This is a genomic window from Streptomyces sp. CB02366, from assembly GCF_001905905.1.
Taxonomy (GTDB): Bacteria; Actinomycetota; Actinomycetes; order Streptomycetales; family Streptomycetaceae; genus Streptomyces.
The window spans coordinates 55,219-109,629 of sequence record NZ_LIVT01000008.1 but is presented as its reverse complement, the minus strand read 5'-3'; the positions used below and the strand labels follow the sequence as shown (position 1 = coordinate 109,629).

Below are 54,411 nucleotides of genomic sequence, written 5' to 3'. Positions count from 1 at the left end.
CGTCCTGCCACAGCGACCAGGTCTCGATGTAGTGGTTGTCGAAGCGGGCCCGCTCCTCGATCGAGGTGTCGCCCCGCAACCCGTTGACCTGGGCCAGCCCGGTGATGCCGACGGGCATCCGGTGCCGGGCCTGGTAGCCGGGGTGAGCCCGGCTGAACTGCGCTACGAAGTAAGGGCGTTCGGGGCGGGGGCCGACCAGGCTCATGTCGCCGCGCAGTACGTTCCACAGCTGCGGCAGCTCGTCGAGGGAGGTCCGCCGCAGCGCCCTGCCGACCCGGCTCATCCGCTCGTCGGACGCGACGTTCCAGCGGGTGGCCGACTCCTGGGCGTCGGCGGGCCGGAGCGTGCGGAACTTCAGCAGCACGAAGGTGCGTCCGTGCCGGCCGACGCGCTCCTGCCGGAAGATCACCCCGGGGCCGTCGGAGAGCCGCACGGCCAGGGCGCAGGCCGCCATCACCGGGGCCGCGAGCAGCAGGCCGAAGGCGGCGAGGACGGCGTCCACCGCCCGCTTCGCCGCGTGGCCGAAGGGGCGGTTCGTCCCGTCGCGCAGCGGCCGGGCGGTGAAGCCCCACAGGTGGTCGGGGCGCCCGCCCGCCGGGGCGGACACCGCGGCGCCCGGCCCGCTGACCAGCCACACCCGGCAACCGTGCCCGGTGAGCAGGGAGAGGAGGGCGGGGCCGTCCGGCGTCGCCTCGGGCGGGGCCGTGAACACCGCGTGCCGCACACTGTTCTGCACGACGGCCCGCCCCACCTCCTGGGGCGAGAGCAGGACCGGCAGCGGGGCGGCGGCGGAACCCCCGGCCCGCTCCTCGTCCCCGGCCCCCGGAGCCGCGACCAGCCCGACCGGCCGCAGCCCGTACGCGGGGTGGTCGAACAGCGCGGCCGTCACCTGACGGGCCTGCGGGCCGTGGCCGACGACCAGCGTGGACAGCGGGCGGCGGACGGCGGCCCGCCGCCGCGCCCGGTACACCGCCGCGCGCCCCGCACAGCCCAGCGCGGTCTGCGCACCGGCCCCGTACGCGAGGACCGTCCAGCCGATCGCCTGCTGCGGGGCCCAGGCGTCCAGCACCTGCACGGCCAGGTACCACTGGAGGAGGGCGAGGCCCAGGAGCGCGGGCAGTTCGGACAGGGCCGAGGGGGACAGCCGCGTCCGGTACAGGCCCCGGTGGGCGAGGAGGAGGATCTGCGCCACCGCCGGGAGGGCCGCCAGGGGCCGGGGCAGGCCGGCCGGGACGAGGAGGACGAACGCCGCGGCCGCCGCCAGGGCGTCCACGCACAGCAGCGGGGCGAGCCGGCCGCACCGGACGGTCCGGCGGCCACCGGGCCGCACCTGCGCACCGCCACCGCTTCTTCGCGGCGGATGGACCGTGTGAGCCTGCACGGCCGTGGCCCGGCCGGCTCCGGGAACCGGTGCACTCTCCATCGTCATCGCTCGGTGCGCTTCCTCGTCGTAGGGGCGGACATGCCGACAAGTTCCTGGTAGAGCCCGGCAATCGCCCCGGCGGTCCGTCGGACGTCGAAGGCCGACCGGGTGTGGCGCAGGACCTGGTGGGACACCTCCTCGCGCAGTTCGCGGTCGGTGAGCAGCGCGGTCAGCGCCCCGGCCAGCGCCGCCGGGTCGTCCGGCGGTACGAGGCAGTACTCCTCCTGGCCGGGGGGCAGGCTCTCGCGCGCTCCGCTCACGTCGGTCATCACCACGGGGCGGCCGCAGGCCATCGCCTCCAGCGGGGCCAGGGCCATGCCTTCCCAGCGGGAGGGCAGGACCAGGACGTCGGCGGCGTGGAGCCACGGCCGGACGTCCTCGCACGCTCCGGTGAACAGCACGCCGGGCGGGGCCGACCCCTCCAGCGCCTCCCGGTCGGGTCCGTCGCCCACCAGCACCAGCCGGGCCCCGGCCACCCTCATCCGGCGCCAGGCCCGCAGCAGGACGTCCTGGCCCTTCTGGCGGGTCAGCCGGCCGACGCAGACGACCAGCGGGGCGTCGGGGCCGCCGTCCTGCCGGAAGGGCAGCGAGGCGCGGGCCCGCGCCCGGTGCGCGCGGTCGCCGGGACGGAAGCGGTCGAGATCGATGCCGTTGTGGACGACCGACCAGCGGGCGGCGATGCCCGCCTCCTGGCCGGTGCGGCGCTCGGACTCGCTGACGCACAGGATGCGATCGGCCCAGCGCGCCCCGAACCGTTCCCAACCGAGCGCGAGCCCGGCGGCGCCGCCGCCGACGGCCTCGAACGACCAGGCGTGCGGCTGGAACACGGTGGGGATCCGGCCGCGTACCGCGATGCGGCCGGCCAGTCCGGCCTTGGCGCTGTGGGCGTGCACCACGTGCGGGCGGCTCGCGCGGACGATCTGGCGCGCGGCGGCGACCTCACCGGCCAGCCCCGGGCCCGGGGCGCGGGTGGCGTGCCAGCCGTGCACCTCGGCGCCGGCCTTCGCCGCTCCCCGGGCCAGCGGGCTCCCGGGCGGGCAGGCCACCACGGGGCGCAGTCCGTACCCGGCCTGGGCCCTGACGAGATCGGTGACCACCCGGGCCACTCCGCCGTCCACGGGCTGAACCAGGTGAAGGACCGTCAGTTGTCTTTCCTCGGTACGACGCATGTGCAGCACGCACGGCTCTCTTCGCTCAATCCGGTGAGTAAAGCCGAGGTGCACTTTGGCAGATATGTGGCGAAATCGTGCGTTTGACTCGCTCATACGACCACATGGGGATTGGGCGTGCAGAGGGGCCGTCCGGGTGGCCGCGCGAAGGGGCGGCACGGCACCGGACTCCTTCGAGGACCGGGGGCGCAAGGGGTCCGAGGGGTCTGCCGGCCGCGCCGGGGCGGCGGGGCCGCACGGACGGCGCCGGCGGGGCCCGCGGCCTTTTCCGGCGGGGCGCACACCGCCGATCGCCGCAATGGGTGGCCACCCCATCCATCGTCCGGTCGTACCGTGTGCTTCGGAGGGGCGGTGCGGTGGCCGAAACGCCGGGGGCGCCCTGGACACTGTCCAGGGCGCCCCCGGCGGCGAGCCGCGCGGCCCGGGGGTCAGCCGGTGCGGTCCACGAGGTACGGGATCAGCGTGAGCAGGTCCTCCCGCGCGTCCTCGGCGAGCGGCACCCGGTCCAGGCAGGCGCGGGCGGCGGCCAGGTGCTCGTGCGCTTCGGCGACCGCGGCCTCCCGCCCGCCGGCCTCCTCGATCAGGCCCGCCGCACGCCGTGCCGCCAGGTCGTCGAGCGGTACGGCGGAGGAGAGCAGGGCGTCCAGGCGCCGGGCCGCCGGATGGCCGGCGGACAGGGCCGCGAGCACCGGATACGTCTTCTTGAGCCGCCGCAGATCGCTGTGCACCGGTTTGCCGGTCACCTGCGGATCGCCCCAGATCCCGAGCAGGTCGTCCACCGCCTGGAACGCCACCCCCACATGACGCCCCGCCAGGTCCAACGCCTCGACGGCGCCCTCCGGGGCCCCCGCCAGCGCCGCGCCCAGGGCCGCGGCGCAGCCGAGCAGGGATCCCGTCTTGTGGGTGGCCATCGACCGGTACTCGTGCGGCAGGACCGCCCCCGGCCCGCTCCACGGCCGCGACTCGAAGAGCAGGTCCTGCGCCTGGCCGCGCACCAGGTCGCCCAGGGCGCGCGCCAGGTGGCGCACCGCCGCCGGGCCGCCCGGGCCCGGGGCCTCCGCCAGCGTGGAGACGGCCAGGGCGAACAGGGCGTCCCCCGCGAGGACCGCCGGTCCGGTGCCGTACGCCTTCCAGAGCGCCGGCCGGCGGCGGCGGGTCTCGTCGCCGTCCATGATGTCGTCGTGGATCAGCGAGAAGGTGTGGATCAGCTCGACGGCCACCGCGCCGGGCACCGCCTCCGCGGCGTCGCCGCCCGCGGCCCGCGCGCCGAGCACCGCGAGCGCCTGGCGGACCCCCTTGCCCTGCGAGCCGGGCCCCGGCTCGCCGTCCGTCCCGCGCCAGCCGAGCGAGAACGCCGCCGTCTCCGCGTGCCAGGGGTGCAGCCGGCCCACCGCCTCCACCATGGCCGGGCGCACCAGCTCGCGGCACCGGTCCAAAATCTGCGGGGCGCTCGCCCGGCGGGTCGTGGAGAGCGTCATCGGCGGCCGTCCCCGGCCCCGGCCGACACGGGCTCCACGCCCAGTTCGGCGTACGCCTTCTCGACCATCTCCCGGGCGTTCAGCAGTCCGATCCGGTCGAGCCTGCCGCGCAGTTCGTCCAGTTCGGCGGCGGTGGCGCCGCGGTCCCGGCCGAGCCGGGCCCGTGCCTTGACCAGTCCGAGCGAGGCCAGCGCCTCGCCGCGGGGCTCGTCCATCGCGCGGAACTCGCCGAGCGCCTGCTCGTAGACCTCGCGCGCCTCCTCGTACCGCCCGGCGCGGAAGAGCACGTTGGCCCGCATCTTGTGGTTGTACGCCAGCGCGCTGGAGAGGTTCATCTCCCGGCAGGCGACCTCGGCCTCGGAGAGCAGACCGAGCGCGCGGGCCGTCGCTCCGTCCCGGAGGGAGACGATGTCGGCTATGCCGCGCAGCGCCCAGGCCCGGCCCCGGCGGTCGTCCGCCTCGCCCGCCAGCGCCGCCGCCTCCTCGAACATCTCCAACGCCGAGTCCAGTGAACCGGTGTTGCGGTGGATCTGCGCGATGCCCTCCAGCGCCCAGACGGTGTGCCGGGCCTCGCCCCGGGCGCGGGCCTCGGCGAGCAGTTGCTCGTGCAGCGTGGCGACGGTCGCGTAGTCGCCCTGGATCCGCCCGGTCTCGGCCAGGCCGGCCAGCGAGTAGCCGCGGGCCACCACGTCGCCGCCCCGCTTCCCCGCCTCGGCGGCGAGGCCGAGCAGCCGGAACGCCAGGCGCAGCGAACCGCGTTGACGCGCCAGCGTGCCGCCGCTCCACAGTGCCCAGGCCATCGCCCCGGTGTTCCCGGCTGCCCGCGCGGCCCGGTAGCTGGCCTTCCAGGCCCGGTCGGCCTCCGCCACCTGCCCGAGCCTGCGGTGCGCCTCGGCCACGGCGAGCCCCGCGCGCGCCACCTCCTCCTGCGATCCGGAGCGTTCGGCCAGCCTCAAGTGGCGTACGCCTTCGGCCAGTACATCGGTGAGGGAGGCGTTCACCGACATCTTGGTGAGCGCTCCCTGGTACTCGGGCGCCAGTGCCTTGGTCTGCATGGGTGCCTTCCGCGCGGTGCCGGGCCCGGAGCGAAGCCGCTATACCCTCTGTGTATACATCGAGGGCATAGTCGGCCGGTCGTGCAGGCCCGGAGCATGTGGGGGTCGGGCCGCCGCTCGTCGTGTGCGGCGAACCGTTCTGTCGACGATCAAGACGGCAGCCGGGCGCGGGGGGTTGCTCGGGCGGCCCGGGTCGTTCCGGGCCGCCGCGCGTACGGGCCGTTACGTCCGCTCCGTGCGCCGCAGCCGATGGCGTACCGCGCGCCGGGCCACCGGGCCCAGCTCGTCCAGCGCTCCGGCCAGCGCGGCGAGCTGCTCCAGCGCCCCGAAGGCCCTCTCCGCCCCCTGCGGATCGACCCCCTCGTAGAGTTCCAGGCCCACGAACGCCCCCGTCACGGCCCGCGCCAGGCCCACCGGGTCGGCGAACTCGCCGAGCGGCGAGTCCGCCAGCACCCGGGTCAGGACCCGCTCGATCTCAGCGGTCCACAGGTCGAGCCCCGCCGCCGTCGCGGGCGCCAACCGGGGCTGGGTCTGCGCTCCGGCGAGGAGTTGGGCGAGGAAGGCGACATGGCCGCCCTCGCGCTCCTCCTCGTGCAGCTCCCGCCCGAACCGCAGCAGCTCGGCGAGGGTGGTGACGCCGGAGAACCGGTCGCGGTGGCGGGCGACGCGCTGCTCCGCGCCGTACCGGCAGGCCGCCGCCAGCAACGCGTCGACCGAGCCGAAGTGATAGAAGACCAGCGCCTGGTTGACCCCGGCCGCCGCCGCCACCGAGCGGGCCGAGGTCTTCGCGATCCCCTGCGCGGCGAGGGTGTGCAGCGCCCCCTCCAGGAGTTTCGTGCGGGTGTCCGAACCGGCCGCGCCGCCCCTCCCGCCGACGTTCCCCGCACTCTCCGCACGCTCCGCGCTCCCCGTCACGCCCGCGCCTCTTCACGGACCGGGCGCAGGCCCGCACGCACGCCGTGGCGCAAGGCGTCGACGTAGCGGGCGCGGAACGTCCCCTCGTACCCGAACAGCGGCCCGAAGCGGCGGTTGGCCACCGAGACCCGGATGCGGAAGCGGCCCGTGGCGTCGTCGAAGGACTCGCGGACCTCGGCGTCGCCGCCGATCAGGTGGGGGACCCGCACGTCTACGGGCCCCTCGCGGAAGCGGTGCTCCCCGGACCGGATCAGCAGGGAGCCGTCCGGCTCCGCCGTCAGCCGCAGGTCGGTGGCCAGGTGCTGGTGGGTGCCCAGGTAGTCCAGTACGCAGGACCGTTCGGGGCTGTGCACCATCGTGGCGTCGAAGCGGCGCGGCCCGCCCGGCAGGGCGAACGTCCGGACGAAGGTGACCGTCTCCCGGCCGAAGGCGTCGGTGTACGGCACGTTCTCGATGGTGAAGGGAACGTTCCGGCCGGTCTTCGGCACCAGGATGTTGCGGGCGGCCCCCAGGGCGAGGAACGGCTTCACGAAGGCCCGGCCGTGCCAGATCCGGTCCATGGAACCGCGCCCCACGCACGCCTCCCCGCTCTCGAGACCGACCGAGAAGCGCCGTCGCAGCTGAGGGTGGAGACGCTCGAAGTCGGCTCCCATCGCACGGGCGAAGATCGAGGTCACGGGCGCTCCAGACGGGTGAGGAGGGACGGGGCGGCGGCCGGCCGCCCGACCGGACGGCGCAGGCAGCGCCGGGCGGCGGGCGTGAGCGGGGACGGGGGCGCGAGTAGCGCGGCCAGGACGGCCGGCGCCGGCGCCGCAGGACCGAAGGGGAAGGCCGCCACTACCAGGAGGACCCGCGCCGCCGCCTCCAGGAGGGCGTACGCCAGCGACCGGGCCGGGGCGACGCCGCGCTCGCACCACAGCCGCAGCCGGTCGAAGGACCAGGCGGTCGCCCAGCCCATCAGCGGACGGAACGCCCACCGGTCCGCGACCGCGCCGAAACGGCCCCACCGGGTCCGGTAGTCGTACCCGGTGAGGAAACGGACGCCGTCGGCGGTGGGGACGTAGCGCCAGTACCCGCTGCCCTCGGCCAGCAGAGACAGCCGCTCCGCGGACGCGAAGCGCAGGGCCGAGACCCGCTCGCCGTCGGCCCGCAGCCGCTCGCCCGCGCTCGTGCCGGTCCCCGACACGGTCAGGAAGGGCAGCACCCGGGTCGCGTACCGGAACCGCCGCGCGCCCTCCGGCGGGCCGGGCAGCGGGCTGATCACGGTGAACCGCAGGTCCCACCGCTGATGCTGGGCGGGATCCTGGGTCCGCTCCCACAGGACGTCGGGATCGGTGCGGATCAGCGCCTCTACGTACAGTCCCATGCCCGCCCCCGTTCGACGCACGGGGTTGAGCAAGTGCTCAACCCCTGCGCCGGGACGCTACCAGAGGGTTGAGCGACCGCTCAAACCCCCCTCGAACGGCGGCCCGCGACGGGCGGGGGAAGGACCGCCGCGTTCGAATGGACGGATGACGGCGCCCCCGGACGACTGCCTCGCCCGCAACGAGTGGATCTGCGGGGACTACCTCTCCAGCCGCCGCGAGATCCTGGTCGACGCGGTCCTGCAACACCTCCAGCTGACGGCCGCTTCGGTGGCCCTCGCCCTCCTGGCCGCCGTCCCCCTGGCGCTCGCCGCCCGCCGGTGGCACCGGCCGGCCGGGCCGGTGCTCGGACTGACGACGGTCCTCTACACGATCCCGTCGCTGGCGATGTTCTCGCTGCTGCTGCCGCTGTACGGACTCTCCGCCGCGCTGGTGGTCGCCGGCCTCGTCCTGTACTCCCTGACCCTGCTCGTCCGCAACATCCTGGCCGGGCTCCGGGCCGTCCCCGAGGAGACCCGGCAGGCCGCACGCGGTATGGGGTACGGCCCGCTGCGCCTGCTGCTCGCCGTCGAACTGCCGCTCGCCCTGCCCGCCGCGATGGCCGGACTGCGCATCGCCACCGTCTCCGCGGTGTCCCTGGCCACCGTCGGGGCGATCGTCGGCCACGGCGGACTCGGCAACCTCATCTACTCCGGCATGAACACCTACTTCAAGGCCCAGGTGCTCACCGCCTCCGTCCTGTGCGTCCTCATCGCCGTCGCCGCCGACCTGCTGCTCCTGGGGGCGGGACGGCTGCTGACCCCCTGGACCCGGAGGCAGGCGTGAACGCCCGGGTCCGGCGGGCGGACGCACGGCCGCCCCGGAGGAGGAGACCGGTGTGAACACCCTCTCCGGTGCCTGGTCCTGGCTCACCACCGCCGCCCACTGGTCCGGTCCCGACGGCATCGCGCACCGGCTCGGCGAGCACCTCTTCCTCACCGCCGTCTGCCTGGCCGTCAGCTGTCTGATCGCCCTCCCCGTCGCCCTGGTCCTGGGCCACCTCGGCAAGGGCGGCGCGCTCGCCGTCAACCTCTCCAACGTCGGACGGGCCGTACCCACCTTCGCCGTGCTGGTCCTGCTCCTGCTCACGCCCATCGGCGCCCACGGCCAGTGGCCGACGATCATCGCGCTCGTCCTGTTCGCCGTACCGCCCCTCCTCACCAACGCCTACGTCGGGATGCGCGAGGTCGACCGGGACGTCGTCCGGGCCGCCCGGGGCATGGGAATGACCGGGCGCCAGATGCTGCTGGGCGTCGAACTGCCGCTCGCCCTCCCGATGATCCTCACCGGCGTGCGGACCGCCGCCGTCCAACTGGTCGCCACCGCCACGCTCGCCGCGCTGGCCGGCGGCGGGGGGCTGGGCCGGATCATCACCGCCGGCTTCAACCTCGCCTCCACCCCGCAGGTGGTGGCCGGAGCGATCCTGGTGGCCGCCTTCGCGCTCCTCGTGGAAAGCCTCTTCGAGGCCGGCCGGCGGATCGCGCCGCAACGCGGCCGGGGGCCCGCGTGAGCCGCGTGCGCCGGGCGCTCACCGCGCTGGCCCTCCTCGCCGCCACCGCCTGCGCCGGCGGCCCGTCCCTGGAGAACCGGGGCGAGGTCACCGCTCCACCCGGCGACAGCAGGGAACTGACCGTGGGATCGGCCGGGTTCACCGAGAGCGACCTGCTGGCCCAGTTGTACGCCCTGCTCCTGGAGCACGCCGGGTACTCCACCGACCTCATCTCCGTCACCAACCGGGAGATCTACGAACCGGCCCTGGAGAACGGCCGGATCGACGTCGTACCGGAGTACGCGGCGACCTTCGCCGACTGGCTGAACGCCAAGGCCCGCGGCGCCGACGCGGACCCGGTCGGATCGCCCGACCTCGCCACCACCATGAAGGCGCTCCGCCGACTCGCCGCCCCGCGCGGGCTGACCGTCCTCGACCCCGGCCGGGCCGTCGACCAGAACGCCTTCGCCGTCACCGCCGCCTACGCGAGGAAGCACGGGCTCAGGACCCTGAGCGACGTGGGCGCGGCGAAACTGCCCGTTCGCCTCGCGGCGGGTGACGAGTGTGTCCAGCGCCCCTACTGCGCCCCCGGCCTGCGTACGACGTACGGCATCGACGTCGTCGCCGTCGACCCGAAGGGCGTCGGCACCACCCAGGCCAAACAGGCGGTCCGCAGAGGCCAGGACCAGATGGTCCTGACCACGACGACCGACGCCACCCTGGACCGGTTCGGCCTGGTGCTCCTGGAGGACGACAAGAAGCTCCAGAACGCGGACCACGTGGTCCCCGTCGTCAACCGCGCCCGCGCCGGCGGCGCCGGGGTGCGCGCCGCCCTCGGGCGGCTCAACACCGTGCTGACCACCGCCGACCTGGCGTCGATGAACGAGCAGGTCGACAGCTGGCGCAGGCTGCCCGAGGACGTCGCGCGCGGCTATCTGGAGTCGAAGAAGCTCCTCCCGAAGGGCTGAGCTCCTGCGGGTTCAGGCGCCGGGCGGCGCGGGCGGCCAGGGCACCCCCGTCAGCAAGGGCACGACGTGCTCCTCCTCGTAGTCGAGGAGGGCGGTCAACTCCTCAGTCATCCGGGCAAGTTCGGCCCGAAAGCGGTCCGGCTCCGCGAGGGCCGCGCCGGTGAGATGGGCGGCGAGCGCCGCCTGCACCGCCTGGATGCTTCGGTGTTCCTTCCGCAACCGGTCGAACACGGGCCCCAGATGCGGGTGGTGGCCCTCCATCACGGGGAACACATGACCGTCCTCGGCCGTGTGGTGGAACTCCAACGCCTGGCAGAACTCCAGGCAGCGCTGCCGGATCTGCAGACCGAGCGGCGGGGCGGGCGGCTGCCCGGCGTCCTGGTGGGCGGCCCGTGCGGCGATGTGGGCCTCGGGCTCCGGGGACGGCGGCAGGCGGGGCGGCACGGAAAACCCGTTGCCCGACCCGGGCCGGCCTGCGACGCTTCCGGCCATGCCCGCCGCACTGCCGTCCTCGACGACGTCGTCCCCCTCCGGTCCGCACTCCGTGGAGGCGCTCTTCTCGCGCGGCCGCCTGGTCGCGATCCCCCGCCGGCCGGCCCGGCGCGAGCAGTTGCTCGCGCACCTCGCCGAGACGCTGTTCGAACCGGAGCGCTCGTACACCGAACGCGAGGTCAACGAGGCGCTGCTCACCGTCCACGAGGACTGTTCCGCGCTGCGCCGCTATCTGGTCGTCGCCGGGCTGATGGTGCGGAGCCGGGACGGCTCCGACTACCGGCGCGGGCGCTGACCGGGCGCTTCCGCCGCCCGGGCCGCCCGCCTCCGCCGAGGGCGCCGCGGCCCGGCCGGGGGCGCACGTCCGGGACGGCCCGGCGGCGGCGTCCCTCTCGGGCCGGACGGCTCGACGCCGAAGGCGCCGAAGGCTCCGGGGCGCCGGGGCGCCCATGGGTCAGGCCTCCGACACGGAGTCGAACTCCACCTCCTCGCGCCCCACGCCCTGGGCGTCCGCGTCCACCGACCGGCGCAGCGCCTCGTGCAGCTTCGCCGGGGTGAGGACGCCGAGGAACAGGCTCCCGTCCAGCACCGCCACCCACCCCGCGTCGTACTGGAGCATCTCGCTGAACGCCTGCTTCAACGGCGCGCCCACCGGCACCCACGCGTCCATCCGGCGCGCGAGCGCGCCCACCCTCTCGGCCTCCCCGGCCGGCCGCAGCGCGTCCGCCGACACCCACCCGTGCAGCTCGCCCGCACCGTTCAGCACCACCGCCCACCGGGCCCCGGCCGCCGCCAGCCGGGCCGCCGCCTCCCGGGCGGGCTCCTCCACGAGGGCCACCGGCGGCTCCTCCAGGTCCTCCGCCTCGATCGCGGTGACCGACAGCCGTTTCAGCCCCCGGTCCGAGCCGACGAACGCGGCCACGTACGGGGTCGCCGGGGCGCCGAGCACGGCGGCCGGGGTGTCGAACTGCTCGATGCGCCCCTCCCCGTACACCGCCATCCGGTCGCCCATCCGCACCGCTTCCTCGATGTCGTGCGTCACCATGAGCACCGTCTTGCGCACCCGCCGCTGGAGCGCCAGGAACTCGTTCTGCAACCGCTCCCGCACCACCGGGTCCACCGCGCCGAACGGCTCGTCCATCAGCAGCACCGGCGGGTCCGCCGCGAGCGCCCGCGCCACCCCCACCCGCTGGCGCTGGCCGCCGGAGAGCTGCGCCGGGTAGCGCGATCCGTACGTCGCCGGGTCCAGGCCCACCAGGTCCAGCAGTTCCGCCGCCCGCTTCCGGGCCCGCGACCGCTTCCAGCCGATCAGCGCCGGGACGGTCGCGGTGTTGTCCAGGACGGTCCGGTGCGGGAAGAGGCCGACCTGCTGGATCACGTAGCCGATCCGGCGGCGCAGCTTCACCGGATCGATCCCGGCGATGTCCTCGCCGCCCACCAGGATCCGGCCGGAGGTCGGCTCGATCAGCCGGTTCACCATCATCATGGTGGTCGTCTTGCCGCAGCCGGAGGGGCCCACCAACGTCACCAGCTCCCCCTCCGCCACCTCGAAGGACAGCCCGTCGACCGCCGTCGTCCCGTCCGCGTAGACCTTGCCGACCTGCTCGAACCGGATCATGCCTGAACGCTAGAAGGGGCCCCGCCGCACCGCACACCGGCCGGGCCCGTACGAGGCACGCCCCCTTCGCCGGACCGGGGCGGCCATGTGCTGGACTGGCCCTTCCGCCCGATCGGTCCGCCCCCGATCGGCCCGCACCCCGCGTTCAGGAGTTCCCCGTGAGCAGTTACCGGCAGCCCGGTGTCGTCCTCACCGACCGGCGCTTCACCGTCCCCCTCGACCACGGCGACCCCGGCGGCGAGCAGATCGAGGTCTACGGCCGGGAAGCGGTCGCCGCCTCGCGGGCCGGCGAGGAACTGCCCTGGCTGGTCTACCTGGAGGGCGGCCCCGGCTTCGGCGCACGCCGCTTCGTCGGCGCCGAGGCATGGCTGGGCCGGGCCCTGCGGGACTTCCGGGTGCTCCTGCTCGACCAGCGCGGCACCGGCCTCTCCACCCCGGCCAACCGGCAGACCCTCCCGCTGCGCGGCGGCCCGCGCGAACAGGCCGACTACCTCGCCCACTTCCGTTCCGACTCCATCGTCCGCGACTGCGAGCTGATCCGGCCGCAGCTCACCGGCGGAGCGCCCTGGACCGTCCTCGGCCAGTCCTTCGGGGGCTTCTGCGCCGTCCGCTACCTCTCCGCCGCCCCGGAAGGGCTGAAGGAGGTCCTGATCACCGGCGGCCTGCCCGCGCTCGACGGGCACGCCGACGACGTCTACCGCGCCGCGTACCCGCGCATCGAGCGGAAGGTCGCCGCCCACTACGCCCGCTACCCGCAGGACGTCGGGCGTGCCCGCGCCATCGCCGCGCACCTCGCCGAGCACCGGCCCGAGAGCGGCGGCCACCGGCTCACCCCGGAGGGCTTCCAGTCGCTCGGCATCCTGCTGGGCTCCGGCAGCGGCAGCCACCAGCTCCACTACCTGCTGGAGAACGCCTTCGTCCGCACTCCGCACGGCACGGAACTCTCCGACGCCTTCCAGGAGGCGGTGCGCACCGCCTCCTCCTTCGCCGGGCACCCGCTCTACGCCCTGCTGCACGAAGCCATCTACGGGCAGGGCGAGCGCGCCACGGCCTGGGCCGCGGAGCGCGTACGCGGAGAGTTCCCGCAGTTCGACGCGGCGGCGGCGCTGGCGGGCGAGGGCCCCGTCCTCTTCACCGGGGAGACCATCCACCCCTGGCACTTCGACGTCGACCCCGCGCTGCGCCCGCTCCGCGAGACCGCCGAGCTGCTGGCGCGGCGTACCGACTGGCCCGTGCTGTACGACCCCGAGCGGCTGGCCGCCAACGAGGTACCGGTCGCCGCGGCGGTCTACCACGACGACATGTACGTCGACACCGCCGACTCGCTGCGCACGGCGGCGGCGATCCGGGGGCTGCGGACGTGGGTGACCAACGAGTACGAGCACGACGGGGTGCGCGCGGGCGGCCCCCGGGTCCTGGACCGGCTGCTGGCCCTGGTACGCGACGAGGTGTGAGGGGCGGACCGCTTCGCGGGGCCCCTCCCGCGTGAAGCGCGCGCCCGTCCCCGGCCGCCGCCCGGTCGGGACCGGTGACGGCCGGGGACCGCACCCGGACTCAGCGCTGGAGTTCCGCCAGGGTGGCGTCGAGGTCGCCGACGGCGCGCGAGGGCCGGTTGTGCGGCAGCTTCGCCAGAACCGCCGCCAACCCGCAGGTGTCGCCGACCGCCGAGTACACCAGCCCCGCGCCGACCCCCGCGGAGATCCAGCGCGCCGCCGGGAAGCGGAGGCCCGCCACCAGCCCGGCCACCACCAGGGAGCCCGCCGCGAGCCGCACCTGGCGTTCCATGGGCCACGTGGCGCGGGCGCCCGCGGGACGGTCCAGGCCGCGGCCGTCGCCCTCCCAGGCCGAGGTGCCGCCGGTCAGCGTCACGGCCTCGATGTCCGCGCCCGCCAGGATCTCGCAGGCCCGGGTGGAGCGGACCCCGGAGGCGCACACCACGAGCAGCGAACCGCGCGCGGAGGCGGACTTGAGCGCCGGCAGCGCCTCCGGCAGCTTGTCGAGCGGGATGTTCAGGGCCCCGGGCACGTGCCCGGAGGCGTACTCGCCGGGCGCCCGCACGTCGATGACGGTGAACTCCTCCAGACGGGCTGCGGCCTGGGCGGGGGAGAGGGAGGAGGGGGTGGGCACGAGGGTTTCCTTTCGTTCGCCGGGGCGGTGGGGGAGGGGGCCCTCCCGTCCGGGAGGCGGCTCCTCCCGCCCGAGCCGGGCCGGACAGGGGCGGGCTCGTGTGCGCGGTGACCGCCCCCGGCCTCCAGCGTCGCACGCCCCGTACCGCCGCCGGGCCCCGGCGGGGCCGCCCCTGGCCCCGGACCGGTCCCGGACGTGTTCCCCGCACCGGCGGCCGGCATGCCCGGCCGCCGGTGCGGGAATCGCCCCCGGGCGTGTCCGGGGCTTTCGCCGGGGTGCCGGGCCGGCCCCGGAGATCCGTACGGCAGCGCCTGCCGCACCGGCCGTCCCTGGGTAGCCTGCCGGTATGACCTCGCAGCGTCTGGAACCCATGCCCGGCGACTGGCAGCGCGCCCTGGCCGTGGTCGCCCACCCCGACGACCTGGAGTACGGGGCGGCCGCCGCCGTGGCCGAGTGGACCGACGGCGGGCGGGAGGTCGTCTACCTGCTCGCCAGTCGCGGCGAGGCCGGTATCGACACTTTGCCGCCCGAGGAGTGCGCACCGGTCCGCGAGCGGGAGCAGCGGGCGAGCGCCGCCGTCGTCGGCGTACGGACCGTGGAGTTCCTGGACCACCGCGACGGGGTGATCGAGTACGGCACCGGGCTGCGCCGCGACATCGCCGCCGCCGTCCGCCGCCACCGCCCCGAACTGGTGGTCACCCTCAACCACCGCGACACCTGGGGCGGAACCGCCTGGAACACCCCCGACCACCGTGCGGTCGGGCGCGCCGCGCTGGACGCGGTGGCCGACGCCGGCAACCGGTGGATCTTCCCGGAACTCGCCGACCAGGGACTCCGGCCGTGGGACGGGGTGCGCTGGACCGCCGTGGCCGGCAGCGACCGGCCCACGCACGCGGTCGACGCGACCGCCGGTCTCGAACGCTCGGTCCGGTCGCTGCTGGAGCACCGCACGTACATCGAGGCGCTGACCCGGGAAGACCCGGAACGGTACTGCCGGACCTTCCTGACCGGCATGGTGGAGGCCGCCGCCGAGCGGTTCGGAGGCCGGCCGGCGGTCCCCTTCGAACTCTTCGCCCGCTGAGGCGGCCGCGCGGCCCGTGACCGGCGGGGTTGGCGGGTTGACAAACCGGATTGCCGATTCTGCAATGGCCGCATGAAGGAACACGACCGGGACGACCCGGAACTGGACGCCGTCCTCTCCGGCGTCGGACCCCGCCTGCGCCGGCTGCGCAAGGAGCGCGGGGTCACCCTCGCCGCCCTCTCGGCCGCCACCGGCATATCCGTCTCCACGCTCTCCCGGCTGGAGTCCGGCGGCCGTCGCCCCAGCCTGGAGCTGATGCTGCCGATCGCCCGCGCCCACGAGGTGCCGCTCGACGACCTGGTGGGGGCCGCCCCGGTCGGCGACCCCCGGGTGCGGGCCAAGCCGATCGTGCAGCACGGCCGGACCATGCTGCCGCTGACCGCCCGGCCCGGCGGCCTCCAGGCGTACAAGCTGATCCAGGAACCGGGCGGCGGGCCCCCGGAACAGCGCACGCACGAGGGGTACGAGTGGCTGTTCGTGCTCTCCGGGAAGCTGCGGCTGCTGCTGGCCGAACACGACCTGGTGCTGGAGCCGGGGGAGGCCGCCGAGTTCGACACCCGGCTGCCGCACTGGTTCGGCCCGGCCGAGGACGAGACGGTGGAATTCCTCAGCCTGTTCGGGCCGCAGGGCGAGCGCATGCACGTACGGGCGAAGCCCAAGCGGGCCTGAGGGCGCAAGCGTCCGCCGGGCGGATCGAGGTGTTCCCAGATCGGCAAGCGACCGCTTAGTATGCGGGCGGCAGTGGTAATGCCGACCGCTTCGGCGGTTGTCGCCGACAGTGTTGTGGAGGCCCCTCATGCAGGCATGGCGAGTACACCGGAACGGCGAGCCGGGCGAGGTGATGCGGCTGGAGGAGACCGACCGGCCCACGCCCGGCGACGGGCAGGTGCTCGTCGAGGTCCGCGCCGCCGACGTCAACTTCCCCGACGCGCTGCTCTGCCGGGGCCAGTACCAGGTGCGGCCCCCGCTGCCGTTCACCCCGGGCGTCGAGGTGTGCGGCGTCACCGAGGACGGGCGGCGCGTCCTCGCCACCCCGGCCCTGCCCCACGGCGGCTTCGCCGACTTCGTCGTCGCCGACGAGGCGGCCCTGCTCCCCGCCCCCGACGCCCTGGACGACGCCGAGGCGGCCGCGCTGCACATCGGCTACCAGACCGGCTGGTTCGGCCTGCACCGCCGCGCCCGCCTCCAGCCCGGCGAGACCCTCCTCGTCCACGCGGCGGCCGGAGGCGTCGGCAGTGCCGCCGTCCAGCTCGGCAGGGCGGCCGGGGCGAAGGTCATCGGGGTCGTCGGCGGCCCGGAGAAGGCGGCCGTCGCCCGCGGACTCGGCTGCGACGTGGTCGTCGACCGGCGGAGCGAGGACGTCGTCGCCGCCGTGAAGGAAGCCACCGGCGGCCGCGGCGCCGACGTCGTCTACGACCCGGTCGGCGGCGACGCCTACGCCAAGTCCGCCAAGTGCGTCGCCTTCGAGGGGCGCATCCTCGTCGTCGGCTTCGCCAGCGGCGCCATTCCCACCCCGGCCCTCAACCACGCCCTGGTCAAGAACTACTCCGTCGTCGGGCTGCACTGGGGGCTGTACAACGCCAAGGACCCGGCCGCCGTCCGCGCCTGCCACGAGGAGCTGACCGGGCTGGCCGACCAGGGCGTCGTCAAACCGCTGGTGAGCGAACGCGTTCCGATGGCGGGCGCGGCCGACGCCGTCCAGCGCGTCGCGGACGGCGCCAGCACCGGCCGCATCGTGGTCCTGCCGGGAGGCGCCCGATGAAGTCCGCGACCGACGCCGCCGAACTGCGCCGCCGCACCCGTGACCTGCTCGCCGCGCACCCGCCCGCCACCACCGCCCGCACCGATTTCCTGGAGGCCCGCTTCGACGCCGGCCTGGCCTGGGTCCACTACCCCGCCGGCCTCGGCGGACTCGACGCGCCCCGCTCCCTCCAGCAGGTGGTGGACGCGGAACTCGCCGCCGCCGGCGCGCCCGACAACGACCCGCGCCGCATCGGCATCGGCCTCGGCATGGCCGCCCCCACCATCCTCGGCTTCGGCACCGACGAGCAGAAGCGCCGCTTCCTGCGCCCGCTGTGGGTGGGGGAGGAGGTCTGGTGCCAGTTGTTCAGCGAACCCGGAGCCGGCTCCGACCTCGCGGCCCTCGCCACCCGCGCCGTCCGGGACGAGACCGGCGACTGGATCGTCGACGGCCAGAAGGTGTGGACGTCCAGCGCCCACCTGGCTCGCTGGGCGATCCTCATCGCCCGCACCGACCCCGACCAGCCCAAGCACCGGGGCATCAGCTACTTCATCTGCGACATGACCGACCCCGGCGTCGAGGTCCGGCCGCTGCGCCAGATCACCGGCGAGGCCGAGTTCAACGAGGTCTTCCTCACCGGCGTACGCATTCCCGACAGCCACCGCCTCGGCCCCGTCGGCGAGGGGTGGAAGGTCGCCCGGACCACCCTGATGAACGAGCGCGTCTCCATCGGCGGCTCCCGCATCCCGCGCGAGGGCGGCATGATCGGCCCGGTCGCGAAGACCTGGCGCGAACGCCCCGAGCTGCGCACCCCCGACACCCATCAGCGCCTTCTGACGCTCTGGGTGGAGGCCGAGGTCGCCCGGCTCACCGGTGAGCGGCTGCGCCAGCAACTGGTCGCCGGACAGCCGGGCCCCGAAGGGTCGGGCATGAAGCTCGCCTTCGCCCGGCTCAACCAGCAGATCAGCGGCCTGGAGGTCGAACTCCTCGGCGACGAGGGCCTGCTGTACGGCGACTGGACCATGGTCCGCCCCGAGCTGGTCGACTTCACCGGACGGGACGCGGGCTACCGCTACCTGCGCTCCAAGGGCAACTCCATCGAGGGCGGCACCAGCGAGGTCCTGCTGAACATCGTGGCCGAACGCGTCCTCGGGCTGCCCGCCGAACCCCGCGACGACAAGGACGCCCCCTGGAAGGACCTGAGCCGATGACCGCCCCCGCCCAGCCCGCCGTTCCCGACCTGCTCTACTCGCAGGACGAGGAGGACCTGCGCTCCGCCGTCCGCGCCCTCCTGGCCGACCGGGCCGCCGCGCCCGCCGTGATCGCCGCCACCGAGTCCGGCACGCCCTACGATCCGCAGCTGTGGGCCTCTCTCGCCGGGGGCATCGGCGCGGCCGGGCTCCTCGTCCCGGAGGAGCTCGGCGGCCAGGGCGCGTCCCACCGCGAGGCCGCCGTGGTCCTGGAGGAGCTGGGCCGCAGCGTGGCCCCGGCCCCCTATCTGACCAGCTCCGTGGTGGCCACCGAGACCCTGCTCGCCCTGTGCGGTGAGGAGGGCCCCGCCGCGGCCCTCCTGCGCGAACTGGCCTCCGGTGCGCGTACGGCCGTGCTCGCCGTGCCCTTCGCGACCCCGCCCGCCGGTCCGGTCGCGGCGCTCGGCCCGTCGGCCAAAACGGTACGCGGCGTGGCGGACGCGCAGGCCGCGGACGTCCTGCTGGTGCCGACCGCCGAAGGGCTGTACGCGGTCGAGGCGTCGGACCCCGGAGTCACCGTGGAACCGCTCGTCCCGCTCGACCTGACGCGTCCCCTCGCCGCCGTCACCCTGAACGGGACGGCCGGAACCCCGCTGGGCGACGCGGGCGCGAGCGCCGCCGCCGTACGGCGCGGTCTGCTCGCCGGGGCCGGTCTGCTCGCATCCGAACAGCTCGGCCTCGCGGAGTGGTGCCTGACCGAGACCGTCCGGTACACCCGCGAACGCCACCAGTTCAACCGGCCCGTGGGGTCGTTCCAGGCGCTCAAGCACCGGATGGCGCAGCTCTGGCTGGAGATCGTCTCCGCCCGTGCCGCCGCCCGCAACGCGGCCGACGCGCTGGCGACCGGCAGCTCCGACGCCCCGCTCGCCGTCGCGGTGGCCCAGGCGTACTGCTCGGGCGTCGCGGTCCACGCCGCCGAGGAGTGCGTCCAGCTGCACGGCGGGATCGGCATGACCTGGGAGCACCCCGCCCACCTCTACCTCAAGCGGGCCAAGGCCGACTCCCTCGCGTACGGCACCGCCGGGAGCCACCGCCGGGCCGTCGCGGAGCTGGCGGAGCTGCCGGCCCCGTAGGCGGCCAGACGCCTCCGCACGCGCCGGACCGCTGATCCGATCCGGTGGTGTGCGCGTGCGGGGCGACCCGTTCCGCCCCCGCCGGGCGTTTGCCCGGGGGGCGCGCGTGCGCCCGAGGACACGACCGACAAGGGTGTGAGCAGGCGATGACGGATCTGGATCGCAGGAGCGTTCTGCAGTTGACCTCGGCGGCGGCCGTCGCCGGGGGGCTGGTCGCCGGCGCGGGCGGGGCCGCCCACGCGGCGCGCAGGGCGGCCCGCCGGATCGTCCTGACCGGTCGGCGCACGGGCGCGAACATCCCGGACGTCCTCACGGCCGGCGTCCCCTACTTCGTCCGGTACGAGCTGTCGGACGAGCAGGGCGCCGTCGTAGGCACCGAGAACGCGCACTGCCTGCCCGTCGCCGTGGAGCTGGACGGCTCGTTCGTCCTGGCGACGCTGGTCTTGAGCCTCGACGACGGACTGATCACGGCTGCCACGGCCTTCCGGCGACCGCTTCCCGCCGTGACCGAGTCCCCGGTGGACCCGCGGCCGTGGTCCCACGTCTTCGCGGTCACCGGAGGCACGGGGGCCCACGCCGGAGCGTCCGGCTCGATCACGATCGACCACCGCACGAGGGACGAGGACGTGCTCACGATCGACCTCGCCGACACCGCGCCTTAGGCGTCCGGGCTCCGCGCCCCCGGCGCGTTCTCCGGCGTACCGGCCCCGGTGCACCCGTCCCACTGTCGAGGCGGGGTGTACCGGGGTCTTTTATGTGCTGTTTAATTGCAACCCGTTCGCAATTACAGTCGATCTTGGACAGGGATGTGCAGAGTATGACGGCCCGATCGATACGGGTGGCGGTCGCCGCCACACTGGTGACCGCACTGTCCCTCACCGCCGCGGCCTGCTCGAACCCGGACGGCGCCGGGCGCGGTTCCGGGTCGTCCTCCGCCTCGGCCGTCGTCGGCATCGCCTACGAGCCCGACAGCCTGAGCCCGCTGCTCGGCTACGGCAAGGACGGCAACTCCAAGATCTTCGACGGACTGCTCGCCCTGGACGCGGACATGAAGCTCCGCCCCGCCCTCGCCGCCGAGCTCCCCGAGGTCAGCGCCGACGGCCTGACCTACACGTACAAGCTGCGCCGGGGGGTGAAGTTCAGCGACGGGAAACCGTTCGGCGCCAAGGACGTCGTCTTCACCTACCGCACCATCCTCGACGAGAAGACCAACAACGCCTCCCGCACCGAACTGGACGCCGTCGAGAACGTCGCCGCCCGGGGCGAAGACACGGTCGTCTTCACCCTCAAGTACCCCTACGCGCCGTTCGCCCGGCGCACCGTCCTGCCCATCGCCCCGGAGCACATCGCGGGCAGGCAGGACGTCAACACCGGGGCCTTCACCACCCGGCCGATCGGCACCGGCCCCTATGTCCTCACCAAGTGGTCCAAGGGGGAGAAGCTCAGCTTCACCGCCAACCCCGACTACTGGGGCGGCGAGCCCGAGGTGAAGAAGTTCACCATGGCGATCATCAAGGACGACGACGTGCGCGCCACCCGGCTGCGCTCCGGAGACCTCGACGGGGCGATCCTGCCGCCCAACCTCGCCAAGGGCTTCGCGGACGACAAGCGCAAGAAGACCTACGCCGCCACCAGTTACGACTACCGCACGGTGACGCTCCCGACCCACAACGAGGTCGCCGGGGACACCGCCGTACGCCGCGCCCTCGACGTCGCCGTCGACCGCGAGGCCATGGTGGAGGCCATCCTCAACGGAGCGGGCAAACCCGCCTACGGCCCCGTCCCCACCGACAGCGAGTGGTTCACCAAGGGCACCGAGCGCCCCCACGACCTCGCCGCCGCGAAGAAGATCCTGGACGAGGCCGGCTGGAAGCCCGGCAAGGACGGCGTCCGCGTCAAGGACGGGGTGCGCGCCACCTTCCCGCTCTGGTACCTCAGCGGCGACAAACTCCGCCAGGAGCACGCCCTCGCCTACGCCTCCGACGCCAAGAAGGCGGGCATCGACATCCGTACCGAGGCCGGGACCTGGGAGGTCATCGAGCCCCGCATGAAGCACGACGCCGTGCTCGCGGGCGGCGGCTCCCCGGCCGACCCCGACTTCGACCAGTACACCCTGCTCAAGTCCTCCCTCGCGGGCGACGGCTTCAACAACATGGCCTGGTACGACAACAAGACCGTCGACGCCGCGATCGAGGCGGGCCGCAGGAGCGGTGAGACGGCCGAGCGGAAGAAGGCGTACGACACCGTCCAGCGCGAACTGGTGAAGAACCCGGGCTACACCTTCCTCACCCACATCGACCACCTCTACGTCGTCGACGACCGCTTCGGCGCCCTCACCACCCAGGTCGAACCGCACGACCACGGGCTGGCCTCCGGCCCCTGGTGGAACGTCGAGAAGTGGTCCGCCCAGAGCGCCGGGGGCTCGAAGAAGTGAGCCGACGCCTCCCCTGGGGGCCGATGGCGCGGATGGCGGGACGGCGGGCCCTGTTCGCCGTCCCCGTCCTCGGCGCCGTCACCTTCGGCGTCTTCGCCGTCGCCGCCGCCTCCCCCTTCGACCCCGTCAAGGCCTATGCCGGCACCGCCGGCCTCACCGCCTCCCAGGAGAACCTCGACCAGCTCCGCGCCAACCTCGGCGTCGACCAGCCGCTCGTCGCCCGCTGGTGGGACTGGCTGACCTCCGCCCTCCAGGGCGACTTCGGGGACTCCAGCGTGATGCGCCAACCGGTCGCGGACGTCATCGCGGAGCGCATGGGCTGGTCCGTCCTGCTCGCCGCCACCGCCTTCCTCGTCGCGATCCTGCTCGGCACCGGCCTCGGCGTCCTCGCCGCCCGCAGGCCCGGCGGCTGGCTCGACCGGTGCGTCAGCTCCCTGGCGTACACCCTGGAAGCCGCCCCCGCCTTCTGGCTCGGCCTGCTCGCCATCTGGTTCTTCGCCCTGAAGCTCGACGTCCTCCCGGCGGGCGGGCTGACCGATGCCGCCAGCGAGGTCGTCACCTTCGGCCAGGTCGCCTCCCACCTGGTGCTGCCCGCCGCCGTCCTCGGCGTCTCGCAGCTGCCGTGGTTCTTCCTGTACGTACGCCAAGGGGTCGCCGACGCCCTCGCCGAGGACCCCGTGCGCGGCGCCCGCGCCCGGGGGCTGAGCGAGCGCACCGTGCTCCTGGGCCACGCCCTGCGCTCCGGGATGCTGCCGATGCTCACCCTGATCGGCTCCCGCGTCCCCGAACTCATCACCGGAGCCCTGCTCGTGGAGACCGTCTTCAGCTGGCCCGGCATCGCCGCCGCCACCGTCGAGGCCGCCACCTCCGTGGACTTCTCCCTGCTGGCCGCGCTCACAGTCCTCGCCACCGCCGCCGTCCTGCTCGGCAACCTGCTCTCCGACCTCCTCTACGGACTCGCCGACCCCCGGGTGGCCTTCGATGGCTGACACCGCGATCGCCCTGCCGGGCCGCGCCGCGCGCCGCGTCCGGATCGTCACCTCGGCCGTGCTCGTCGTCGCCGTCGCGCTCGCCGTCCTCGTCGTCCCGCCGCTGGCCCAGCTCGACCAGCAGGCCGTCGACCTCGCGAACAAACTCCTCCCGCCGTCCCCCGCCCACCCCTTCGGCACCGACGACGTCGGCCGCGACCTCCTGCTGCGCTGCGTCTACGGGCTGCGGGTCTCCCTGCTCGTCGGCCTGGTCGCGGCCTTCACCGCCACCGTCGTCGGCACCGCGATCGGGGCGCTCGCCGGGGCGTTCGGCGGCTGGACCGACCGGGTGGTGATGCGCGTCGTCGACGCCCTCTCCTCCATTCCGCACCTGCTGCTCGGCATCTTCATCGTCGCGATGTTCCGGCCCGGCGTCTGGCCGGTGATCATCTCGGTCGCCCTGACGCACTGGATCTCCACCGCCCGCATCGTCCGCTCCGAGGTGCTCTCGCTGCGCTCGCGCCCCTTCATCGACGCCGCCGTCTCCGGCGGCGCCTCCCGCACCCGCGTCGTCGTGCGCCACCTGCTGCCCGGCGTCCTCCCTCAAGCCGGTCTGGCCGCCGTGCTGATGGTCCCGCACGCGATGTGGCACGAGTCGGCGCTCTCCTTCCTCGGACTCGGGCTCCCCGCCCACCAGGCCAGCCTCGGCAACCTCGTCCAGTCCGCACGCGGTTCGCTGCTCGCCGGGGACTGGTGGCCGACCCTCTTCCCCGGCCTCTTCCTGATCATCCCGACCCTCGCGCTCGCCGGACTCGCCGGAGCCTGGCGCGACCGGATCAACCCGCGCCGGAAATCGGAGCTGATGCTGTGACCGCCGACCGAGCGCCCGCCGCGGCCCCCGTCCTGGACGTCCGGGACCTCTCCGTACGTTTCCGCATGCGCGGCGGCCGCGACATCGCCGCCGTCACCGGCGCCCGCTTCTCCGTCGCCCGGGGCGAGTGCCTCGCCCTGGTCGGCGAGAGCGGCTGCGGCAAGTCCGTCCTCGCCTCCGCCCTGCTCGGCCTGCTGCCCGCCAACGCGGCCACCACCGGCAGCGCCGTCCTCGGCGGGGACACCGACCTGCTCACCGCCGACGAGCGCACCCTCGCCCGCACCGTAAGGGGGCGGCGCATCGGCCTCGTACCGCAGAGCCCCGCCGCCCACCTCACCCCCGTGCGCACCGTCCGCGCCCAACTGGAGGAGAGCCTGCGCGAGCTGACCGGAGTGCGGGGGAACGCGCTGCCGAAGGCCGCCGTCGAGGCCGCCGCCCGCGCCTCGTTCCCCGAGGGCCATCTCGACCGCTACCCGCACGAGCTCTCCGGCGGCCTCGCCCAGCGCGCCGCGACCGCCCTCGCCCTGATCGGCGACGCGCCGCTGCTGCTCGCCGACGAACCGACCACCGGACTCGACCGGGACCTGGTCGAGCGCACCGTGGACGAACTACGCCGCCACACCGACGAGGGCCGGGCGCTGCTGATCATCACCCACGACCTGGCCGCCGCCGAACGCGTCGCCGACCGGGTCGCCGTGATGTACGCGGGGCGGATCGTCGAGATCGCGGAGGCCGAGGACTTCTTCGGCGCGTCCGGCCCCCGCCACCCGTACGCCCGGGGCCTGCTGGCGGCCCTGCCCGAACGGGACTTCACCCCGATCCCCGGCATGCCGCCGGAGCTGGGCGCACTGCCCGAGGGCTGCGCCTTCGCCGACCGCTGCGCCTACGCGGACGCCCGCTGCACGGCCGAACGCCCGGCCTTCGACGCGGACCTGGCCTGCCACCACGCGCCGGCCGGCCGGACACACCCGCTCAAGGAGGCCGCCGGTGCTTGAGCTGACCCGGATCACCGCCGGATACGACCGCCGCGACCCGGTCGTCCGCGAGGTGTCCCTGCACATCGCGGCGGGCGAGGCGGTGGGACTCCTGGGCCCCAGCGGCTGCGGGAAATCCACCCTCGCCAAGGTCGCCGCCCTGCTGCACCGCCCGGACGCCGGAACCATGACCCTCGAGGGCGCGGCGGTACGCGGCTGGCGCCACCGCGCGCCGCGCGAGCAGCGCACGGCCGTGGGCGTCGTCTTCCAGCAGCCCCGGCTCTCCGCCGACCCGCGCCTGAGCCTGCGCGAACTCATCGCCCAGCCGCTGCGCGCCACCGGCCGCCGCCGGGAGGTCCCCGACCGGGTGGCGGAGCTGGCCCGGCTGGTCGGCCTCTCCGACGAGCTGCTGGAGCGCCGCCCGCACGCGGTGAGCGACGGCCAGTTGCAACGGGCCTGCCTGGCGCGGGCGCTGGTCCTGCGGCCCCGGCTGCTGATCTGCGACGAGGTGACCGCGATGCTCGACGCGTCCACGACGGCCGCGCTGGTCGCGGTCGTCGAGCGCTACCGCGCGGAGTCCGGGGCCGCGCTGCTGGCCGTGGGCCACGACCGGGTGCTGCTGGAGCGCTGGTGCGACCGTACGGTCCGGTGGGGCGAGCATCCGGCGGGGGACACGGGGACCGGGTGACGGTTTCCGGCCGGCGCGTCCTTCCGCGTGCGGAGCGCCCCGCCTCCCCGGTACGCCGCCCCGGCCGGCGGCGCGTTCCGCCGACCGGCGCCGCCGGCTCTCAGGAGGAGAGGGAGTCGACGACCGCGGAGGCCGCTTCGGCGATCAGTTCGTCCGCCGGCTCCGCGTCCTTCGTGGAGCGGTGCGACAGGATGGCGATCACGATGGGGGCGGAGTCCGGGGGCCACACCACGGCGATGTCGTTGCGGGCCCCGTAGTAGCTGCCGGTCCCGGTCTTGTCGCCGACGACCCAGTTGTCGGGCACGCCCGCCCTGATCACCGCGTCCCCGGTGGTGTTGGTCCGCAGCCAGGCCGTCAACTGCTTCCGCTCGGGCGCGGGCAGGGCGTCGCCCAGGACGAGTGAGCGCAGGTCCCCGGCCAGGGCGCGGGGGGTGGACGTGTCCCTCTCCTCGCCGGGGGTCCAGCGGCTCAACTCCGGCTCCTCCCGGTCCATCCGGGTGACGTCGTCGCCCAGCTTCTCCAGCGCGGCGTCCAGCCCCGCGGGCCCGCCGACGTGGTCGAAGAGGAGGTTGGCCGCGGTGTTGTCGCTGTAGCGCACGGAGGCGTCGCACAACTCCTTGAGCGTCATGCCGGTGTCCACGTGCTTCTCGGTCACCGGGGAGTGGGCGACCAGGTCCTCCCGGGTGTAGGCCACCCGCTCGTCCATGCCCTCCAGGGAGTAGGTGCTGAGGACGACACCGGCCTGGAGCGCCTTGAAGGTCGAGTTGTAGGCGAACCGCTCCCGGTCGTTGTGGGTCACCTCGCGCCCGGTGCCGGTGTCGACCGCGTACACCCCCAGCCGTGCGCCGAACTCGCGCTCCAGCTTCCTGAACGCGGCGGCGGGCGGCTTCGCGGCCGAGGACGCCGTCGTACCCGCGACGGGTTCGGCGGACGGGGGCGGCGAAGCCGCTTCGTTCTGTCCGCAGGCCGCCAGCGGTACGAGGAACAGTCCGGCGAGCGCTCCGGCGACGCCGGTCCTGAAACGGGAGTGGTGCATGGGCCAAACCTCCTGGCGCCCCGGGCCGGAGCGCGTCGGGGACGGGACGGCTCCCGTCCCGGGTGCGTGGTCGTGCGTGCCGAAGCCACCTTCGTCCCCTCCGGTCATGCGGTCCAATACCGTCATGGACGTTTCCATGCCGAAACCGCATAGGCTTCGGGGTGTGGATCTGGTCGGAGCGTGTCGGGCGTTCGTCAGCGTCAGTGAGTACGGAGGCTTCACCGACGGGGCCGCGGCCGGGGGAATGTCCCAGTCGGTGGCGAGCCGCCGGGTCGCGGCCCTGGAGGAGCGCTTCGGCGAGCAGTTGTTCGAGCGCACGTCACGGCGAGCGGTGCTCACCCCCTTCGGGCGCGACATGCTCACCGCCGCCCGGCAGCTCGTCCAGGCCGCCGACGTCCTGCTGGACGAGGCCGAAGCCGTCAAGCGCAAACCCTGGCGGCTGGCCGTCCCCGCCGTCTGCCCGGTGTCAGCCCTGGCCCGCCTGGTCGCCGAGGCGCGGGGGCACGACGTCAGGCTCGACCTGAGGACCGCCGGGCCCGCCCGGCGCAGGGAACTCCTCCACGCGCACCAGGTGCGGGCCGCGCTGCTCGCCGTACCGGAGGACGAGGCGTCCTGGGCCGTGCCGCTGGGACTGGCCGGGGCGCGGGCCGGCGGAGTACGGCGGATCCACATCGAGACGCTGCGGCTCGGCCGGGCCTCCCGGGGGCCGGCCCGCCGGGTCTGGATCCAGCCGGAGGACGACGTGCCGCACATCCGCGACCCGCTGATCCGGCTGCGGGACGCGGTGGGGCTGCGGCCCGCGCAGGTGGCCGCCGCACCCGACGCGACGACCGCCGCCGCCGAAGTCCTCTGCTCCGACGACCTGTTGCTGTGTTCCCGGGCGCAGGCGGACGAACTCGCCCTGGCCTGGCATCCCATCGGGGAGTTGAGGCTGCGCCGGGGTTACGCTCTCACGGTCGCGGCGGACGGCAACCCCCTGCCCATGGAGGCGCGGCTGGGCGGGGCCATCGCCCGCTGCCTGGGCGCGGAGGGACCGGCCCGCACGGGGGGAGGGGAGGCGGCGTGAACACCGAGGCCCTGCTGAGAGGCGTGCGGGGGCGGCTGCACGACGCCGGCCTGCGCGCCTGCCTGCTGGTGCGGGACCTGGGCACGGGGGAGGAGCTGGGCATCGAGCCGGACACGGAACTGCCATCGGCGTCCCTGGTCAAGGTCCCCCTCGCGCTCGCCACGCTCGAACGCGTCCGGCGCGGCGAGTTGGACGGCGCGACGCCGGTGGAGGTGGCGCCCGGCCGCGTGACCACGCCGGGCCCGACCGGTCTCAGCCGCTTCCGGCACCCCGCCCGGATCGCGATCGACGACCTGCTCTACCTCAGTACCTGTCTGAGCGACGGGACGGCCGCCGACGCGCTCTTCACCCTCACTCCGCCCGACCGGGTCGCCGCCGTCCTGCGGGAGGCCGGCCTGCGCGGCATCACGGTCCGGCACCGGACCGAGGAGCTGTTCGACACGCCCGCCGAGCGTTTCGACCCCGACCAGACGCACCTCGCCCACGCCCTGGCCATCGACGCGGGCACCAGCGGGCGCGGCCACCGGGTGGCGCAGCTCGACACGACCCGCGCCAACACCGGCAGCGCGCGCTCCTTCGTGGACCTCCTCCAGACCCTGTGGACCCCGTCGAAGATCCACCCGGAGGTGGCCGAGCGGATGCGCGACCTCATGGCGCACAACGTGCTGCGCCACCGGCTGGCCCCGGACTTCAGCTCCGACGCGAGCAGCTGGTCCTCCAAGACGGGCACCCTGCTGAACCTGCGCCACGAGATCGGCGTCGTCGAGCACGCCGACGGGCAGACCTTCGCCATCGCCGTACTCACCGAGTCGTCGGTCCCGGCGGGAGCGCAGCCGGGCGTCGACGCGGTGATGGCCGAAGCCGCCCGAAGCCTGCGCGACCACCTCCGCCAGTTCTGACGGCGAGGGCGACACTTCCACCCGGCTCATGTCCCCGAGCGGGAACCTTCCCCCGGGCCGGGGCTGGAGCGGGCGTCCCGGGCCGCAGGCCCGGCGCCGCCCTCGCGGACGACGCCCGCCGGGGCGGGCCCGGGGGCGTCGTTCGCAGGCGGGTCACCCCGGCCAGGCGCCGGTGACGCGCCGGGTCGCCTTGGCGCCCGAGCGCTCGACCGTGGCCTTGACCACGGAGAAGATCGCGCCCTGCACGGCGGCGGCGAGGAGGATCTGCCGCCACGAGCGGTCCTCGTCGAGGGCGTCGGGCGCGTCGCCCTCGCCTTCGATGAGCTTCCACGTCTGCTGGAACACGGCGCTCGCGATCACGCCGCTGAGCGCGCCGAGGGCGAACCCCACCGGCTTGTAGGCGATCTTGGAGGTCTTCATCGGTTGCGCCCCCGGCTGCGGCGTACCAGCAGGAAGGCGATCAGCAGGGCGCCGCCGGCGAGGAGGGGGACGCGGTTGGCCCGGGCGGCCTCCGCTCCCTGTCCGGCCTTCTCCACCAGCGGGTCCGGGGCCTTCTCCCTCACCAGTCGCACGGCCTGCCCGGACTTCTCCCGGAGCTGGGCGGAGGCCGACGCGGCCTGCTCCTTCATTGTCGCGACCCTCTCCTTCACCTGTGCCTTGACGTCGGCCTTGCCCGCCAGCGCCTCGACGGTCTGCCCGAGTTCGTCGCGCGTCCGCTCGACCTGCTCGCGCAGTTCCTCCGGGGTGGGCGTCCCCAACTCGTTCTGTGATGCGTCGTTCATCGGTGAGCCTTCTCCTTGACCTCGGCCAGATCGGCCTTGACGCTGTCGATGGTCTGTACCGGGGCGGGGGTTCCGGCCCGGTCGATCTGCTTCTTCCCCGCCATGGCGGCCACCCCGGCCACGGCCGCCAGTACCGCCGTGACGATGAGAGCCGCCGCCCACACGGGCAGGACCAGCGCGAGTGCGGCGATGCACGTGGCCACCAGCGCCTGGGCCGTCAGGATGCCGACGAGCCCCGCGGCGCCGAACAGTCCGCCGCCCTTCCCGAAACGCCTGCCCTTCTGCGTCATCTCGGCGCGCGCCAGCCGCATCTCCTCGCGCACCAGCTCCGAGATCTGCTGCGAGGCACGCGAGACGAGCACCCCCACCGGCTCATCGCCGGTGTCCGGGGCCTGCCGTCCTGCTGTGCTCATGATGAGGTCACCTCTTCTCGGTCGGGATGGTCGCGGAGAAGCGGGCCGCCGCGGCGGAGCCTCCGCATCCGGTTGTGTGGGCCGTCGTCGCCCGGCTACCCACCGATCGCGCCCGCACCCGTCCCGGGACGAGGCAACGCGGAAACCGCCCGCTGCCGCGCTCCGCGGGCTTCCGGAGCGAGCCCGGCCCGGACCCGCTGTCCGGCCCCCGGCGCGGGCCCGGGCCGGTGCGCCGTCACCGCGCAGGTGCGGACGCCCCGGAGCGGGGTAGACGAGGAGGTGAAGGGTGTTTCCCCCGAGGAGGAACGATGTCCGGACTGATCGCCCGCATCACGCGGTTCACCCGCAGCCCCCAGGGGCGGCGGACCATCGAGTCGGCCCGGCGTGCCGCGGCCGACCCGCGCAAACGCGCCCAGGCCCGCAGCCTGTTCGGCCGGCTCCGCGGGCGCCGGTGACACCGGCGCTCCGACGCGCGAGACCCGCCCCGGGCGTGCTGACCCGAGAAGCCGGCCACGGCGAACGGCAGCCCGTGCACGGCGGCGGCAGGACGGGGAGATCGCCCGAGGAGGCGTCGGAGGGGCCGACGTGATGGGGCCCGCCCCACGGCTCCCACCGCCGGGCCCCGGCGCACAAGCCGCGGAAGGGCGGACTCCCTTTCCAGGAGTCCGCCCTTCCGGAAGGCGAAACGCCTCACCTGTGACGCGTGTGTCCCGACCGTGGCCTCCCACCGGCGCCCGACGAGGAGGCGCGCGCCGGCTTCCGCGCCCTCGCCGACCCGGCGGGCGTCACTTCACCACGACGTCGTCCCCCGGCGAGGTGGACGGCCCGGTGGTGGTGTTGCCGTAGTACGCCCAGCGCCAGGTGCCCGTCCTGGACGCCTTCACGGTGGTCTTGAGGGCGCCCGAGCCGTTCGCGTACACCTTCTTCACCGTGGTGTACGAGGTGGCGCCGGCGGGCTTGAACTGCAGGCTCACGTGACGGCCGCCGTAGGAGGCGTACTTCCTGGTCTCCCAGTCGGCCCGCGTGACCTTTCCGGTCACGGTGACGGTCCTGCCCCTGGTCACCGGCTCGGGCGAGGCGTTGACGGTCAGGCGGGAGTTGCGCTGGACGTAGACCGTCTGTCCCTTGTCGTCGACGTCACCGCCACCGCCCTTGAAGTACACCTCGGCCGCCACCTTCCAGGCGCCGGCCTCGCTGTTGCGCATGTCGTACACGCTGGGCTCGAAGGACATGCGTTCGTTGATGTCGCAGACGCCCGGGCCCGCTTCGATGCACTCCTCCGTCTCGATGGCGTGCCACAGCCGGTCCCCGCCACTGCGGTACAGGAACACCGCGGGCCATTTCCCCTGGCGCTCGGTCGTCATCCGGAAGGAGGCGGGCACGACGACCTCCTTCGTCGTCCCGATGACGATCGGCTTGCCGCCGTTCACCTGGACCCGGCTGAACGACGCCCCGCCCTCGACCGCCCCGGCCGGTGCCGCGGCCACCGCTGTGAAGACCGCCGCCGCGCCCCCGGCCACGGCGGCTCTCCAAACCTGCTTTCCCACCTGATCCCCGATCTCCGTCTGTCAGGCGCCGGAGGGACGGACCCCTCCGGCGCTTAACAGACGCCCGGCACCCGTTCGGGGTTGTACACGCCCGCATCACGATGGGGCGTCGGGCGATCCCCGCCCGCCGAGGGGCCGGAGGCCGGGGGTGGTGCGGCGGGGGAGGGGTGCTGGAGCCGCCCCGGCCGGGCCGGACGCCTGCGAGGTGGCCGGAGCGTGAAGCGTCATCGAACAACCTGGCAGGCACCTGACAATGAAGGGGGCGGCGGCCCCATACTCGTGGCGGCCCCGTCCGCCGCTCAGGGAGTCCCCATGGCCCACCCCACCCGCCGCCGAGCACTCACGGTCGCCCTCGCCACCGCCGCCGCGGGCATCGCCGGCTCCACCGCCACCGCCACCGCCGCGGCCGCCGCCCCGGGCCGCCCGCACGGTCCGCGCCCGTTACGCCACGCCCACGCGCACAACGACTACCTCCACCCGCGCCCCCTGCACGACGCGCTCGCCCACGGATTCACCAGCGTCGAGGCGGACGTCTTCCTCGTCGACGGCGAACTCCTCGTCGCCCACGAGCCCGCCACCCTCGACCCGGCCCGCACCCTCGCCTCGCTCTACCTCGACCCGCTCGCCGCCCTCGTCCGCGCGGGCCGCGGGAGCGTCCACCCGCACCACCGGGCCCCGCTGCAACTCCTCGTCGACATCAAGGCCGACGGTGTGGCCGCCTACCGGGAACTGGACCGGCAGCTGCGCCACCACCGCCACTTCACCCGCTACCACCACGGCCGGGTCCGCACCGGGGCGGTCACCGTAGTCGTCTCGGGCGACCGCGCGGCCCGCACGCCGATGGAGGCCCAGCCCACCCGCCTCGCCTTCTACGACGGCCGCCTCGACGACCTCGGCGCCCCGGCCCCCGCCTCCTTCGCGCCGCTCGTCAGCGCCAACTGGACCCAGAGCTTCGGCTGGCGCGGCGCGGGCCCCTTCCCCCGGGCCGAGCGGGACCGGCTGCGCACGCTCACCGCAGCCGCCCACCGCGAAGGCCGCCGCATCCGCTTCTGGGCCACGCCCGACCTCCCGGGGCCCGAACGCGAAGCCGTCTGGGCCGAGCTGCTGGCCGCCGGGGTCGACCACCTCAACACCGACGACCTCGCCGGGCTGGAAGCGTTCCTGCGCGCCCGCCGGAGCGCTGCCGCGGCCCGCTAGGGCGTGTTTCGAAAGTCCCGCCTGCTCGGCGACGCCCGGCACGCACGCTCGCGGCGTTGTCGGGGCCGCCCCGATACATCCGGTATCGGGGCGGCCCTCCGCCTTGTGATCGCACGCACCGGACGCCGCCGAGCCCGCCCTCCGGGCGGACGGCGCTACTTCCGAAACACGCCCTAGGCCCTGTCGGACAAGTCCTGGGCCGGCGCGTCCTCTCGCACGAGGTTGGCGAGCGGGACACCGAGCACATCCGCGAAGACGAGCAGGTGGTCGAACAGCAGGGAAGTGGCGCCCTGCTCCAGCCGGGAACCACCCCCTGCGGGTGTGGGGAGGAAGCCGCCCGCTCGCCCGGTATCAGGCCAATCAATAAGGGAGCTACCCCTGCGGGCGCAACCGTGTGTCCGGTGACTGGTTTGTGCCATCGAATGTTCCGTGACCGCGCCCATGTTCAAGGGTGCGGTTGTACGAGTACGGAGAGGACCGTACGCCAGGACTACAGGCACCTGTCGAGGCCTCACCGTGAAGTTTCATTTCTCGGCCGATGGGTTACCTCTTCGATGCCGGTGCCACCGGGCCCGCCCGGGCGCGGGCCGGGGAGCACGGTAGGTCGATGATGCGCACCCGCCCGTAGCCGCGCGCGTCCCCGCGCTCCCGATCGTGGAGGTGGACATGGCCAGTGCCCTGCAGCGGGAGGACCGCCCCGTTGTGAAATTCGTGTGCCTCGACGATCTCCTGGACATCCTGCGCGATGTGGCCCCCGAGGCCCGGCTGATCGCCCGTCCCGGTGACGGCCGGGTACAGGTGCGGGGGGTCACGCTGGACAGCGGCGACGTCGCACGCGGCGACCTGTTCGCCGGCCTGCCCGGAAAGCGTCGGCACGGCGCCGACTATGCCGACCGGGCCGCCGAAGCCGGTGCCGTAGCCCTGCTTAGCGACCGCCCTGACCCCAGCCTTCCTTCTCTGGTCGTCGACCACCCCCGCCGGGTACTCGGTACGCTCAGCGCCCGGCTGTACGGTGACCCCTCCCGCGCCCTGTCCGTATACGGGGTTACGGGAACGAACGGGAAAACGAGCACCGCGCATCTGCTCGCCGCGGGGCTGCAGGCTGCCGGCCACCGCGTCGGGCTGGCCAGCAGTCTGGAGACCCGCGTACCAGGCGAGGTCGGCCGACCCGCCGAACGCACCACGGCCGAGGCGCCGGCCCTCCAGCAGCTGCTTGCCCGCACACGCCAAGCGGGCGGCACTGACATGGTGCTGGAGGTCTCCAGTCATGCCTTGGAGCTTGCGCGCGTGGACGGCACCCGCTTCCGTGTCGCCCTCTTCACCAACCTCAGCCCGGATCACCTGGACCTGCACGGCGACCTCGAGCGGTATTACGCGGCCAAGGCATCCTTGTTCACACCGGACCGGTGCGAACACGCCGTGGTCAACATCGGCGACCCTCACGGGCGCCGCCTGGCCAACGAGACGCTCTGCCCCCTCACCACCTTCACCCTGGGCCCGGAGGCGGCCGACTGGAGCGCCCGCACCATCGGTGCCGACGCGGTCGGCACCCGGTTTCACCTACGAGGGCCAAAAATCGACCGGGAAGTGCGGCTGCGGCTGCTCGGCGCCCATCAGGCCGACAACGCGGTGGCCGCAGCCGTGGCCCTGGCCGTCGGCGGCGTGGACCTCGACGCAGCTCTGCGCGGCATGGAGGCCCTGACGTCGGTCCCCGGACGGCTGGAGCGCATCGATGCCGGACAGCCCTTCCTGGCCTTCGTGGACTTCGCCCACAACACCGGGGGCCAACGCCGACTCCTGCCTTTTCTCCGCTCGCTCACCGACGGCCGCGTCATCGTGGTTCTCGGTGCTACGGGCGAGCGCGACCCGGGTAAACGTGCCGCGCTCGGTGACACCGCCGCGCATAGTGCCGACGTGGTGATCGTCACCGACGAAAGCCCCCACAGCGAGAACCCCGCAACGCTGCGCAACGCCATCGCAGCCGGTGCCCGGAGACATGCTCGGACAACGGTCCACGTCGAACCCGACCGGCGACGCGCGCTCCTTCTGGCGGTATCCGCCGCCCGTCCCGGCGACGTGGTCGTGGTCGCCGGACGCGGTGCCGACCAGTTGCAAATCTCCGCCAGCGGCTCGCGCCCCTTCGATGACCGGGTCGCCCTTTACCACGCTCTTCGCCTGCGGATCGCGAAGTCCAGTTCGGACGACCCTGAAGAAGGGGCCCCAGGCATGGAGCTGGGATAGTGGCCCTTCACGCTGACTCTCCGCGCTCCCGGTGCCGGGTACGCCGTGATACTCCCTGGCCAGATCTATGATTCCAGCAATCACCAAGCCGTCATCGACGCCGACACCTGCCCCATTGTCGTCGTCGGTCGGCCACTGCCCGGCAATACAACGACTGCCGGGCCTGGCAGGACTCCGACGCCAAGGCCGCCATCGGCACCACTCCCACGCGGGGCGGTGCGCGCTGTGCGCCGCTGCTCGCTTCGACGGCGGTCCTGTTCGGCGACGACGCCGACCCGCGATGGGCCGCGACTGGGACCGCCTGACTCCGAGAAAAGACGAACAAGGGCGCGGCACCCCAGTCTTTGTGGACCCCGGAGAAGACGCCTGACACTGAGCCTTTTCCATCTTGATCAGGTAGCGAGTTGGGGGGCGACGACGACACGGATGGCGGCGGTGATCCGGGTGGTGCGGCCTGCGGAGCTTCCGCAGGAGATGCCAGGACTTGAGGGTGGTCATGACACGTTCGCCGAGGTTGCAGATCTTGGCGTGAGCGCGATGGTGACGGCGGTGCCAGCCGCGTAGGTGTTTGACGGATCGGCACACGGCTCGATCGACGGCATAGTGCCGTCGAGGATCACGCAAGCCTTCTTGCGGATCGTCTCATGGCCTGACTTGATCCAGCGGGGGCACGAAGGCGGACAGGAGGTCGCCGGCCTCACGTAGGTAGCCGTAAGCCGTGGCGATCCCGATGCAAAAGCCCGCGGCGAAAGGGGCGTAAGTATTACCGCAGCGCAGGTGGGCCAAGACAAGCATGGCCTGCCGACCGCCGGTCAGGCGTCGCCAGCGCGAACCGATCCGACGGTGGGGAACTGCGAGAAGGCCGGAGAGATGCTGCAGAGTACGGCTGGACAGATCGAGGCGTTGGGATTTCCTCTGCTCGAACGAAGTTGAGAGCTCGAGGGGGGTAGACAAGCACGCGAAAGCTTCTGGCGGACTGGTGATCTTGGTCGTGAACCCGTCTGTCAGGAGCTTTGTTCATGCCCGCCGCCGGGGCTGCCCGTCTCACCGCTCGTCAGGGTTGGAAGAGGTTCACTGCCACCTACTCCCGGCAGAGGATGGCTTCCTGCGTTGTCTGCCACGATCCGCTGCCAGTGGGCCGCAGCCGGCTCCAGCGTCGAACTTGTTCACATCGCTGCCAACAGAAAGCCCACCGCCAGCGAGGTTCTGAAGCGCACACGCCAGACAGCCCAAGGGCGAGGACTCCGCACGAAGCCCCCGCCCTCAGGTGTTGTTCCTGGGTGTTCAGCACCAGCCGCTGCAGGCGTTGGCGAAACGCTTGAAAGCCGCCTGGGTGCCCGACCCGGCGACCCCGTCGATCGCCCCGGTGTAGCCCCAGCTCGCCTTGAGCAGGCGCTGCAGCGCCTGGATCGTGCCCGACCCGACGATCCCGTCGATCGCCCCGGTGTAACCCCAGTGCGCCTTGAGGTTCCGCTGGAACGCTTTCCAACTGTTGGTGCCCAGCTGGCCGTCGATAGTTCCGGTATAGCCCCAGTTCGCCCGGAGCCAGCACTGTGCGTACTTGGCCTGTGTGGTGCTCAGCCCGAGGTTGACCACCGCGAGCGGGATGACAGCCTCGGAAGTGACAGCCGGTACCGTGGTCGACGCGGGTGCCGCGAGGGCGGCGCTTGCCCCAGCCAGGCTTCCGGCGGTGATCCCGACAGCGGTAACAGCGCTGACGAGCGTCCTTGTCAGAGCTCGCATTCGTCCCCCCTAGGGTCGTGGTAGACCCGACCGCGTCAGTGCGATACGGGTCCGACAGCAAGGTGGACGCTACCTTTCCCGTACCACCCGGTTAAGCCTGCTATCGGCCAGATCGAGAACGGCTAGCACGAGCGGCTTGCTGGCTGAAGCCGCCGTCTTGACGGTTCGGGAGTCTCCCCGTTCCTCAATCGGGTTTATCGAGGGAAAACCCGCCGACGGCGGAAGTTTTCACTGGCCACGTTCCTTCCCACAGGAAGACGATGCGTAAGTGAACCTCTTTCACCCTCAACAGTCGCAGGCCAGCAGTGAGCCTTTTCCCACCTGTTCATGAGGTGGGGCAGTTGGGCTGACAACGCGGCAAAGCCCCTGGCAGATGGGTTTCAACCAAGACAACCGGATCCACCAGAGGCTTCACGTGCTTGTCTACCCGTCGGGCGTCGACGTGGCCAGCTCCGTCCTCCGTTTCCTTACACAGCAGTTGTGGCACCAACGCCGCGCGATCGGCTTCCGGTGGCGACGCCTGAGGGTCGGCCGCAAGGCCCTGCTCACCCTCACCCATCTGCGGATGGGACACGCCTATATCGAGCTTGCCGCCGGGTTCGGCATCGGCACCACGACGGCTTACCGCTACGTCACCGAAGCGGTCGAATTTATGGCCGTCTGGTTCCGGCGCAGGAGGCATCCGCTGAGGACCTCGGTATGGCATGTCTTCCACCGGCAGCGCGGAGTGTGTACTGGCCAGTTCGATCAGGACGGCCATTCCTTCGTCGATCGAGTGGGCGGGGTGCTCGATCAGGCCGTCGGTGAAGAAGACGACCGTGGCTCCCGCCGGCAGCCTGATGTGGTGGTCCGGGCGCAGGAGCGCCGGGTCGACGGTCAGCGGGACGCCCGGCTCGCCCGGCAGGTAATCGGCCTGTCCGTCGGGCATGATCACCAGAGGTGGGAGGTGGCCGGTGGAGCACCAGTGCAGGTTCCATTCCTTCTCGCCCGGCTCGATGCGGGCCAGCAGTGCGGTGGCTGTCCGGGAGTCGTAGCCGGCCTCCAACGTGGCATCGAGCTGTCGCAGGACGTTACTGGGCGGCGTTCGGCGGTCGTAGAACAGAGCACGCAGCATGTTACGGATCTGCGCCATGGCGGCGGCTGCCGAGAGGTCGTGGCCGCAGACATCGCCGATGACGATGCCCAGCGCGCCATCCGGCAGCCGCATTGCGTCGTACCAGTCGCCTCCCAGACGGTTGGGTTCGGCGGCGGGGCGGTAGACGGTGGCGGCGGAGTAGGGGCTGAGATCGGGCAGGGTCGGCAGCAACAGGCGCTGGAAGTTCTCGGCGCTGCCGCGGACCTGCTCGAAGAGGTGGGCGCTCTCGATGGCGATGCCGGCGGCGTTGGCCAGCGCGACCAGGACCTCCTGGTCGCCGTGTTCGAAAGGTCGGCCGTCGAGGTGCTCGGAAACGTAGAGATCGCCGTAGATCTCTCCGCGGACGCTGATGGCGACACCGAGGAGCGACCGCATGCTCGGGTGGCCTGGCGGGTAGCCGACCGAGGCCGGATGAGCGGAGACGTCCCCGAGCAGCAGCGGTTCGGGGTTCTGGATGAGAAGGCCCAGGACGCCTTCGCCGTGCGGGAAGTCGATGCCGGCCAGGGCCTCGTACTCCTCCTTGCTCAGCCCAACGGTGATGAACTCCTTGAGGCGCTCGCCCGTGTCGTCCAGTACTCCGAGCGCGCCGTAGCGGGCAGCGCACAGGTGTATGGCGGTGGTGACGATACGCCGGAGCACCTCACTCAGCTCCAGCTCGCCGGAGATGGCCAGCACCGCGTCGAGCAGACCCTGAAGCCGGTCCTTGAACGACTCCACCGTCTTCGACACGGTCATGGACGAGCTGAGAGTGCCCCGGACCGGTGCCGGGCAGCCCCGCCGCAGGCCCGACGCGGTCATCGCGGGCAAGGCGTACTCCTCCCGCGCGATCCGCCGGACCCTGCGCAGGCGGGGCGTCCCGACCGTGATCCCGGAACGGGCCGACCAGAAGGCCAACCGTCTGCGGCGGTCGAAGACCGGCGGCAGACCGCCCGCCTTCGACCGCGACCTCTACAAGGCCCCCAACGCAGTCGAACGCTGCTTCAACCGCCTCAAGCAGTTCCGCGCGATCGCCACCCGCTTCGAGGAACTCGCCGCCCGCTACAAGGCCGCAGTCCACCTCGCCGCACTCCTCCTCCGGCTCCGCGAACCCACCCAAGATCCCTTGTCGGACAAGTCCTAACGCGCCACCTGCCGGGAGTACCCGTTCGGCGGACACGCCAGTGCGCCGAACGGCCGCCCCGCTGCGCCACACTGGCCGCCGAAAGCCGCAAATCCGGCGCGGCGGAGGAGGTTGGCCATGGCCATTTCGATCTCACTGGTGCTGCTTCTGACGATCCTGGCGGTGATCTTCCTGCGCAACGGCGGGCTGAAGCCCTCGCACGCGCTGGTCTGCGCCCTGCTGGGCTTCCTCATGGCCAGTACGAGCATGGCCCCGACCATCCACGACGGCATCGGCGCCACCGCCGACCTGGTCAGCAGCCTGCACCCCTGAGGGTTCCGGCGGCCGGACCCGGGCGGGGGCCGGCCGCGCCCGCACCGGGCATCCCGCACAATGGGCAGATGTCTTTCCCGTCACCCGGTCGGCACTCGGGCGCCGCCCACCACGAGTACTGCAACACGGCCCTGTGTTGCCGGTGCCAGACGCGGACCTGGACGACCAAGGCGGGCGACGAACGCCTCTGCGGACCGTGCGCCGCCTGCTGCCACGCCTGCGGCCGGGCGCCCGCGCCCCATCTGGACGGACTCGACGGCGGCCTCTGCGCCGAGTGCCGCGGCCTGTGCGGCCGCTGCCACGCCCCGAAGCGCCCCGACGGCTCCTGCGCCTGCGACCGCTGGCGGGAGAACGCCCGCGGCAACCCGCGCGGCTACGTCCTCCAGGCCCTGCCGCCCCAGCTCCTCCAAGCCCTGGGCGGCCGGGTGCCGAGCACCGTCCACGACCTCATCCACCAGGAGATCGCCGTCCGCAGCGCCGCCCAGCTGCGCGAGCGCGTCGAACGCCGCTGGAACCTGCGCTGGTCCCACGCGCTGGGCGAGCTGGACGAGGACGGCCGCCGCCGGTGGAGCGCCCAGGACATCGCCGCGCAGCTCCTGCGGCCCGGCTCCTGCACCGATCCGCAGTGCGAGGACGGTTACCACATCACGACCGACACCCCGTGCGCCCACTGCCGACAGCCGCTGCACCGCTTCGTCACCTCGGTCGCCGACCGCACGGCGACCACGGAACACGCCCGCTCGGCGGCGGCGGGAATCCGCCGGGCGATGCGGGAGAACCGCTCCCGCCCGAAGCGCCCGCCGCGCTGAGCGGACCCGCCCCGGGCCACGGCGAGCGCCGTGGCGGCGTGACGGCCGCCGCCACGGGTCGGCAGCGCGACGGCTCCGCCCGTTCTCCCGCGCGCTTCACCGCCCGCGCGACCAGAAGGGCCGTCCCCCCGGGACCCCGCCCCCCCGGCTGCGACAACCGGGGCACGTCCACGCGAGGGGAGGCTGCGACCGGCCCCCACCGCCTATGCTCGCGCCCATGGAGCAACGGGAAGTCGTGAAGCGCGTGATCGGCATCCTCACAGAGGCGCGCGAAATGCAGCGTCTGCTGGAGGCGGACCTCGAACGGGAAGACCTGGACACGGGAGCGGGCGCCGTCACCGCCCTGCTCAACGAGACGATGCCCCACATCGCCATCCCCGACGACTTCACCGTCGAGGAGGTGGTCGCCGTCGTCGGACGCGAGGTCGGCGGCGCGGTCGAGCAGTTGGTGAGCGCCTTCACCCTCGCGTTCACGATGCTGGCCCAGGTCCACGACTCCGGGCAGACCGACGTGTCGTCGGCCGACGTCCTCCAGGACCTCGCCCTCCAGGTCGAGGGCGGCGGCACGGACGAGGGCGAGAGCCCGCTGATGTAGGCTCCCGCGTCCCGCCGCGCGGACAGGCATAGTGGAGGGGAAAGCGCGTGTCCCCCTCGCGGCATGGAGGCAGCAGTGGGAAAGAGCACCGACATAGCCCGCGCCAAGGCGCGGAGGCTCAGAGGCATGATCAAGGAATCGGACGGCATCGCCCTCGAGGACGAGCGGCTGAAGGCCGAGGGCAGGAAGGAACAGGCCGAGGCCCGCCGCGCCGAGGCCCGGGCCCGCGCGGGCGCCGGCCGCTGAGCGGGGAGGGGCCGGGGGCGCCCGCGCCGCCCGCACGGCACGGGTGCCCCCGTACGTCCCGGGCCCCCGGCCGCCGCGGCGTTCACTTCCGGGTTCGCGCGGCCTCCCGGACCGCCTCGGCGCTCTCCTTGTCGAGGGCCGCCCTGACCAGCGCCGCGGCGAACACCGCCGGATCCCTGCCCCGGGCCACCTCGGCCAGCCCGGCGGCGGAGGCCGGCAACCCGACCCGCTCGGCCCCCTGAAGGCCCTTGGCTCCGACGTGGAACCCGGTCTCCGGCCACAGCCCCTGCACTTCGCGTACGAAGATGTCGGCCCCCGCCGGTCCGATTCCCGGAACCCGCTGGAGGCCCGCCCGCAACGCCTCCCCGTCGCCGTCCGCCTCCGCGCGCAGCCGGCGCAGATCGCCCTTCCAGGCGTCGAGGACCAGCTCCGCGCCCTCCCCGAGCTGGGTGGAGGTCCGCTCGTCGTAGCGGCGGTAGCCGCCCTCGCCCAACGCGTCCACGCGCTGCTGCCAGGTGGCGTCGGCCATCCGGCGCGGCGTGCCCATCCCGCGGTCGAACAGCGCCCGCGCGGCCGCCACCGCGACCGGGGCGCGGATGCGGGCGCTCAGCAGATGGCTCAGCACCAGGAGGCGGTACAGGGGCTGCGGGGTGTCGCGCATCCGGATGCCCGCCTCCGCCGCATACGTCTGCCCGCACTCCTCCAGCAGCGCGTCGGCGGTCCGGCGCGCCGCTGCGGAGGCCCCGGCGCTCATCCGAAGCCGAAGACGCGGGCGAGGAAGAACCCGGCGACCACGAGCGCTCCGAACAGGATCAGCCCGGTCCAGACGCCGGGGTGCTCCCAGAGCCCTCCGTCCGGGCGTTCCTCGTGCGCCTCACCGATGGAGCCTTCGGCGGGCGGTGTCTCACCTGGGGGGTTCAGCAGAACAGCCATGCCTCCAGGGTCTCTCCGACCGTGCCCTCGCGCACCCTCTCGTGTTCCGCCCGGCGGCCAGGGCCGTACGGCGGAGCCGGGGCGGGGGGAGTGCTGCGCGAGAGGATTCGGGGCACGGTCAAGGAATGTCCCGAGTCTCCGCACCCGTCGTCAAACTGGTACAGCGCACCACCGAACCCGTCGGCGTGCAGACGCTGCGCTCGACTGCGGCCGCCGTCATCGCCTACTCCGTCGCGGTCTGGTTCCTGCCCGAACCCGCCCCGCTGACCGCTCCCCTCACCGCGCTCCTGGTCGTCCAGGTGACCCTCTACGCGACGCTCACCACCGGTATCCGCCGGGTGAACTCGGTGGTCGTCGGCGTCCTCATCGCCATCGGCTTCAGCTCCCTGGTGGGGCTGAGCTGGTGGAGTCTGGGCCTGACCATCTTCACCGCGCTGATGATCGGACGACTGGTACGGGTCAACGAGTTCGTGCCGGAGGTGGCGATCAGCGCGATGCTCGTCCTCGGCGTCTCCCAGGTCGCGGACACCGCCTGGGACCGGGTGTGGGAGACGCTGATCGGGGCCGGCGTCGGGCTCCTGTTCAACCTGCTGCTCGCCCCGCCCGTCTGGGTCGGCTCGGCCGGAGCCTCCATCGAATCGCTGGCCGCCCGGATGGGCGCGATGCTGCGCGGCATGGGCGAGGAGGTGGTGGGGCACAGCCCCGTCTCCCGGGCCGCCGCCCGGCTCCACGAGGCCCGCAGGCTCGACCACGACATCGTGGAGGTCGACGCCTCCCTGCGCCAGGCGGAGGAAAGTCTCACCTTCAACCCCAGGGTGAGACATGGCCTGCTGCACCGGGTCGTCCTGCGGACGGGGCTGGACACGCTGGAGATCTGCGCCGTCGTCCTGCGCGTCCTGTCCCGCACCCTCACCGACCTGGCGAAGGCCCGTACCGAGGAGGCGCTGTTCCCGTCCGACGTGACGGAACTGCTCCAGGAACTCTTCGGCCACCTCGCGGAGGCGATCGAGAGTTTCTCCGTCCTGGTGACGACCCAGCTCGCCGCCGACGCCGACGCGGCGGAGGAACGTCTCTCCGAGGCGCTCGCCCGCAGCCGCGCCACCCGCGACCTGGTGGCCGATCTGCTGCTGGAGGACGTCCAGGAGCACCCGCGCCAGTGGCAGCTGCACGGCTCCCTGCTCGCCGAGATCGACCGGATCCTGGACGAACTCGACATCGAGGAGCGCACCAAGCGTCTCGGCGAGGAGCTGGACCGCCGCTCGGCGGAGGCGCACGCCCGCCACCCCCGGCTGCGCGCGCTGATGAGCCGGCTGGGCCGGTAACCCGCCTGAACGGGCGTGCGACCGGGGCCGGAGCCCGCGCCCGGCGGCGCGGGACCGTCCGTGCCCGGCCGCGCGACATGCGGAAGCGGCCGGGCGCTGGTTCGCTGGGGGCAGAGGTTCCCTGCGTCCAAGGAGTGGTGATGAGCGGTTCGGACGAACCGGCCGACCTGGCCCGGCAGATGCGTGAGAAGGCCCGGCAGCTGGCGGAGGCGGCGGAGCGCGCGAGCGACCCGCACGAACGCGAGCGGCTGGAGAAGAAGTCCCGGACGATCCGGGACCGGAGCGAACAGCAGAGCGCGATGGAGGCCGGGGACGTCTACCCCGAAAAGTAGGCAGGGGCCGGAAGCGGGGCCGTGAACCGGCGAGTGGTCCCGCCGACGGGGCCCGGACCGGGTGCGCTCCGTACCCGGGAGGGGCCCGTCCCGCCTTCGCCGCCTCTGCCCGCTCCCTTCGAGGACGCCACCGCAGCCGGGCCGCCTCCGTGCGGCGGCCCGACGCTTCAGGACCCGGCCTCCGCGGTCACCCAGCGGCGGGCGGTCGTGTCGTAGTCGAACACGGGCCGCCCCCGCACCCCTCCCGTACGGAACGGCCGCCCGCCGTCGTCGACGCGCACGGTGCCGGACCGGCCGCCGCTGCTCCAGCCCAGCTCCGCGAACCAGTCGCAGTCGCAGCCGACCGTACGGCCGGTGATCAGGAAGACCTCGGGCTCGGTGACCGACACGCGGTACGGGAAGGCCACGGCCGCGACGGGCTCGCCGGAATCGTTGCCGGCGACCGGGCGGGCGGCGGGGCGGGGGGCGTCGAGATCCACGTCGAACATCCTCGGGGTGAGGGATCCGCCGCAGCCGGAGCTCATGCGGTAGACCCGGCCCCCGGCCACCGGGCGGCGCTCGACGACCCGGATGCGCAGGGACTCCAGCACCACGGCCCGCTCGTCCCGGCCCTGCACGGTGATCCGGACCCCCGTCTCGCCCGCGTGCACCGCGCCGAGCGCAGCCGCCCAGGGGGCCGCGTCGGCCTCCGCCGGGGGCGGCGGCACGGCGGCGGGGGCCCGGTCGACGCGGTAGGCGTGGTCGCAGCCGTTCTTCCAGACGTGGTCGTCGCCGGTCCAGGTGAACGGCGTCCGGCCCGGCGCCGGGCCGGACGCCGGGCCCTCGGCGGGCCCGGACCCGCCCTCCTCGCGGGCGCCGGTGCCGGGCAGTACGGGCGAAGCCGTGCCACCGCCGGACGGCGTCCCGCTCGGGGACGCGCTCGGCGCGGCTCGCGGCGTCGCGGGGGCGGAGGAGCCCGAAGGGGAGGGCGCCGGGGCGCCCACCGGCGGCGGGCCCGGCCGGCGGGCCGGGGACCGCCCCCCGTCCGGTCCGGAGGGCGCCGTTCCGCCCAGGGCCGCGACCAGGGCGAGGACGAGGGAGGCCGCGGCGAGACCGCCGAGCACCTGCCCGTACCGACGCACTCGTCGGGGCCGGGAACCGGGCGCCGGGGAAAGTCCGCCGCCCTCCGGTACGGCCGTCTCCGCCTCCCCGGAGGAGGGGCCGGGGCGGGCCGTCCCTCCGCCGGACGGCCCGAGCCCTTCGCCGGGGGGCCCGGGAGCGGCGGCCGCCGCGACCCCGTCCGCAGCCGCCCCGGGGCGGCCCCCGTCCCGCACCGGGGCGGACGTGTCCTCGCCGGCCTCCTGAGCCGCAGGGACCGCCGCGGGTTCGGGGCCGCCCCCGGCGCCCGGCGGCCCGTCGGCGGTCCCGCCCGCCGCTTCCCCCGCCCCCTGCCGGTCCGCCCGCTCCCCGTCCGCCAGGAGCCACAGACGGTGCAGCGTCTGCCGGTCGGCGGCCGACGCGCCGCACAGCCGGGCCAGCCGCTCCACCGGGGCGAACTCGGCGGGGACCGTCCGCCCCGTGCAGTACCGGTGCAGCGACGAGCCGCTGACTCCGATCCGTCGGGCCAGCGACGCGTACGTCCGGCCCGACCCCTCCCGCAGCGCGTTCAACCGCGCCGCCAGCACCGCCCGTGCCGTCCCCCCGGCGTCGCCCACCACCCGCTCGACCTCCCCCGCGCCGTTCCAGGGCGTTCCAGCCCTTCGGGAACACCCACGTCACCGGGGTCGGGACGGTTCCAGCCCGGCGGGAAGCCGTGTCGTGCTTGTCCGGATCAGGGGCGGCGGCCCAGGCTGGGCCCGTTCCCGTACCGCCTGACGCAACGCCGCCGTACGGCCCCGAGCGGGCTCCGTACGCCTCGTTCCGGGCCGTACGGCCGACCCGATGAACCACCGTCCGACCGCGCCATTCGACGCACCGTCCGAAACGGGGAAACCTCACCATGCGCACCTTCCGTACCGCCCTTCTGACCGCTGCGGCGGCCGGCCTCGCCGTCACCGCCCTGGCCCCGACGCCCGCCGCGGCGGCGCCGGCCCCGGCTCCCGTCCTCCCGAAGTTCCTGGCCGCGGGCGAACTGCCCGCCTCCCTCACCCCCTGGACGGCCGGTCCGGTACGCCAGGGTGTGCCGCAGGAAGGCTCGCTGTGCACCGCCGGGATCGCTCCGGCGGCCGGCGCCCGGTACCGCGACTTCCGCACCGAACTGGACACACAGGCCCGCCAGGCCATCACGGTCGCCACCACGACCGCGCGGGCCGAGAAGCTCGCCGCCGATCTGCGCGCCGCCCTGGAGACCTGCCTCGACCGGCTGAAGGAGCAGGACCCCGGCCTGGAGGGAGAGGCGTTCCACCACGGCGGAATCGACATCGAGGAGGGGGCGCACCTCTACAGCATCGACACCTCCCACCCGGAGGCCGGCTCCACCGACATCGGGCTGTACTCCGTGGGCCGCGACGGCCGGACGGTCACCGTCGTCGAGTGGGGGCAGATGGGCGAACTGGACGGCGCTCCGCTGGAGGGGTTCAGGAAGACCACGCGCACCGCTGTGGCCAAGCTGTACTGACCCCGCCGGGGCCCGTGAGCGCGACCGGCCGCCGGGGGGCGGCCGGTCGCCGAAGGTGCGTGGCGCCACCGGCCGGAGCATCCTGACTGTGTGACCCGGCACGATACGACCCGGCGTCCCCCGCCCGCCGGACGCGGGACCGCGACCGGGGCGGAGGACGTCGGCCGGGTGCCGGACGAACTGTCCCTCGTCCTGGCGCAGTCCCTCGTCGGCGCGGTCGAGTCCAGCGGCGGTTTCGCGGGCGGGGTCTACCTGCGCAGCGGTACACCGGGGCTCCTGCGGCTCGCGGTGCTGGCCGGACTGCCGGGCCCGCTGTTCCGTCCCTGGTGGCGGATGCACGTGAACCGGCCCTTCCCGGTCTCCGAGGCGTACCGCACGGGACGGCCCGTGCTGCTGTCCGACGCCGAGGAGGCGATGCGCCGGTTCCCGCAGCTCATGGCCGGGCTGCCGTTCCCGTTCGGTTCGCTGTGGGCGCCGATCACCGGGCGCCGGGGGAGCGTGGGCGTCCTGGTGGTCCTGCGGACCTCCACGCCCGGGCAGCCGGTCGCCCCGGCGGACGGCGACCGGCTGCACCGGCTCGGCCGACGGCTCGGCGACGCGCTCAGCGGCCTGGAGCGGCAGGGCGTCGCGTGCGTGTGGGAGGGGGAGCCGGCCCCTGTGCAACTGCCGGCGGCCACCGCGCCCCCCGTACGGGTCGGCCGCTTCGACTGGGACCTGCGCTCGGGACGGGTCTCCGCCGACGACGAGCTCTGCGCGATCCTCGGCTTCGAACCCGCCGCTTTCCCCGGCACCGTCGACGCGCTCGCCGAACGGCTTGTGCCGGAGGACGTGTACGGACTGTGGGCCCTGGCCCGACAGACGGCGGAGTCGGCCGAACCGGTGGTGCGCCGGATGCGGCTGCGCGGTCCCGACGGCCGGTCCCACCTGCTGGAGCTCTCCGGCCGGTGGGCCCGCCCGGGCGGCGACTCGCCCGCCGGCCGCCTGACCGGCTTCCTGGTCGATCTCGGCTCGGGCCCCGTCGTGCCGGAGGCCGCCGACCGGCTGCCCCGGGGCATCCTCTCCCTGGACCGGCTGGGCCGGATCACGTACGCCAACGCCCTCGCCGAGGACCTCCTCGGCCACCCCCGTACGGAACTGGTGGGCCGACCGGTGTGGCAGGCCCTGCCGTGGTTCGGGCACGAGGCGTACGAGGACCATTACCGGGCCGCCCTGATCGCCGACGAGCCCGTGCACTTCCTCGCCCGCCGCCCGCCCTCGCGCTGGCTGTCGGTCTCGCTGTACCCGGCCCACGACGGGGTGAGCGTCGTGCTCAAGGACACCGACCGCCCCGCCTACACCCCCGGTTCCCTCACCGCACCGGGGCTGGGCATCGGATCGACCGCCGACCGCTCCTCCGCCCTGTACCGCCCGGTGGCCCTCGCCATCGCGCTGACCGAGGCGGTCACGGCCCGCCAGGTCTCGGAGGTGGTCACCGAGGAGCTGCTGCCGGCGTTCGGCGGCCGTCAGATCGCCATCTACCTGTTGAACGAGCGCCATCTGCACCTGGCCTGGGAGACCGGTTTCCCCAAGGGGTTCCTCGACCGCTTCGACGGGGTCGGGCTCGACGTCCGCATCCCCGGAGTGGAGACCCTGACCACGGGCCGCCCGATCTTCTTCGAGTCGATGCAGCGCCTGGCCGAGGCGTATCCGGGCATCCCGATCGACGCGGACGTCGGGGCGCGGGCGTTCCTGCCGCTGATCGCCTCGGGACGGCCCGTCGGCTCCTGCATCCTCGGCTTCGACCGGCCGCGCGGCTTCAGCCCGGAGGAGCGTACGGTTCTCACCGCCCTGGCCGGACTCATCGCGCAGGCCCTGCAGCGCGCCCAGCGCTACGACAGCGAGGCGGCGCTCGCCCGCGGCCTCCAGGACGCCCTGCTGCCGCACCGGCTGCCGGAGGTGGACGGGGTCGACACCCTGGGGCGCTACCTGTCCGGCACGCAGGGCATGGACGTGGGAGGCGACTGGTACGACGTCATCGAGACCGGCCGCGAACTCGCCCTGATCATCGGCGACGTCCAGGGACACGGGGTCGCCGCGGCCGCGACCATGGGGCAACTCCGCAGCGCGGTAAGGGCGTTCGCGCTCAACAACCACGACCCCCACGAGGTGGTCAGCGGCACCAACCGGTTGCTCATCGATCTCGACCCCGGGCAGTTCGCGAGCTGCTGCTACATCGCCCTCGACCCGGCGACCGGGGTGGCCCGGGCCGTACGGGCGGGGCATCCGCAGCCGGTGCTGCGGCACCCCGAAGGCCGGACGGAGGTGCTGGACCTGCCCGGCGGCATCGTCCTCGGGATCGACGGGGACGCGTCCTACCCGGTCACGGAGATGCGGCTGGAACCCGGAGCGATGCTGGCCCTGTTCACGGACGGGCTGATCGAGCGCCCGGGGACGGACATCGACGAGGGCATCGAGCGGCTGCGCGCCACCGTCGAGCGCATCGGGGCGGCCCCGCTGGCCGACCGGGCGGACCAGGTCATCGGGGAGGCCAGGGCCGCCACCGACCGCCCGGACGACATCGCGCTGCTGCTCGCCGCCCGCTGGGCCGGGACCGGGCGGACCCGGCGGCCCCCCACGGCGGGGGCGGCCTGGCCCGACCTGTGGCGCACGTTCAGGAGGCCGGACCCGGGGAGCACGGAGGCCGCCCCGGGCCCGGCCTCCTGAGGCCGGTCGGTCAGGCGTCGGCGGGACGCTCGGCCGGGACGAAGGCGCCGGAGGCGTCCAGCATGCCCTCGCGCTCCACGACCTTGATCCGCTCACGGCCCTGGGCCGCGCCGAGCGCCTGCTCGTGCGCGTCCAGCCGGTGCCAGCCCTCCCAGGTCGTGTAGCGCACGCCGCGGCCCTCCAGGAACGCCTCGACGGCCTCCGGGGCGGGCGCGGCGGGCTCGGCCAGACGGCCGGCTGCACGGTCCTCCAGGAGGCAGGCGACCGTCTCGTTGGCGTCGCCCTTGGTGTGGCCGATCAGACCGATCGGCCCGCGCTTGATCCAGCCGGTGACGTAGACCGAGGTCATGTGCTCGCCCCCGGAGACGACGCGTCCCGCCTCGTGCGGGACGGTGCCGGAAGCCACGTCGAACGGGAGCTTGGGCAGCTCCTCCGAGTAGTAGCCGACCGCCCGGTAGACGCTCTGGACGTCCCAGTCGGTGAACCGGCCGGTGCCCCGGACGTTGCCGGTGCCGTCCAGTTCGGTGCGCTCGGTGCGCAGCGCCACGACCCGGCCGTCCTCGCCGAGGATCTCCACGGGGGACTCGAAGAAGTGCAGGAACAGCTTGTGCGGGCGGTCGCTGGCGTCGCGGATGGCCCAGTTCTCCAGGGTCTGCGCGACCATGTTGGCCTGCTTGTTCTCCCGGCGGGTGGCGATGGAGCCCTCGTCGTACTCGATGTCCTCGGGGTTGACGATGACCTCGATGTTGGGGGAGTGGTCCAGCTCCCGCAGTTCCATCGGGCTGAACTTGGCCTGGGCCGGGCCGCGCCGCCCGAACACGTGCACCTCCAGCGCCTTGTTCTGCTTGAGGCCCTGGTACACGTTGTCCGGGATCTCGGTGGGCAGCAGCTCGTCCGCCGTCTTGGCCAGAACGCGCGCCACGTCGAGCGCCACGTTGCCGACGCCGAGGACGGCGACCTTCTCCGCGGTGAGGGGCCAGGTGCGCGGCACCTCGGGGTGGCCGTCGTACCAGGAGACGAACTCGGCCGCGCCGTAGGAGCCGTCCAGCTCGATGCCGGGGATGTCGAGCGACCGGTCGGCCTCGGCGCCCGTGGAGAAGATCACCGCGTCGTAGAACGAGCGCAGGTCGTCCAGGCCGATGTCGTTCGGGTAGTCGACGTTGCCGAAGAGACGGATCTGCGGCTTGTCCAGCACCTGGTGCAGAGCCTTGACGATGCCCTTGATGCGGGGGTGGTCGGGGGCCACGCCGTAGCGGATCAGGCCGAAGGGCGCGGGCATCCGCTCGAAGAGGTCGATCGAGACCCCCGGGTCCTGGCAGACCTCGGATTTGAGCAGCGCGTCCGCAGCGTAGATACCGGCGGGGCCGGCTCCGACAATGGCGACGCGGACGGGGCGTGTCATGGGTGGTGATCCTTCGGGGCGGGCGAACGCGGGCAGGTACAGCGTACGGGGGAGGTAAGGGTTGGCTTACTAGTCTCCACCCCACACCGTAAGCGATCGGCTCGCCGACTGTTCGACCGCCCTCGCCTGGAGTGCCCGTTCAGCCCGTTTTGTCGTGACGGTATGGGTGATTTGGTTTGTTTGTGCTTTCTGATCCATAAAAGGCTTATCAAGCTCTGTGGGTTATTTGGTGAGTCACATTCTCGCCATCCATGTGAAGGAGTGGTGAGCGTCACGTCCGCGAGGGCGGACGCAGAAGCGGAATCATCGGTTCCCTTCCGTGCGGGGAAAGTTGACGGCGTGACGGCGCGGAGCGATCTCTGAATTCCGCCATTCGATCATGCGGAGAAAAGGGAATGCGGAATGCGGGACTTGTTCGCCCCGATGTTTCTCGCCTACGGTCACCGTCAATCCGGATGGAACGCCGAATCCTGCCGCCGTCCGGGAATCCGCAACCCACTCACGTACGGCAGGAGCGGGGGAACCAGGTAAGTCGCCGATCCGTGACCGGAACGGCTCGGGGTGAAGTCGCACGACTGTGCGGCCAGACATCTCCCGTCTGAACCCGACAGCTCACCTCGTAGGCGCCGGAGAGGAAAACCCCATGCCCGCACAGGGTAAGCACCGCCGTCCCCAGGTCGTCTCGCTGCGTCGCGGCCTCGCCGCCGTGACCGCCGGTGGAGCCGTTCTCGCCCTCCCGGTGATCGGCGCCACCAGCGCCTTCGCCGCTCCCGCGCCGTCCGCTCCGCAAGCGGCCGTAGCCCCCGCCGCTGTGTCCACGCAGGTGAATTCCGCCGCGCAGGCCGTGTCCTCCCAGCATTCCGTGAAGGCCGGCGAAACCCTTTCCAAGATCGCCCGCGAGCATTCCGTGAGCGGCGGTTGGGAGAAGCTGTACGAAGGCAACCGGAAGATCATCGGTGAGAATCCCGATCTCATTCAGCCGGGAATCAAGCTGACCCTCGGTGGCGCGTCCGCCAAGGCGGCGGACGGCACGGCCCCGAAGGATTCCGCCGCCGCTCGCGGCGGCTCCGCGGACCGCGCCGACCGCTCCGAGCGCGTCAACGCCGCGCCCGTGGCGAACACCGCCCCGGCCATCGGCGAGAAGGCGGTCGCGTACACGAACGACCTCGACGGCTGGATCCGGGAATCGCTCGCGATCATGGCCGAGCAGGGCATCCCCGGCACCTACGAGGGCATCCACCGCAACATCATGCGCGAGTCCTCGGGCAACCCGGCCGCGATCAACAACTGGGACTCCAACGCGGTCAAGGGCACCCCGTCCAAGGGGCTGCTCCAGGTCATCGACCCGACGTTCCAGGCGTACCACGTGCCCGGCACCTCGACCGACAGCTACGACCCGGTCGCCAACATCACGGCCGCGTGCAACTACGCGGCCGACCGGTACGGCTCGATCGACAACGTCTTCGGCGCCTACTGATCCTTCCGCGCCACAGCCCCGAGGGGCCCCGGACCGAAGGAACCCCCTTCGGTCCGGGGCCCCTCGGGCGTACCGGGAAGAGGCCCCGGGCAGTTCGTGACGCACCACGCGGCCGGCAGGAGAACCTCTTCCGCTCCGCCGGGGCGACGGGGGCCGCAGGGGCGACAGCACCCCGAAGGCGGCGAGAGCGAGAGCCCGGGCGTGGAGAGCGGCCCCGGCCCGCTGCTTCCCGGAGCCGCGCCCCCTCCGGATCCGGGTCCCGGCAGGCTTCCTGTTCAGATCTGGGCCGCACCCCGGGTCAGCAGCAGCACCACGTCCACCGCCGCCACGGCCACCGCCCCGCCCAGCGCGGCCTTGCGCCACCGCCCGCCGAACCCCGGACCCGCGATCGCCGTCGCCCCGGCCAGGGCGAGCGCCACCCCGTCCCCGGCGCCCACCGGTCCCGGCGGTCCGAACACCAGCACCGCCGTGGCGGCGAGGAGCGGCAGCGGCAGCAGCAGCCGGACCCTCGCGGCGCCCAGCCGATGGGGGAGCCCTCTGATTCCCGCGGCCTCGTCCGCCGCGATGTCCGGCAGGGTGTCGGCCAGGTGCGCGGCGAATCCGAGCAGGGCCCCCGCCGCCACCGTCCACCACCGGGGCCAGGGCTCCCCGGGGAGGGAGAGCGCCACGGCGGCGGGAAGCGCGCCGAACCCGATGACGTACGGGAGCCAGGACAGGGCGGTCCCCTTGAGCCGCAGGTTGTAGAGCCAGGCGGCCGCGACCGCGGCGAGGTGCACCGTACCCGCGAGGGCGCCGCACGCCAGCGACAGCGGTACGCACAGGGCGAACGCGCCCCCCGCCGCCGCCCACACGGCGCCCGGCCCCACCGTGCCGTCCGAGGCGGGCTTCCCCCGGCGTCCGGCCCGCGCGTCACGGCGGGCGTCGTGCGCGTCGTTGCACCAGCCCACCGAGAGCTGGCCGGTCAGCACCGCCGCCGTGACCAGGGCGGCACGGGGGCCGCCGAGGCCGGAGCCGAGGGCGAGGGCGCAGGCGAGGGCGGTCACCGCCAGTGCGGGCCCCGGGTGGCACGCCGCCGCCAGACCCGTGAGCCGGGTTCGCCGGCCCGCCCCGGCCGGGCCCGCGGCCCTCGTCGGCGGAGCGCCCGTGGCGGCTTCGGGCGTGGCGGGGCCGGCCGGGCTCACCCTGTCCGTGGCGTCCATCGGGCGATGGTAGAGGCCCTACGGCCCGTCAATGCGGCGACCTGGCGGGTCTTTTGCGTCGATTCATCACTCTTTGCGGGCAGGATGAGGGCATGACGCCACCGAAGCAGGAGGCAGGATGACCCGCATCGCCGCGGTCCACGGGGCCCTGCCGCCCCACCGTCACACCCAGTCGGAGATCACCGACATGGTGGCCCGCACCTGCCTGCCGCCCGGAGCGGACCGCCGCGTCCTGGACCGGCTCCACGCGAACGCCCGGGTCCGTACCCGGCACACCGTGCTGCCCCTGGACGGCTACCGCGGCCTCGACGGGTTCGGTTCCGCCAACGACGTGTTCATCCGGTCCGCCGTCGACCTGGGCGCCCGGGCCGTGCGCGGGGCGCTGCGGGCGGCCGGGCTGCGGCCCACCGATGTGGACCTGCTGATGTTCACCTCCGTCACCGGCATCGCCGCCCCCTCGGTGGACGCCCGGCTGGTGGCCCGCCTCGGCATGCGCTCCGACGTCAAACGGCTGCCCGTCTTCGGCCTCGGCTGCGTCGCCGGAGCCGCCGGGACGGCCCGGCTGCACGACTACCTCCTCGGCCGCCCCGACGAGGTGGCCGTCCTGCTCTCGGTCGAGCTGTGCTCCCTCACCTTCCAGCGGCACGACGCGTCGCCCGCCAACCTGGTGGCGACCGCCCTGTTCGGCGACGGCGCGGCGGCGTTGGTCGCCCTCGGCGGGCGCCGGGCCGTCGCCGGACCGGAGATCGTGGCCACCCGCAGCCGGATGTACCCGGACACCGAGCACGTCATGGGCTGGGACATCGGCGCCACCGGCTTCCGCGTCGTCCTCGATCCGGCCGTGCCCGACGTCGTGCGCCGGTATCTCGCCGACGACGTACGGGAGTTCCTCGACGAGCACGGCCTCAAACCGAAGGACGTGGCCCACTGGGTCTGCCACCCGGGCGGCCCCAGGGTGCTGGAGACGGTGACCGAGGTCCTCGACCTGCGGGAGGGAGCGCTCGACCTCACCTGGCGGTCGCTGGCCGGCACCGGCAACCTCTCCTCCTCCTCGGTCCTCCACGTCCTGCGGGACACCATCGAACAGCGCCGCCCGGAGCCGGGCACCCCCGGACTGCTGCTGGCCATGGGCCCGGGGTTCTGCTGCGAACTGGTTCTGCTGCGCTGGTAGTACGGCGCCCCGCGCCGAAACGTGCGCCCCGGACCCGTGCCCCGGCCCCGTCAGCGAAGACCCCGCCCCCGAACGGAAGCCCGTATGACCTGGTACACCCTCCTGGTGCTGGCCGTCGCCGCCGAGCGCCTCGCCGAACTCGTCGTGGCCCGCCGCAACACCCGCTGGAGCCTGGCCCGGGGTGGCGTCGAATCGGGGCGCGGGCACTACCCGGCGATGGTCGCGCTGCACACCGCGCTCCTCGTCGGCTGCCTGGCGGAGGCCCGGTTCGCGGAACGCCCCTTCCCGCCCGTGCTCGGCTGGGCGATGGCGGCCGTCGTCCTGGCCGCCCAGGGGCTGCGCTGGTGGTGCGTCCGCACCCTCGGCCCCCGCTGGAACACGCGGGTCATCGTGGTCCCCGGCCTGCCCAAGGCCGCCGGCGGCCCCTACCGGTGGCTGAACCACCCCAACTACGTCGCCGTCGCCGCCGAGGGGATCGCCCTGCCGCTGGTCCACGGCGCGTGGACGACCGCCCTCGTGTTCACCGCCCTGAACGCCGCGCTCATGGCCGTACGGATCCGGTGCGAGGACGGGGCGCTCGCGCGCCTCCCGGCCGTGGAGGCCCGGGCGTGATCGACGTCCTGGTCGCGGGCGGCGGACCCGCCGGACTGGCCGCCGCGATCCGGGCCGCGTCGGCGGGGCTGGAGGCCGTGGTGGTCGAACCCCGAGCCGCCCCCGTCGACAAGGCGTGCGGCGAGGGCATCATGCCCGGCGGCGTCGCGGCCCTGCGCGACCTCGGCGTGCGGGTCGGGGGCCGGGAACTGCGCGGTATCCGCTACACCGACGGACACCGCAGCGCGGAGGCGGCCTTCCGTGGCGCCCCCGGCGCGGGCGTGCGCCGCACCGACCTCCACGACGCCCTGCGCGAACGGGCCGCCG

The 54,411-nt window shown here is 73.8% G+C and carries 53 protein-coding genes, 6 pseudogenes and 1 riboswitch (2 of these 60 cut by a window edge); of the genes and pseudogenes, 36 read left to right on the top strand and 23 right to left on the bottom strand.

Features of this window, described 5'->3' with window-relative positions:
• The 7 genes from AMK24_RS22690 to AMK24_RS22660 all read right to left on the bottom strand — a co-directional run.
• Nucleotides 1-1,429, bottom strand: the 5' portion of a protein-coding gene (locus tag AMK24_RS22690; RefSeq protein ID WP_073770681.1) for an exopolysaccharide biosynthesis polyprenyl glycosylphosphotransferase. 53 nt of this gene lie to the left of the window's left edge; the window shows 1,429 of its 1,482 coding nt (coding positions 1-1,429); it begins with the start codon at nt 1,427-1,429; its stop codon lies off the left edge, out of view.
• The gene (locus AMK24_RS22685) at nt 1,426-2,601 is read right to left on the bottom strand and encodes a glycosyltransferase (RefSeq protein ID WP_384578499.1); all 1,176 of its coding nucleotides are present in this window, start codon (nt 2,599-2,601) and stop codon (nt 1,426-1,428) included. Before AMK24_RS22685 ends, AMK24_RS22690 begins: the two co-directional genes overlap by 4 nt.
• A gap of 419 nt (nt 2,602-3,020) precedes the next feature.
• Nucleotides 3,021-4,070: a polyprenyl synthetase family protein gene (locus tag AMK24_RS22680; protein ID WP_073770679.1), complete on the bottom strand. Its 1,050-nt coding sequence runs from the start codon at nt 4,068-4,070 to the stop codon at nt 3,021-3,023.
• Nucleotides 4,067-5,125: a tetratricopeptide repeat protein gene (locus tag AMK24_RS22675; RefSeq protein ID WP_073770678.1), complete on the bottom strand. Its 1,059-nt coding sequence runs from the start codon at nt 5,123-5,125 to the stop codon at nt 4,067-4,069. The genes AMK24_RS22680 and AMK24_RS22675 overlap by 4 nt, the downstream gene beginning before the upstream one ends.
• 222 nt (nt 5,126-5,347) lie before the next feature.
• Nucleotides 5,348-6,040 carry a TetR/AcrR family transcriptional regulator gene (locus AMK24_RS22670; RefSeq protein WP_384578850.1) on the bottom strand — a complete coding sequence of 231 codons (693 nt, stop codon included), beginning with the start codon at nt 6,038-6,040 and terminating at the stop codon, nt 5,348-5,350.
• A complete protein-coding gene (locus AMK24_RS22665) occupies nt 6,037-6,717 on the bottom strand; it encodes a DUF4166 domain-containing protein (protein ID WP_073770677.1) in 681 nt (226 codons plus the stop codon). The genes AMK24_RS22670 and AMK24_RS22665 overlap by 4 nt, the downstream gene beginning before the upstream one ends.
• A complete protein-coding gene (locus AMK24_RS22660) occupies nt 6,714-7,406 on the bottom strand; it encodes a hypothetical protein (protein WP_073770676.1) in 693 nt (230 codons plus the stop codon). The genes AMK24_RS22665 and AMK24_RS22660 overlap by 4 nt, the downstream gene beginning before the upstream one ends.
• A 145-nt stretch (nt 7,407-7,551) precedes the next feature.
• On the opposite strand from AMK24_RS22660, the gene AMK24_RS22655 reads away from it, so the two are divergent.
• The 3 genes from AMK24_RS22655 to AMK24_RS22645 are packed head-to-tail and all read left to right on the top strand — an operon-like array spanning nt 7,552 to nt 9,900.
• Nucleotides 7,552-8,229 (top strand): ABC transporter permease, encoded by a 678-nt coding sequence (locus AMK24_RS22655; RefSeq protein WP_073770675.1) that lies wholly within the window; start codon nt 7,552-7,554, stop codon nt 8,227-8,229.
• Nucleotides 8,230-8,281: 52 nt separating this feature from the next.
• Complete coding sequence (locus AMK24_RS22650) at nt 8,282-8,953, top strand: ABC transporter permease (RefSeq protein ID WP_073770674.1); 672 nt, start codon at nt 8,282-8,284, stop codon at nt 8,951-8,953.
• Nucleotides 8,950-9,900, top strand: a complete 951-nt coding sequence (locus tag AMK24_RS22645) for an ABC transporter substrate-binding protein (RefSeq protein WP_073770673.1) — start codon at nt 8,950-8,952, stop codon at nt 9,898-9,900. The genes AMK24_RS22650 and AMK24_RS22645 overlap by 4 nt, the downstream gene beginning before the upstream one ends.
• A 12-nt stretch (nt 9,901-9,912) precedes the next feature.
• Here AMK24_RS22645 and AMK24_RS22640 read toward each other — a convergent pair.
• A pseudogene (locus tag AMK24_RS22640) lies at nt 9,913-10,317 on the bottom strand (hemerythrin domain-containing protein); the annotation flags it as partial.
• Between the two features lie 73 nt (nt 10,318-10,390).
• Here AMK24_RS22640 and AMK24_RS22635 point away from each other — a divergent pair.
• The gene (locus AMK24_RS22635; protein WP_073770672.1) at nt 10,391-10,687 is read left to right on the top strand and encodes a DUF2087 domain-containing protein; all 297 of its coding nucleotides are present in this window, start codon (nt 10,391-10,393) and stop codon (nt 10,685-10,687) included.
• A 159-nt stretch (nt 10,688-10,846) separates the two neighbouring features.
• On the opposite strand, the gene AMK24_RS22630 is transcribed toward AMK24_RS22635, so the two are convergent.
• Nucleotides 10,847-12,010 carry an ABC transporter ATP-binding protein gene (locus AMK24_RS22630; RefSeq protein WP_073770671.1) on the bottom strand — a complete coding sequence of 388 codons (1,164 nt, stop codon included), beginning with the start codon at nt 12,008-12,010 and terminating at the stop codon, nt 10,847-10,849.
• A gap of 158 nt (nt 12,011-12,168) precedes the next feature.
• Between AMK24_RS22630 and AMK24_RS22625 the strand changes: the two genes are divergently transcribed.
• A complete protein-coding gene (locus AMK24_RS22625; RefSeq protein ID WP_073770670.1) occupies nt 12,169-13,464 on the top strand; it encodes an alpha/beta fold hydrolase in 1,296 nt (431 codons plus the stop codon).
• Nucleotides 13,465-13,564: 100 nt separating this feature from the next.
• Here the strand turns inward: AMK24_RS22625 and AMK24_RS22620 are convergent, their stop codons facing one another.
• Nucleotides 13,565-14,137 carry a rhodanese-like domain-containing protein gene (locus AMK24_RS22620; protein WP_073770669.1) on the bottom strand — a complete coding sequence of 191 codons (573 nt, stop codon included), beginning with the start codon at nt 14,135-14,137 and terminating at the stop codon, nt 13,565-13,567.
• Between the two features lie 346 nt (nt 14,138-14,483).
• Here AMK24_RS22620 and AMK24_RS22615 point away from each other — a divergent pair, with 346 nt between their 5' ends.
• The 11 genes from AMK24_RS22615 to AMK24_RS22565 all read left to right on the top strand — a co-directional run bounded on the left by AMK24_RS22615 (nt 14,484) and on the right by AMK24_RS22565 (nt 25,217).
• Nucleotides 14,484-15,218, top strand: coding sequence for a PIG-L deacetylase family protein (locus AMK24_RS22615; RefSeq protein WP_073770668.1), 735 nt, complete (start codon nt 14,484-14,486; stop codon nt 15,216-15,218).
• A 72-nt stretch (nt 15,219-15,290) separates the two neighbouring features.
• Nucleotides 15,291-15,887 carry a helix-turn-helix domain-containing protein gene (locus AMK24_RS22610; RefSeq protein WP_073770667.1) on the top strand — a complete coding sequence of 199 codons (597 nt, stop codon included), beginning with the start codon at nt 15,291-15,293 and terminating at the stop codon, nt 15,885-15,887.
• A gap of 127 nt (nt 15,888-16,014) precedes the next feature.
• Nucleotides 16,015-16,980, top strand: coding sequence for an NADPH:quinone oxidoreductase family protein (locus tag AMK24_RS22605; protein ID WP_073770666.1), 966 nt, complete (start codon nt 16,015-16,017; stop codon nt 16,978-16,980).
• Nucleotides 16,977-18,170 (top strand): acyl-CoA dehydrogenase family protein, encoded by a 1,194-nt coding sequence (locus AMK24_RS22600; RefSeq protein WP_073770665.1) that lies wholly within the window; start codon nt 16,977-16,979, stop codon nt 18,168-18,170. The genes AMK24_RS22605 and AMK24_RS22600 overlap by 4 nt, the downstream gene beginning before the upstream one ends.
• Nucleotides 18,167-19,282: an acyl-CoA dehydrogenase family protein gene (locus tag AMK24_RS22595; RefSeq protein WP_073770664.1), complete on the top strand. Its 1,116-nt coding sequence runs from the start codon at nt 18,167-18,169 to the stop codon at nt 19,280-19,282. The genes AMK24_RS22600 and AMK24_RS22595 overlap by 4 nt, the downstream gene beginning before the upstream one ends.
• A 146-nt stretch (nt 19,283-19,428) precedes the next feature.
• On the top strand, nt 19,429-19,944 hold the full coding sequence (locus AMK24_RS22590; protein WP_073770663.1) for a hypothetical protein: 516 nt from the start codon (nt 19,429-19,431) through the stop codon (nt 19,942-19,944).
• A 155-nt stretch (nt 19,945-20,099) separates the two neighbouring features.
• On the top strand, nt 20,100-21,716 hold the full coding sequence (locus AMK24_RS22585) for an ABC transporter substrate-binding protein (protein WP_073770662.1): 1,617 nt from the start codon (nt 20,100-20,102) through the stop codon (nt 21,714-21,716).
• 23 nt (nt 21,717-21,739) lie between these two features.
• Nucleotides 21,740-22,705, top strand: coding sequence for an ABC transporter permease (locus AMK24_RS22580; protein ID WP_073770661.1), 966 nt, complete (start codon nt 21,740-21,742; stop codon nt 22,703-22,705).
• The gene (locus tag AMK24_RS22575) at nt 22,698-23,555 is read left to right on the top strand and encodes an ABC transporter permease (RefSeq protein ID WP_073770660.1); all 858 of its coding nucleotides are present in this window, start codon (nt 22,698-22,700) and stop codon (nt 23,553-23,555) included. Before AMK24_RS22580 ends, AMK24_RS22575 begins: the two co-directional genes overlap by 8 nt.
• Nucleotides 23,552-24,550, top strand: a complete 999-nt coding sequence (locus tag AMK24_RS22570; protein ID WP_073770659.1) for an ABC transporter ATP-binding protein — start codon at nt 23,552-23,554, stop codon at nt 24,548-24,550. Before AMK24_RS22575 ends, AMK24_RS22570 begins: the two co-directional genes overlap by 4 nt.
• Nucleotides 24,543-25,217, top strand: coding sequence for an ABC transporter ATP-binding protein (locus tag AMK24_RS22565; RefSeq protein WP_073770658.1), 675 nt, complete (start codon nt 24,543-24,545; stop codon nt 25,215-25,217). Before AMK24_RS22570 ends, AMK24_RS22565 begins: the two co-directional genes overlap by 8 nt.
• A gap of 100 nt (nt 25,218-25,317) precedes the next feature.
• Here the strand turns inward: AMK24_RS22565 and bla are convergent, their stop codons facing one another.
• Nucleotides 25,318-26,253: a class A beta-lactamase gene (gene bla, locus AMK24_RS22560; protein WP_073770657.1), complete on the bottom strand. Its 936-nt coding sequence runs from the start codon at nt 26,251-26,253 to the stop codon at nt 25,318-25,320.
• A 163-nt stretch (nt 26,254-26,416) separates the two neighbouring features.
• Here bla and AMK24_RS22555 point away from each other — a divergent pair, with 163 nt between their 5' ends.
• Both AMK24_RS22555 and AMK24_RS22550 read left to right on the top strand, forming a co-directional pair.
• On the top strand, nt 26,417-27,319 hold the full coding sequence (locus AMK24_RS22555) for a LysR family transcriptional regulator (RefSeq protein WP_242435221.1): 903 nt from the start codon (nt 26,417-26,419) through the stop codon (nt 27,317-27,319).
• A complete protein-coding gene (locus tag AMK24_RS22550; protein WP_073770655.1) occupies nt 27,316-28,218 on the top strand; it encodes a serine hydrolase in 903 nt (300 codons plus the stop codon). The genes AMK24_RS22555 and AMK24_RS22550 overlap by 4 nt, the downstream gene beginning before the upstream one ends.
• A gap of 153 nt (nt 28,219-28,371) precedes the next feature.
• Here the strand turns inward: AMK24_RS22550 and AMK24_RS22545 are convergent, their stop codons facing one another.
• From AMK24_RS22545 to AMK24_RS22535, 3 genes are read right to left on the bottom strand one after another with little or no spacing between them, the layout of a single operon-like run.
• Entirely contained in the window at nt 28,372-28,638 is a 267-nt protein-coding gene (locus AMK24_RS22545) for a DUF4235 domain-containing protein (protein WP_073770654.1), read from the bottom strand.
• Nucleotides 28,635-29,000: a DUF3618 domain-containing protein gene (locus AMK24_RS22540; protein WP_073770653.1), complete on the bottom strand. Its 366-nt coding sequence runs from the start codon at nt 28,998-29,000 to the stop codon at nt 28,635-28,637. Before AMK24_RS22540 ends, AMK24_RS22545 begins: the two co-directional genes overlap by 4 nt.
• The gene (locus tag AMK24_RS22535; RefSeq protein WP_073770652.1) at nt 28,997-29,413 is read right to left on the bottom strand and encodes a phage holin family protein; all 417 of its coding nucleotides are present in this window, start codon (nt 29,411-29,413) and stop codon (nt 28,997-28,999) included. The genes AMK24_RS22540 and AMK24_RS22535 overlap by 4 nt, the downstream gene beginning before the upstream one ends.
• 308 nt (nt 29,414-29,721) lie before the next feature.
• Here AMK24_RS22535 and AMK24_RS34295 point away from each other — a divergent pair, with 308 nt between their 5' ends.
• Complete coding sequence (locus AMK24_RS34295) at nt 29,722-29,868, top strand: hypothetical protein (RefSeq protein ID WP_199876482.1); 147 nt, start codon at nt 29,722-29,724, stop codon at nt 29,866-29,868.
• Nucleotides 29,869-30,198: 330 nt separating this feature from the next.
• On the opposite strand, the gene AMK24_RS22530 is transcribed toward AMK24_RS34295, so the two are convergent.
• Nucleotides 30,199-30,960 (bottom strand): hypothetical protein, encoded by a 762-nt coding sequence (locus tag AMK24_RS22530; protein ID WP_073770651.1) that lies wholly within the window; start codon nt 30,958-30,960, stop codon nt 30,199-30,201.
• A 312-nt stretch (nt 30,961-31,272) separates the two neighbouring features.
• Here AMK24_RS22530 and AMK24_RS22525 point away from each other — a divergent pair, with 312 nt between their 5' ends.
• From AMK24_RS22525 to AMK24_RS33280, 3 genes and pseudogenes are all read left to right on the top strand, one after another.
• Nucleotides 31,273-32,157 carry a phosphatidylinositol-specific phospholipase C/glycerophosphodiester phosphodiesterase family protein gene (locus tag AMK24_RS22525; RefSeq protein ID WP_073770650.1) on the top strand — a complete coding sequence of 295 codons (885 nt, stop codon included), beginning with the start codon at nt 31,273-31,275 and terminating at the stop codon, nt 32,155-32,157.
• A gap of 666 nt (nt 32,158-32,823) precedes the next feature.
• Nucleotides 32,824-34,398 carry a Mur ligase family protein gene (locus tag AMK24_RS22515; protein WP_079190592.1) on the top strand — a complete coding sequence of 525 codons (1,575 nt, stop codon included), beginning with the start codon at nt 32,824-32,826 and terminating at the stop codon, nt 34,396-34,398.
• A gap of 72 nt (nt 34,399-34,470) precedes the next feature.
• Nucleotides 34,471-34,607 (top strand): annotated as a pseudogene (locus tag AMK24_RS33280) (IS5/IS1182 family transposase); the annotation flags it as partial.
• 183 nt (nt 34,608-34,790) lie between these two features.
• Here AMK24_RS33280 and AMK24_RS35460 read toward each other — a convergent pair.
• Nucleotides 34,791-35,352, bottom strand: a pseudogene (locus AMK24_RS35460) (hypothetical protein).
• 330 nt (nt 35,353-35,682) lie between these two features.
• Nucleotides 35,683-36,141 carry a peptidoglycan-binding domain-containing protein gene (locus AMK24_RS22510; RefSeq protein ID WP_073770648.1) on the bottom strand — a complete coding sequence of 153 codons (459 nt, stop codon included), beginning with the start codon at nt 36,139-36,141 and terminating at the stop codon, nt 35,683-35,685.
• Nucleotides 36,142-36,556: 415 nt separating this feature from the next.
• Here AMK24_RS22510 and AMK24_RS32715 point away from each other — a divergent pair.
• Nucleotides 36,557-36,799, top strand: a pseudogene (locus AMK24_RS32715) (helix-turn-helix domain-containing protein); the annotation flags it as partial.
• A 105-nt stretch (nt 36,800-36,904) separates the two neighbouring features.
• Here the strand turns inward: AMK24_RS32715 and AMK24_RS22505 are convergent.
• Nucleotides 36,905-38,011: pseudogene (locus AMK24_RS22505) on the bottom strand (PP2C family protein-serine/threonine phosphatase); the annotation flags it as partial.
• On the opposite strand from AMK24_RS22505, the pseudogene AMK24_RS22500 reads away from it, so the two are divergent.
• From AMK24_RS22500 to AMK24_RS34290, 5 genes and pseudogenes are all read left to right on the top strand, one after another.
• Nucleotides 37,977-38,396 (top strand): annotated as a pseudogene (locus AMK24_RS22500) (transposase); the annotation flags it as partial. The pseudogenes AMK24_RS22505 and AMK24_RS22500 overlap by 35 nt on opposite strands.
• Nucleotides 38,397-38,513: 117 nt before the next feature.
• A complete protein-coding gene (locus tag AMK24_RS22495) occupies nt 38,514-38,708 on the top strand; it encodes a hypothetical protein (protein ID WP_073770646.1) in 195 nt (64 codons plus the stop codon).
• A 68-nt stretch (nt 38,709-38,776) separates the two neighbouring features.
• Entirely contained in the window at nt 38,777-39,517 is a 741-nt protein-coding gene (locus AMK24_RS22490; RefSeq protein WP_073770794.1) for a hypothetical protein, read from the top strand.
• A gap of 205 nt (nt 39,518-39,722) precedes the next feature.
• Entirely contained in the window at nt 39,723-40,112 is a 390-nt protein-coding gene (locus AMK24_RS22485; protein ID WP_073770645.1) for a hypothetical protein, read from the top strand.
• A 75-nt stretch (nt 40,113-40,187) separates the two neighbouring features.
• Nucleotides 40,188-40,358 (top strand): hypothetical protein, encoded by a 171-nt coding sequence (locus AMK24_RS34290; protein WP_199876481.1) that lies wholly within the window; start codon nt 40,188-40,190, stop codon nt 40,356-40,358.
• A gap of 82 nt (nt 40,359-40,440) precedes the next feature.
• On the opposite strand, the gene AMK24_RS22480 is transcribed toward AMK24_RS34290, so the two are convergent.
• Nucleotides 40,441-41,112 (bottom strand): endonuclease, encoded by a 672-nt coding sequence (locus AMK24_RS22480; RefSeq protein ID WP_073770644.1) that lies wholly within the window; start codon nt 41,110-41,112, stop codon nt 40,441-40,443.
• Nucleotides 41,109-41,291 (bottom strand): DUF6480 family protein, encoded by a 183-nt coding sequence (locus AMK24_RS22475; protein WP_073770643.1) that lies wholly within the window; start codon nt 41,289-41,291, stop codon nt 41,109-41,111. The genes AMK24_RS22480 and AMK24_RS22475 overlap by 4 nt, the downstream gene beginning before the upstream one ends.
• A gap of 125 nt (nt 41,292-41,416) precedes the next feature.
• Between AMK24_RS22475 and AMK24_RS22470 the strand changes: the two genes are divergently transcribed.
• Nucleotides 41,417-42,613 (top strand): FUSC family protein, encoded by a 1,197-nt coding sequence (locus AMK24_RS22470; protein ID WP_073770642.1) that lies wholly within the window; start codon nt 41,417-41,419, stop codon nt 42,611-42,613.
• 140 nt (nt 42,614-42,753) lie between these two features.
• The gene (locus AMK24_RS22465; RefSeq protein WP_073770641.1) at nt 42,754-42,945 is read left to right on the top strand and encodes a DUF6381 family protein; all 192 of its coding nucleotides are present in this window, start codon (nt 42,754-42,756) and stop codon (nt 42,943-42,945) included.
• Between the two features lie 167 nt (nt 42,946-43,112).
• On the opposite strand, the gene AMK24_RS22460 is transcribed toward AMK24_RS22465, so the two are convergent.
• On the bottom strand, nt 43,113-44,642 hold the full coding sequence (locus AMK24_RS22460) for a helix-turn-helix domain-containing protein (protein ID WP_073770640.1): 1,530 nt from the start codon (nt 44,640-44,642) through the stop codon (nt 43,113-43,115).
• A 281-nt stretch (nt 44,643-44,923) separates the two neighbouring features.
• On the opposite strand from AMK24_RS22460, the gene AMK24_RS22455 reads away from it, so the two are divergent.
• Both AMK24_RS22455 and AMK24_RS22450 read left to right on the top strand, forming a co-directional pair.
• Nucleotides 44,924-45,541 (top strand): hypothetical protein, encoded by a 618-nt coding sequence (locus AMK24_RS22455; RefSeq protein ID WP_073770639.1) that lies wholly within the window; start codon nt 44,924-44,926, stop codon nt 45,539-45,541.
• A 168-nt stretch (nt 45,542-45,709) separates the two neighbouring features.
• On the top strand, nt 45,710-48,244 hold the full coding sequence (locus tag AMK24_RS22450) for a SpoIIE family protein phosphatase (protein ID WP_073770793.1): 2,535 nt from the start codon (nt 45,710-45,712) through the stop codon (nt 48,242-48,244).
• A 10-nt stretch (nt 48,245-48,254) separates the two neighbouring features.
• On the opposite strand, the gene AMK24_RS22445 is transcribed toward AMK24_RS22450, so the two are convergent.
• The gene (locus AMK24_RS22445) at nt 48,255-49,646 is read right to left on the bottom strand and encodes an FAD-dependent oxidoreductase (protein WP_073770638.1); all 1,392 of its coding nucleotides are present in this window, start codon (nt 49,644-49,646) and stop codon (nt 48,255-48,257) included.
• Between the two features lie 482 nt (nt 49,647-50,128).
• Nucleotides 50,129-50,287, top strand: a riboswitch (cyclic di-AMP (ydaO/yuaA leader).
• 2 nt (nt 50,288-50,289) lie between these two features.
• Here AMK24_RS22445 and AMK24_RS22440 point away from each other — a divergent pair.
• On the top strand, nt 50,290-51,123 hold the full coding sequence (locus AMK24_RS22440) for a transglycosylase SLT domain-containing protein (RefSeq protein WP_073770637.1): 834 nt from the start codon (nt 50,290-50,292) through the stop codon (nt 51,121-51,123).
• 275 nt (nt 51,124-51,398) lie between these two features.
• Here AMK24_RS22440 and AMK24_RS22435 read toward each other — a convergent pair whose 3' ends face one another.
• Nucleotides 51,399-52,322, bottom strand: a complete 924-nt coding sequence (locus AMK24_RS22435; protein ID WP_073770636.1) for a UbiA family prenyltransferase — start codon at nt 52,320-52,322, stop codon at nt 51,399-51,401.
• A gap of 118 nt (nt 52,323-52,440) precedes the next feature.
• Between AMK24_RS22435 and AMK24_RS22430 the strand changes: the two genes are divergently transcribed.
• The 3 genes from AMK24_RS22430 to AMK24_RS22420 all read left to right on the top strand — a co-directional run.
• Nucleotides 52,441-53,493: a type III polyketide synthase gene (locus AMK24_RS22430; protein ID WP_073770635.1), complete on the top strand. Its 1,053-nt coding sequence runs from the start codon at nt 52,441-52,443 to the stop codon at nt 53,491-53,493.
• Between the two features lie 84 nt (nt 53,494-53,577).
• On the top strand, nt 53,578-54,105 hold the full coding sequence (locus AMK24_RS22425; protein WP_073770634.1) for an isoprenylcysteine carboxyl methyltransferase family protein: 528 nt from the start codon (nt 53,578-53,580) through the stop codon (nt 54,103-54,105).
• Nucleotides 54,102-54,411, top strand: the 5' end (the start) of a protein-coding gene (locus AMK24_RS22420) for an NAD(P)/FAD-dependent oxidoreductase (RefSeq protein ID WP_073770633.1). The gene runs 707 nt beyond the window's last position; only the first 310 of its 1,017 coding nucleotides appear in the window; it begins with the start codon at nt 54,102-54,104; the stop codon falls past the right edge of the window. Before AMK24_RS22425 ends, AMK24_RS22420 begins: the two co-directional genes overlap by 4 nt.

Excerpts from the sequence above, each read along its gene's own strand:
- AMK24_RS22680 (WP_073770679.1), bottom strand. The coding sequence starts at position 4,070 with ATGACGCTCTCCACGACCCGCCGGGCGAGCGCCCCGCAGATTTTGGAC.
- AMK24_RS22675 (WP_073770678.1), bottom strand. The coding sequence starts at position 5,125 with ATGCAGACCAAGGCACTGGCGCCCGAGTACCAGGGAGCGCTCACCAAG.
- AMK24_RS22660 (WP_073770676.1), bottom strand. The coding sequence starts at position 7,406 with ATGGGACTGTACGTAGAGGCGCTGATCCGCACCGATCCCGACGTCCTG.
- AMK24_RS22655 (WP_073770675.1), top strand. The coding sequence starts at position 7,552 with ATGACGGCGCCCCCGGACGACTGCCTCGCCCGCAACGAGTGGATCTGC.
- AMK24_RS22635 (WP_073770672.1), top strand. The coding sequence starts at position 10,391 with ATGCCCGCCGCACTGCCGTCCTCGACGACGTCGTCCCCCTCCGGTCCG.
- AMK24_RS22630 (WP_073770671.1), bottom strand. The coding sequence starts at position 12,010 with ATGATCCGGTTCGAGCAGGTCGGCAAGGTCTACGCGGACGGGACGACG.
- AMK24_RS22615 (WP_073770668.1), top strand. The coding sequence starts at position 14,484 with ATGACCTCGCAGCGTCTGGAACCCATGCCCGGCGACTGGCAGCGCGCC.
- AMK24_RS22610 (WP_073770667.1), top strand. The coding sequence starts at position 15,291 with ATGAAGGAACACGACCGGGACGACCCGGAACTGGACGCCGTCCTCTCC.
- AMK24_RS22605 (WP_073770666.1), top strand. The coding sequence starts at position 16,015 with ATGCAGGCATGGCGAGTACACCGGAACGGCGAGCCGGGCGAGGTGATG.
- AMK24_RS22600 (WP_073770665.1), top strand. The coding sequence starts at position 16,977 with ATGAAGTCCGCGACCGACGCCGCCGAACTGCGCCGCCGCACCCGTGAC.
- AMK24_RS22595 (WP_073770664.1), top strand. The coding sequence starts at position 18,167 with ATGACCGCCCCCGCCCAGCCCGCCGTTCCCGACCTGCTCTACTCGCAG.
- AMK24_RS22590 (WP_073770663.1), top strand. The coding sequence starts at position 19,429 with ATGACGGATCTGGATCGCAGGAGCGTTCTGCAGTTGACCTCGGCGGCG.
- AMK24_RS22585 (WP_073770662.1), top strand. The coding sequence starts at position 20,100 with ATGACGGCCCGATCGATACGGGTGGCGGTCGCCGCCACACTGGTGACC.
- AMK24_RS22580 (WP_073770661.1), top strand. The coding sequence starts at position 21,740 with ATGGCGCGGATGGCGGGACGGCGGGCCCTGTTCGCCGTCCCCGTCCTC.
- AMK24_RS22575 (WP_073770660.1), top strand. The coding sequence starts at position 22,698 with ATGGCTGACACCGCGATCGCCCTGCCGGGCCGCGCCGCGCGCCGCGTC.
- bla (WP_073770657.1), bottom strand. The coding sequence starts at position 26,253 with ATGCACCACTCCCGTTTCAGGACCGGCGTCGCCGGAGCGCTCGCCGGA.
- AMK24_RS22545 (WP_073770654.1), bottom strand. The coding sequence starts at position 28,638 with ATGAAGACCTCCAAGATCGCCTACAAGCCGGTGGGGTTCGCCCTCGGC.
- AMK24_RS22540 (WP_073770653.1), bottom strand. The coding sequence starts at position 29,000 with ATGAACGACGCATCACAGAACGAGTTGGGGACGCCCACCCCGGAGGAA.
- AMK24_RS22535 (WP_073770652.1), bottom strand. The coding sequence starts at position 29,413 with ATGAGCACAGCAGGACGGCAGGCCCCGGACACCGGCGATGAGCCGGTG.
- AMK24_RS34295 (WP_199876482.1), top strand. The coding sequence starts at position 29,722 with ATGTCCGGACTGATCGCCCGCATCACGCGGTTCACCCGCAGCCCCCAG.
- AMK24_RS22525 (WP_073770650.1), top strand. The coding sequence starts at position 31,273 with ATGGCCCACCCCACCCGCCGCCGAGCACTCACGGTCGCCCTCGCCACC.
- AMK24_RS22515 (WP_079190592.1), top strand. The coding sequence starts at position 32,824 with ATGGCCAGTGCCCTGCAGCGGGAGGACCGCCCCGTTGTGAAATTCGTG.
- AMK24_RS22510 (WP_073770648.1), bottom strand. The coding sequence starts at position 36,141 with ATGCGAGCTCTGACAAGGACGCTCGTCAGCGCTGTTACCGCTGTCGGG.
- AMK24_RS22495 (WP_073770646.1), top strand. The coding sequence starts at position 38,514 with ATGGCCATTTCGATCTCACTGGTGCTGCTTCTGACGATCCTGGCGGTG.
- AMK24_RS22490 (WP_073770794.1), top strand. The coding sequence starts at position 38,777 with ATGTCTTTCCCGTCACCCGGTCGGCACTCGGGCGCCGCCCACCACGAG.
- AMK24_RS22485 (WP_073770645.1), top strand. The coding sequence starts at position 39,723 with ATGCTCGCGCCCATGGAGCAACGGGAAGTCGTGAAGCGCGTGATCGGC.
- AMK24_RS22480 (WP_073770644.1), bottom strand. The coding sequence starts at position 41,112 with ATGAGCGCCGGGGCCTCCGCAGCGGCGCGCCGGACCGCCGACGCGCTG.
- AMK24_RS22475 (WP_073770643.1), bottom strand. The coding sequence starts at position 41,291 with ATGGCTGTTCTGCTGAACCCCCCAGGTGAGACACCGCCCGCCGAAGGC.
- AMK24_RS22470 (WP_073770642.1), top strand. The coding sequence starts at position 41,417 with ATGTCCCGAGTCTCCGCACCCGTCGTCAAACTGGTACAGCGCACCACC.
- AMK24_RS22465 (WP_073770641.1), top strand. The coding sequence starts at position 42,754 with ATGAGCGGTTCGGACGAACCGGCCGACCTGGCCCGGCAGATGCGTGAG.
- AMK24_RS22455 (WP_073770639.1), top strand. The coding sequence starts at position 44,924 with ATGCGCACCTTCCGTACCGCCCTTCTGACCGCTGCGGCGGCCGGCCTC.
- AMK24_RS22445 (WP_073770638.1), bottom strand. The coding sequence starts at position 49,646 with ATGACACGCCCCGTCCGCGTCGCCATTGTCGGAGCCGGCCCCGCCGGT.
- AMK24_RS22440 (WP_073770637.1), top strand. The coding sequence starts at position 50,290 with ATGCCCGCACAGGGTAAGCACCGCCGTCCCCAGGTCGTCTCGCTGCGT.
- AMK24_RS22435 (WP_073770636.1), bottom strand. The coding sequence starts at position 52,322 with ATGGACGCCACGGACAGGGTGAGCCCGGCCGGCCCCGCCACGCCCGAA.
- AMK24_RS22430 (WP_073770635.1), top strand. The coding sequence starts at position 52,441 with ATGACCCGCATCGCCGCGGTCCACGGGGCCCTGCCGCCCCACCGTCAC.
- AMK24_RS22425 (WP_073770634.1), top strand. The coding sequence starts at position 53,578 with ATGACCTGGTACACCCTCCTGGTGCTGGCCGTCGCCGCCGAGCGCCTC.